The following is a 57442-nucleotide window of genomic DNA, read 5'->3' as shown; positions in this document are numbered from 1 at the left end:
CCATCGTGCTTCGGGTTGTCCAGCAGGTACAGCCGATCGGTGAGGTAGCGGCCGCTCACCTGCACCCGCGGAAAACCGTCGGCCGGCGGCGTTTCGGCAACCTTGGCGAAGTCCTGCAGCGGCGCGCCTGCCGATGCGGCATACCGCCGCAGAAGTGCCTCCTTGAAGTCGGCACGGTGCAGTTGCCAGACGCCCAAACGCACGAACAGCAAGGCTCCGGCCACGGTCAGCAGTAGTGCCCACCACGAAGGACGGCGAAACCCGTTCACGCCGGGCGCCTGCCAGCGGCCGTTATACTGACCATGTCGAACTGGATCGGATCAATCACGTGGAAACCGTCTACAAATACGTGCTGGTGGGGTTGCTGCTGTTGGTGATCTTCAGCCTCGGCCAGGCGCTGTACTTCATGATGACCGACAAGGACGACGACAAGCGCACGGTGTGGGCGCTGACCCGCCGCATCGGCCTGTCGCTGCTGTTCATCGCCATGGTCGCGTTCGGCATCTGGATGGGTTGGCTGCATCCGCACGACGTCGGCCAGTGATTGTAGCGGCTGTGCCGTCGCGGCGCCCCGTCCGCGACAAATCGCGCGGCGCGGGTAGTCTCCGCCACTGACGTTCGAGATGGATGCGCCTGCAACAAGAAAGCCCGCCAATGGCGGGCTTTCTTGTTGCAGATCACGCCGTGATTTCCGTGAGTCGCGCGGCTCTTGTGAAGAGTCCGGCCCAGACGGCCGGTCCTGCTCCTCGCGAGACGGACCTCGCGTCAAAGAATATAGACGAACATGAACAGGCCGAGCCAGACCACGTCGACGAAATGCCAGTACCAGGCCACCGCCTCGAAACCGAAGTGATGATCCTTGTTGAAGTGCCCCTTCAGCACGCGCAGCCAGATCACCGCCAGCATGATCGTGCCCAGGGTCACATGCAGGCCGTGGAAGCCGGTCAGCAGGAAGAAGGTCGAACCGTAGACGCCGCTGTGCAAGGTCAGGTTCAGTTCCTTGTACGCCTCCATGTACTCGTGCGCCTGGAAGTACAGGAAGGTCGCGCCCAGCAGCACGGTCAGGCCCAGGAACAGCAGGATCTTGCCGCGGTGGCCGGCACGCAGCGCATGGTGCGCGATCGTCACGGTGACGCTGGAGCTGAGCAGGATCAGCGTGTTCAGCAGCGGCAGGCCCCACGCCGGCACGGTACGGAACGCGCCGCCGGCCTGCTCCGGACCGTTGCCGCCATTGGCGCCCCAGGCGGCGGTGTAGTCGCTCCACAGGAACTCGTGGGTCAGCACGCCATGGCCATGGCCGCCCAGCCACGGCACCGAGAACATGCGGATGTAGAACAGCGCGCCGAAGAATGCGCCGAAGAACATCACCTCGGAGAAGATGAACCACATCATGCCCATGCGGAACGAGGTGTCCACCTGGTGGTTGTAGCTGCCGGCGAGCGATTCGTTGATTACCGAGCGGAACCAGCCGAAGAACATGCCCAGCACGCCGAGCACGCCGATGGTCAGCACGGTCTTGCCGAAGCCGGCCTCACCGGGCTCCGCGTTCAGCCAGTGCGCGGCACCGAACACGGTGATGAACATGACCACTGCGGCCACAATCGGCCAGGAGCTCTTGGCCGGTACGAAGTAAGCGTCGTGCTGCTGACCCATGGTGTAACCCCGTGGATTTCTCTTGATGACTTTTGCCCCGTCATGCCGCCCGGGGAACTGCATGCCGGTCGTCGAACCCGACCGGTTGGAAAAACATGTATTGCTACTTCATCAACACTATCTGCACGAACGAGATCAGGAAGAAGAACAGCACGATCGCGACCAGCACCGTCACGGTGCGCCGCACGCCCTTGCGGCGATCGTCGTCGCCGTCGGTTGCGGGGTGATTCGTCTGTTGCGTCATGATCCGGGTCGTCCTGTTGCGACCACCCCGGCCATGCGCGGCCGGGATGTCGCGGCAATGATCAATCGTTCACGTGGCCGTGCGCCAGTTCGTCGTCGTGGATCACCGGCGGCACTTCGAAGGTGTGGTGCGGCGCCGGCGACGGCACCGTCCACTCCAGGCCCTTGGCGCCTTCCCACACGCGGTCGGTGGCCTTCCTCTTCGAGAAGAACGCGCAGTGGATCAGCACGCCGATGAAGATCAGCTGGGTGGCGCCGAACAGGAAGCCGCCGATCGAGCTGATCATGTTGAAGTTGGCGAATGCCACGTTGTAGTCGGGGATGCGGCGCGGCATGCCGGCCAGGCCCAGGAAGTGCTGCGGGAAGAACAGCACGTTGACCCAGATCACGCTGTTCCAGAAATGCACCTTGCCCCAGAACTCGCTGTACATGTTGCCGGTCCACTTCGGCAGCCAGTAGTAGGCGGCCGAGATGATCGCGAACAGCGCACCGGTCACCAGCACGTAGTGGAAATGCGCCACCACGAAGTAGGTGTCGTGGTACTGGAAGTCGGCCGGCACCAGCGCCAGCATCAGGCCGGAGAAGCCGCCGATGGTGAACAGGATGATGAACGCCAGCGAGAACAGCATCGGCGTCTCGAACGTCATCGAACCGCCCCACATGGTGGCGACCCAGTTGAACACCTTCACGCCGGTCGGCACCGAGATCAGCATGGTGGCGTACATGAAGAAGATCTCGGCGCCCAGCGGCAGGCCCACCGCGAACATGTGGTGCGCCCACACGATGAACGACAGGAACGCGATGCAGGCGATGGCGAACACCATCGCCTTGTAGCCGAAGATCGGCTTGCGTGCGAAGGTCGGCACCACTTCCGAGATGATGCCGAACGCCGGCAAGATCATGATGTAGACCTCGGGATGACCGAAGAACCAGAAGATGTGCTGGTACAGGACGGGGTCGCCGCCACCGCCCGGGTTGAAGAAGTTGGTGCCGAAGTACTTGTCGGTGAGCAGCATGGTCACCGCGCCGGCCAGCACCGGCATCACGGCGATCAGCAGGAACGCGGTGATCAGCCAGCTCCACACGAACACCGGCATCTTCAGCAGATCCATGCCGGGCGCGCGCATGTTGAGAATGGTGGCGATGATGTTGATCGCGCCCATGATCGAGCTGATGCCCATCAGGTGGATCGCGAACACCACGTAGGCCAGCGAATCGCTCTGCAGCGCCAGCGGCGGATACATCGTCCAGCCGCCGGCCGGGCCGCCGCCGGGCAGAAACAGCGTGGACAGCATCAGCAGGAACGCGAAGGGCAGGATCCAGAACGACAGGTTGTTCATGCGCGGCAACGCCATGTCCGGCGCGCCGACCATCAGCGGGATCATCCAGTTACCCAGGCCGACGAAGGCCGGCATGATCGCGCCGAAGATCATCACCAGCGCATGCATGGTGGTGAGCTCGTTGAAGAAGTACGGCTCCATCAGCTGCATGCCGGGCTTGAACAGCTCGGCACGGATCATCATCGCAAAGCTGCCGCCGATGAAGAACATCGTCAGCGCGAAGACCAGATACAGCGTGCCGATGTCCTTGTGGTTGGTGGACATGCACCAGCGCTGGAAGAAACCTTTCGGCGCGCCGTGGTGATCGTCGTGCTGATCATGGGTGGCTGCGTAGGACATGGCCTTGCACCTCTAACCTGAAATATTGAATGCGACTGCGAAAAAACGTGTGCCTGGAATGGCCGCGGACGAGGAGGGATCAGCCCTGCTTGCCGGCTACCGGAGCGGCGACCTGCGCGGTTTGCGGTGGTGCCGCAGCGGGCGCGGCGGACTGCGCCTCCTGCTCGGCCAGCCACTTGGCGAAATCCGCCTTGGACTTGACCACCACCACGATCGGCATGAAGCCGTGATCCTGGCCGCACAGCTCGGCGCACTGGCCGCGGTAGGTGCCGGGCGCAGTGAAGTTGGCCCACGCCGCGTTGATGATTCCGGGGATCGCGTCGATCTTCCAGCCGGTGGCCGGCACCCACCAGGAATGGATCACGTCGCCGCTGGTGATCACGAAGCGGATCTTGGTGTCGACCGGCACCACCAGCGGCTTGTCGACGTTCAGCAGGTAGGTGCTTTCGTCGCCGACCTTGACCGCGAACGGATCCATGCCCGAGCCGAGCTGGCGGGTCTGGTCGCTCTGCGAATCGAGCTTGGACATGAAGCCGACCTTGTCGATCGACTTGCCCATGTAGTCGACATAGTCGTAGCGCCACTTCCACTGGTAACCGGTGACCTTGACGGTCATCTGCGAACCGGTGGTGTCGGCCCAGGTGGTGAGGCCACCGGTGGCCAGGTAGGCCAGGGTGATCAGGATCAGCACCGGGATGGTGGTCCAGATCACTTCCACCGTGGTGTTGTGCGACCACTTCTCGGCCACCGCGCCACGCGATTTGCGGAAGCGGAACATCGCGACGAACATCGCGCCGAACACCAGCACGCCGATCACGGTGCACACGGCCAGCGAAATGTTGTTGAGGTGGTACGGCACCTGCGACCAGGTGCTCGCGCCGCGCTCCATGTTCAGCTGCCACGGACCGGGGGCGGCCAGGGCCACGCTGCCGAACGACGCAAGGGCGAGAGCCGCCGCTGCCGTGAATGATCGCCTGATGCCGCCAGATGTCATGTCTTGCACCTTTGTTGAACCTACTTGCGTGGCTGGTTGAAGTCGGCCAGCAACACCATGAGTTTCTTCGACAGCTCGACGCGCTCCTGATCCGCCAGGAAAACGCCGATCTCCAGTTCGCGTCCGTGCGATGACAGCAGCAGGCGCTGGCGCCCGTTGCCCGGCTCCAGCAGCACGCGCACCCAGTACGACTGGAAACGCATGCGGCGCCGGCCCGGCAGGGATTGCACCTCCAGCGACGAAGCGTCGAGGGTGATGCGCTCACTACGGTCGCCGGCCCGCCAGGCCACGCTCAAGGCGATGGCCACGGCGGCGGATTCCACCAGGGCAAACAGCGGAGCGAACACATTCCCCTGCCACGCACCCAGTCCAGCCGTCATCAGCACCAGCGCTACCAGAACCACGATCAGTCGACGCAGACCGCGCCGGCTGAGCGCGCGATTGGGCTTGAGCCACATCGTCACGCGAGGCAAGCCGGCGGTAGCTGGTCGAAGCACGATCATGGGGATCCGGCGTGCCTGGAACGCCGGAATGATAGGCCGCGGCGGCGCAACGGGCAAGAATGTCGCACCGGCTTGACCTGGATCAAGCGATCAGGCTACGCCGCCGAACCGCCTTTCGACGGCGCCCCGGCTCCCGCGAATCGCACGGCACGCGTACAATTCCACGTTTACCTCCGCATCCGCGGATCTTTGCGATAGACCCGTGACCCAGCCCATTCTCAGCCCCGAACTCCCCGTCGACAGCACGCCCGCGCGCGCGCGCATCACCGCCGCCTGGCTGCGCGACGAGACCGAAGCGGTCAACGACCTGCTCGCCCAGGCCACTCTGCCCGCGACCGAGCGCGAGCAGGTGATCGACCTCGCCGCCGGCCTGGTTTCACGCGTACGCGTACGCGCCAAGGACCAGAGCGCGGTCGAATCCTTCATGCGCCAGTACGACCTGTCTTCCGAGGAGGGCGTGCTGCTGATGTGCGTGGCCGAGGCGCTGTTGCGCATCCCCGACAAGGCCACCGCCGACAAGCTGATCCGCGACAAGCTCGGCGATGCGGACTGGAAGAAGCACCTGGGCCAGAGCGAATCGCTGTTCGTCAACGCCTCGACCTGGGGCCTGATGCTGACCGGCCACCTGGTGAATCTCGCCGAGGACACCCGCCACGACGTCACCGGCGCGCTGAAGCGGCTGGTCGGCCGCGCGGGCGAGCCGGCGATCCGCCTGGCGGTGCGCCAGGCGATGCGCATCATGGGCCACCAGTTCGTGATGGGCCGCAGCATCGACGAGGCGCTGGACCGTTGCGCGAAGAAGGAATACGCGGTGTACCGCTACTCCTACGACATGCTCGGCGAGTCGGCGCTGACCAGCGAAACCGCCGAGCGCTACCAGCAGGACTACCGCGACGCGATCGCCGCGATCGGCGCACGCGGCCCGTTCGCCAACCACACCGACGCGCCGTCGATCTCGGTGAAGCTGTCCGCGCTGCACCCGCGCTACGAGGTGGCCAAGCGCGAACTGGCGCGGCGCCAGCTCACCGAGAAGCTGCTGGAACTGTCGCAGCTCGCCATGAAGAACGGCATCGCGCTGTCGGTCGACGCCGAGGAAGCCGATCGCCTCGAACTGTCGCTGGACATCCTCGGCGACGTCTTCGCGCATCCCTCGCTCGAAGGCTGGAACGGCCTGGGCATCGTGGTGCAGGCGTACTCCAAGCGCACCCCGTTCGTGATCGACTGGCTGATCGAGACCGCACGTGCGGCAAATCGTCGCTGGTACGTGCGCCTGGTGAAGGGCGCCTACTGGGACGCCGAAATCAAGCGCGCGCAGGAAAACGGCCTGGCCGGCTACCCGGTGTACACGCGCAAGCCGAACACCGACGTGTCCTACCTGGCCTGCGCGCGCAAGCTGTTCGATGCCGGCAACGAACTGATCTACCCGCAGTTCGCCACCCACAATGCGCACACCATCGCCGCCGTGCATCACATCGCGCGCGGCCGGCCTTTCGAGTACCAGCGCCTGCACGGCATGGGCACCGACCTGTACAGCGAAGTGATCGGCAAACAGAACCTCGACGTGCCGTGCCGCGTCTACGCGCCGGTCGGCACCCACGAAGACCTGCTGCCGTACCTGGTGCGCCGCCTGCTCGAGAACGGCGCCAACACCAGCTTCGTCAACCGTGTGGTTGACGAAACCCTGCCGGTGCGCGAACTGGTCGCCGACCCGTGCGAAACGGTGCGTGCCTTCGCTTTGATCCCTCACCCGCGCATCCCGCTGCCGGTCAATCTGTACGGCGAACTCCGGAAGAACTCCATGGGCATCAACTTCTCCAACGACAACGAACTGAAGGCGATGGCCGACGCGGTCAGCGCCAACGCCGGCCCGTGGACCGCCGGCCCGCTGGTACCCGGCGCGACAGCCAACGGCCCGACCGTGCAGGTGACCAACCCGGCCGACCGCCGCCAGACCGTCGGCAGCTATGTCAGCGCCGACAGCGCCACCGTCGACAAGGCGCTGGGCAACGCGGTCGCCGCCCAGCCCGGCTGGGATCGCCTGCCCGCCGCCAGCCGCGCCGCGATCCTCGAACACGCCGCCGAGCAGCTCGAAGCGCGCCGCGGCGAGTTCATCGCATTGTGCGTGCGCGAAGCCGGCAAGAGCCTGCCCGACGCAATCGCCGAGATCCGCGAGGCGGCCGACTTCCTGCGCTACTACGCGACCATGTCGCGCCGCCTGTTCGGCCAGCCGGAGCAGTTGCCCGGCCCCACCGGCGAGAGCAACCAGCTGTTCCTCAACGGCCGCGGCGTGTTCGTCTGCATCAGCCCGTGGAACTTCCCGCTGGCGATCTTCCTGGGCCAGGTCAGCGCCGCGCTGGCCGCCGGCAACAGCGTGATCGCCAAGCCAGCCGAGCAGACCTCGCTGATCGGCCATGCCGCGGTGAAGCTGCTGCATGACGCCGGCATCCCGCTCGACGTGCTGCAGTACCTGCCCGGCGACGGCGCCACCGTCGGCGCCGCGCTGACCCGGGACCCGCGCGTGGCCGGCGTCGCCTTCACCGGCTCCACCGACACCGCCTGGGCGATCAACCGCGCGCTCGCCGCGCGCAACGCGCCGATCGCTGCGCTGATCGCCGAAACCGGCGGGCAGAACGCCATGATCGCCGACTCCTCCGCCCTGCCCGAGCAGATCGTCAAGGACGTGATCGCCTCGGCGTTCCAGTCCGCCGGCCAGCGCTGCTCCGCCGCGCGCGTGCTGTTCGTGCAGGAAGACATCGCCGACAAGGTCTGCACGATGCTCACCGGCGCGATGGCCGAGCTGAAGGTTGGCGACCCCGGCCAGCTGTCCACCGATGTGGGCCCGGTGATCGACGCGGATGCGCTGAAGATCCTCACCGACCACGCCGCACGCATGGATGCCGAAGCGAAGAAGATCGGCGAAGTCACGCTGGACCCGGCGACCACGGCGCACGGCACGTTCTTCGCTCCGCGCGCCTACGAAATCCCCTCGCTGACCACGCTGACCCGCGAAGTGTTCGGCCCGGTGCTGCACATCGTCCGCTGGAAGGGCAGCGAGCTGGCCCGCGTGGTCGAGCAGATCAACGCCACCGGCTACGGCCTCACCCTGGGCGTGCACAGTCGCATCGACGACACCGTCGAGTACATCGCCAGCCACGCGCGCGTCGGCAACTGCTACGTCAACCGCAACCAGATCGGCGCGGTGGTCGGCGTGCAGCCGTTCGGCGGCGAGAACCTGTCCGGCACCGGCCCCAAGGCCGGCGGCCCGCACTACCTGCTGCGCTTCGCCGGCGAACGCACGCTCACCATCAACACTACCGCGGCCGGCGGCAACGCCTCGCTGCTGACGATCGGCGAGTAAGTTGGCCAGCCCGTGCCGTGACGCGACCGGCGCCACGGCACGCGGCTTCGATCAGTAAGGCGTGGTGCTGATAAGCGCCTTCTCCGCCATGCACTGCCCGGCATCCATGGTTGCCGCCGACTGGCGATACGCGGCCAGCTCGCGCCGCGCCGATTCCGCGTCTTGCCGGAACGTCGACGACGCATGCAGCGCCGCCACCACGATCGCGGCGTTCATCGCGCCGGCCTCGATCGCGCTGTAGTTGTGCGCGCCGCAGACCACCCGGCTGTCGGCGTAGGCGCGGGCGCGCAGGTCGATGTCGGTGGCGCGGTCCGGCGCCAGCTCGGCCAGGATCAGGCCGATCGTCCAGCCCAGCGCGGCCTGGCCGGACGGATAGTCGAAGCTTTTCGCCAGCTGCGGCTTCGACTGGCAGACCGCGCCGTCGTCGATCTGGAACGGACGCTGGCGCCGGTTCGCCTGCTTCACCGGCGTGTTGACGTGGTCCGCATCCGCGCCGGCGCGGTCGAGCAGGTTCACCAGTCGCGGCAGTTGCGCCGCATCCAGCGGCACACCGACGGCACAGCTGAAGCCGCGCAGCATCGCCGGCGTGGCGCCGTCCGCATCGCTGGTCGCCAGCGTCCAGCGCGGTGTGCCTTGCAGTTGGCGGGTGGCCTTGAAGATCTGCCGATCCGCTTCGTAGCGGGCGGAGCCGGCTTGCGGTGCGGGCGGCAGCACGCCGGTGGTCCGCGGCCGCTGCGCCGGCGCCAGATAACCGACCGGTTCCTTCGCGCTGCCGGCAGCCGATGATGCCGGCTCCTCGCCGTCCGCACAGCCAACGAGAACCACGGCGGCGGCCAGGATCAGGCCGAAGCGGCACGGCCTCCGGCGTCGAATGTGCTGCTGCATGCGTGTGTCCTCCAGCGCGGGCGACGCGGATGTTGTGCGGCGCGCAAACGGCACGGCGTGCACGCATGCTATAGAAACCCCTTGTCGCTGGCCTGTGCCAGCCGAGCTACGTCGGAGCATTCGCAACATGGCACGTCCCGCCGGCATGATCGGCCCACCACCTGCCGCCGGCGCGTCGCTGGCGAGCGACGACCCGCGTTACACCGCGGCCGAGTTCCCGCCGAACAAGCTGCTGTACCTGGTGCAATTGGCGGATGCGCGCGGCATCGACAGCCGCCCCTGGTTCGCCGGACTGGCGCTGAACCGCGCGCAGATCGCCGACCCCGCGCTGCGCGTGTCGTATCGTCAGGCCGGCAGCTTCGTGCGCCGCGCGCTGCAGGCGCTGGACGTACCCGATGCGGGCTTGCGCATCGGCCGCGAGGGCACCATCGGCGGTTTCGGCCTGCTCGGCCTGGCGATGATGACCTCGCGCACGCTGGGCGACGCGATGTTCGCCGGCATCGCCCATCACAAGATCTGCGGCTGCCTGCTCGACGTGGGCGTCGAGCCGGTCGGCGAGCGCGAGGTGGCGCTGGTGGCATGGCCGCGCTTCGGCGACACCGAACTGATGCCGTTCTTCTGCGAGGAACTGTTCGCCAGCTGCCTGATGATCGCGCGCGAACTGGTCGGGCCGGAACTGCGCCCGCTGCGCGTCGAACTCGCCTATCCGCAACCGGCCTATGCCGCCGAGTACGCCACGCTGTTCGAGTGCGCGGTGCGCTTCGGCGCGACACGCAACCGGCTGGTCCTCGATGCCCAGTGGCTGGCCCGTCCGCTGCCCGGCTACAACCCGCTCACCGCGAAGCAGGCGCTGGCGTTGTGCGCGCAGCAACGGACCCCGGACGGCGGCGAGCCGCACCAGGAAATCGTCGCCGCCGTGGAACGGCTGCTGCGCAGCCAGCTGCCGCAGCAGCCGAAGCTCAACGATGTGGCGCGCACGCTCAACCTCAGCGAGCGATCGCTGCGGCGCAAGTTGGCCGAGAGCGGGCGCATCTTCCGCGAAATCCACGACCGCGTGCGCGCCGAACGCGCGCTGCAACTGCTGCAGGCCGGCACGCTGAGCGTGGCCCAGGTCGGCAACGAGGTCGGCTTCAGCGACCCGCGCGAGTTCCGCCGCGCGTTCAAGCGCTGGACCGGCATGCCGCCACAGGACGCCCGCCGCGCCACCGCCTGACGGGCCGATTTCGCCCTTCTGGCCGTTTTGCCCCCCAACCCTTGGCCGTTTTGCCCTCCCCCTTGGTGGTGGATTGAGGGACAGTGGACCCATTCGCGGCATCCGATCCGAATGGGGAGTCCAAAGATCATGCGCAAGCTGTTCATCAGCGTGGCCATCGCCGCCGCGCTCGCCGGTTGCGGCAAATCCGAACCGGCACCGCAGAACGCGACCGACGCCGGTTTCGAGGCAAAACTGCAGGAGCAGCTTCTGGACGCCAGGCCCGGCAGCGTGATCGAGATCCCGGCTGGGCACTACGCGCTCAAGCGCGGCCTCAGCCTGCGCACCGACGGCGTCACCCTCCGCGGCGCCGGCATGGACAAGACCGTGCTGTCGTTCAAGGGCCAGGTGGTGGGGCCGGAAGGCCTGCTGGTGAACGCCAGCGACTTCACCATCGAGAACCTCGCGCTGGAAGACACCAAGGGCGACGCGCTGAAGATCAACCAGGGCAGGAACATCACCATCCGCGGCGTGCGCGTGGAATGGACCGGCGGCCCCAAGACCACCAACGGTGCCTACGGCCTGTACCCGGTGAAGACGCACAACGTGCTGATCGAGAATTCGGTGGTGATCGGCGCCTCCGACGCCGGCATCTACGTGGGCCAGTCTGACAACATCATCGTGCGCAACAACCGCGCCGAGTACAACGTGGCCGGCGTGGAGATCGAGAACTCGGTGCACGCCGACGTCTACGGCAACACCGCCACCAACAACACCGGCGGCATCCTGGTGTTCAACATGCCGAACCTGTCGCAGGAAGGCCACAGCACCCGCGTGTTCAAGAACAAGGTGTACGCGAACAACACCGGCAACTTCGCCGCCAAGGGCGCCGCGGTGGCCAGTGTGCCGGCAGGCTCCGGCGTGGTGGTGAATTCCAACGACAAGGTTGAGATCTTCGACAACGACATCGCCGACAACAAGACCGCCAACCTGATCGTGGCCAGCTACTTCTCCACCAACTACTACAACACCCGCGGCGTGGCGCCGAGCTACAACCCCTACCCGAAGGGCATCTTCATCTACGGCAACCGGCTCAAGGGCGGCGGCGATTCGCCGGACGGGCTCAAGCTGAAGACGCTGAAAACCGCGATGTACGGCCTCACCGGCCACTTCCCGGACGTGCTGTGGGACGGCTACGTCGATCCGAAGAGCCTAGTCGACGGCCTGCCACCGGCGAACGACCGCATATGCATCCAGGACGTCAACGGCGTGATCAACGCCGACGGCCCGCACGACTACAAGAACCCCGGCACCGACATGAAGCCGTACCAGTGCACGCTGCCCAAGCTGCCGCCGGTGGTGCTGGACCCGGAACCGAAGGCATGAGGGTAATGCAGTCCGCACGACACGCATGGCCCTTGCTCGCCCTGTTGCTGCTGGCCGGCTGCCAACGCGGCATGCCGCCGGTGGCGTTCCACGCCGACGGCCGCCCGCCGAAGCTAAGCGACTGGCACGTGGTCGAGGTGCACGACGGCAAGCTGCAACTCAACGACGGCGTGGTGCCGTACGACCTCAACACACCGCTGTTCACCGACTACGCGCACAAGCTGCGCACGGTGTGGATGCCGAAGGGCACGACGGCGAAGTACCACCCCACCGACACGCTGGACTTCCCGGTCGGCACGGTGATCAGCAAGACGTTCTATTACCCGCGCGCGGCCGATGGAAAGTTCGGCGACGTGGCACGCAACGACGACTACTCGCGCGACTTCGCCGGCCAGGGACTCGACTTGGCGAACGTACGCCTGATCGAGACGCGCATCCTGGTGCACCGCAAGGATGGCTGGGCCGCGATCCCGTACGTGTGGAACGACGCACAGACCGAAGCCACCCTGGCGCGCACCGGCGCGGTGCTGCCGCTGACCCTGGTCGGCGCGGACAACGCGCGCGAGGACTTCAACTACGTGGTGCCCGACGAGAGCCAGTGCCAGAGCTGCCACGCACAGGACTGGATCGACCGCAAGGTGCACCCGATCGGCCCGAAGGCGCGCCACATCAACAAGGACTACCACTACGCCGATGGCAGCGCGAACCAGCTCGAACATCTGGCCAGGCTCGGCTACCTCAGCGGCCTTCCGGCCCTGACCGAGGTGCCGCGCGACGCGAACTGGGAAGACACCCACGCTACGCTGGACGCGCGTGCGCGCGCCTACCTCGACATCAACTGCGGCCACTGCCACAACGCGAACGGCGCGGCGAACACCACCGGACTCACGCTCGACGTCGGCACGCCGGAAGACCGCCATCTCGGCATCTGCAAGCCGCCGACCGCGGCCGGCCAGGGCACCGGCGACCACTTCTTCGACATCGTGCCGGGCCAGCCGGACGAGTCGATCCTGCCGTACCGGCTGTCGTCGAAGGAGCCGGGCGTGATGATGCCGGAGCTCGGCCGCAGCACCGTGCACCGCGAAGGCGTGGCATTGATCAAGGCGTGGATCGCGGCGCAGCCGGGGAGCTGCGTGGCGATCCGCTGATTCCGCACATGACACCTGCGCGCGACTGCCCGCAGCCGCACGATCCGATGCAAGGGGAGAGCACCGAATGAGCATGCGTCAACGTCCACTTTCGATCAGCCTGCGCCGGCTGTTGTTCGGCGGCACCGCCCTGCTGTTGCTGGGCGGCCCACTGCTCGCGTTCGGCGCCGACGCGCCGCCGCAGGATGCCGGCGAACAGCAGCCGGCGAACGATCCGGCCAAGGGCGTCACCCAGCTCGGCAAGATCACGGTGACTGCGCAGAGCCGCTCGCAGGAGATGCAGGAGGTACCGATCCCGCTGCAGATCGTCACCGCCAGGCAGGTCGACATGCTGGCCGCCACCGACCTGAGCAAGATGAGCCTGTTCGTGCCCGGCCTGGTCGTCGGCGGCGATCAGCCGACCCAGCCCAGTTATCAATTGCGCGGCATCAGCACCGACGACTTCGGCATCGGCACCGAATCGGCCGTGGGCGTGTACATCGACGGCGTCTATTCGGCGCGCTCCGGCGCGGCCCTGCTCGCGTTCAACGACATCCAGCGGATCGAGGTGCTGAAGGGCCCGCAGGGCACCCTGTTCGGCCGCAATGCGGCGGCCGGCGCGATCTCGATCATCACCAACGAGCCGAGCGACCATTTCGAGGGCCGCGTGCGCGCCCGCGTGGGCAACTATGGCCGGCAGTACCTGGACGGCCTGGTCAACGTGCCGCTCAACGACGACATGGCGCTGCGCTTCAGCAGCTACAGCAACCGCAGCGACGGCTGGATCAAGGACGCCGCCAGCGGCCAGCGCTACGGCGGCGACCACGATTTCGGCACCCGCACGGTATGGCGCTGGAATCTCTCCGACAACACCCGCGTGCTGCTGTCGTGGGATCTCGAGAACCTCAAGCAGCTGCCGAAGCCGGCGATCGGCCTGATCCCGTTGTCGAACGATCCGCAGCAGCGCCCGCCGTACCCGCCCGATCCGGCGAGCTACCTGAACCCGTTGCACGCGCCGCTCTACAACGACGCGGTCGGCGCGGTGGAGAAACGCAAGTTCGACGGCGCCACGCTGAGCGTGGACCACTCGTTCGCCTGGGGCAGCCTGATCTCGACCACCGCCTGGCGCCGCTTCGACACCGAGAACCGCGGCGACTACGACGGCACCAACCACATCGTCAGCTACCTGGACACCGCCAACCTCGAGCACAACGCGAGCTGGTACCAGGAATTCAAGTTCAGCGGCAGCAACGACCTGACCGACTGGGTGGCCGGAGCCAGCTATTACGACGAGCGCGCGCGCCAGACCAGCCAGACCAACGTGTTCACCGACAGCATCGACACCCTCGCCGGCAACGTGATGGGCGTGGGCCATCCGCTGACCGACATCAGCAACGGCCTGGCCGCGATGGGCCTGCCGTACACCCTGCTCGGCGACCCGTGGCACGAGGCGATCAGCAACACCGGCCGCTTCAAGGCCTACGCCGCGTTCGGCGACGTGATCTGGCACCTCAACGACCGGCTCAACCTCACCACCGGCATCCGCTACACGCGCGACCAGAAGGCCTTCTCCTGGTACAACATGCCGCGCCGCGCCGACGAGTTCGATGCCACCATCGCGGGTCTGGCGCAGGCCGGCGTCATCGACATGCTGCCGCCCGAGGCGCAGTACGCGCTGGCCGCGTTCGGCGGCAACATCATCTTCACCGACGCGATCGGCATCCCGGTGCAGTTCGACGACAGCTGGAGCGACTTCAGCCCGCGCGCCGTACTCGACTACAAGTTCACCCCGGACGTGATGGGCTACGTCTCGGTCACCAAGGGCTACAAGGCCGGCGGCTACAACAGCGTGCAGGTGGGCTCGCGCTTCGAGCCGGAGAAGGTGTGGAACTACGAGGCCGGCCTGAAGACGGTGTTCCCCGAACAGCACCTGCTGCTCAACGGTTCGGTCTACCACTACAAGTACAGCAACCGCCAGTCGCTGACCCTGGATCCGAACACCGCCGGCTCCGGCGTGCCGCGCTACCTGGTCAACAGCACCGACCAGGAAGCGCGCGGGGCGGAACTGGAACTGCAGTGGCAGCCGCTGACCGACCTGCAGCTGGGCTTCACCGGCGCCTATATCGACGCCACCTACAGCAAGGCCGTGGCGGCCTCCGGCGTCGACCTGTCGGGCCAGCCCACCGGCGAACCGAAGTTCTCCTTCGCCGCCAGCCTCGGCTACACGTGGCATGCGGTGGCTGGCGGCGACCTTGCGTTCAACCTCAATCATGCGTTCCGCGGCGAATCGCGCTGCAACCGCGACTCGCAGTTGCAGGGCACCTGCCAGATCAGCCCGAACTTCAGCACCGGCAGCAGCCAGCAACGCACCGATGCGCGGCTGGACTGGAGTTCGGCGAACGATCACTGGGGCGTCGCGGTCTATGCCAACAACGTGTTCGACAAGCGCTACGTTACGGGGGTGAGCAACATCTCCGCCAGCGTGTTCGGCACCCCGTACGCCAGCATCACGCCGCCGCGCATGGTGGGCGTGGAGCTGCGTGCGAAATTCTGAGAGCCCCATGACCGACAGCAATCCGCTGACCGCCGACCTGCAATGCCTGCGCGACGCGCAGGCGCGCGACCCGATGCCGACCTGGGCACAGCGCGCGACGCGCCTGCGCGCGCTGGAAACGATGCTGCGCGAGCAGCGCGAAGCCTTCGCCGCGGCAATCCATGCCGACTTCGGCCAGCGCCCGGCCGAGGAGACGGACTTGCTGGAGATTTTCCCCAGCCTGTCGGCGATCCGTCACGCGCTCGGCCACGGCCGGCGCTGGATGAAGCCGCGGCGGCGCCTCGCCGACTGGCTGTTCCTGCCCGCGCGCACCGAACTGCGGCCGCAGCCGCGCGGCGTGGTCGGCATCATCGTGCCGTGGAACTACCCGCTGTACCTGGCCGTCGGTCCGCTGGTCGACGCGCTGGTCGCCGGCAATCGCGCCATGCTGAAGATGAGCGAGTTCACGCCGCGCTTCTCCGCGCTGTTCGCCGAGCAGGCGGCACGCTACTTCCAGCCCGACGAGGTGCGGGTGGTGACCGGCGACGCCGCGGTGGCGCAGGCGTTCGCCGCGCTGCCGTTCGACCACCTGCTGTTCACCGGCTCCACCGCGGTCGGCCACCACGTGATGCGTGCAGCCGCGGCCAACCTCACCCCGGTGACGCTGGAGCTGGGCGGCAAGTCGCCGGCGATCATCGGCCCCGGCGCGCGCTTCGAACACGCGGTGGAACGCATCGTGTTCGGCAAGCTGGTCAATGCCGGGCAGACCTGCATCGCACCGGACTACGTGCTGCTGCCGCGCGCGCGGATGGCGGAATTCATCGACCTCGCCGGCAAGGCGATGGCGCGGATGTATCCGCGGCTGGGCCAGAACACGCAGTACGCCAGCATCGTCTCCGACCGCCAGTACCGGCGCCTTGCGGCGCTGCGCGACGACGCGCTGGCCGCCGGCGCGCGCGTGCATCCGCTCGGCGAGGCGACGGAAGATCCGGCGCGCCGGCTGCTGCCGCCGCAGTTGCTGACCGACGTCGACGGCGGCATGGCGGTGATGCGCGAGGAGATCTTCGGCCCGCTGCTGCCGCTGCTGCCGTACGATTCGCTGGACGACGCCATCGCCTATGTCGCCGCCCGTCCGCACCCGCTGGCGCTGTACTTGTTCGAACACGATCAGGCCCGCATCGACCGGGTGCTGGCGCGTACCCACGCCGGCGGTGTCAGCGTCAACGACACGCTCTACCACATCGCCCAGCACGACCTGCCGTTCGGCGGCGTCGGTGCGTCCGGCATGGGCGGCTATCACGGCGAGGCCGGCTTCCGCACGTTCTCGCACCTGAAGCCGGTGTTCCGCCAGGCCCGCTTCAACGGCGCCGGCCTGCTCAATCCGCCCTACGGCGCACGCTTCCGGCGCATGCTCGCCCTGCTGCTGCGCCGCGGTTGAGATTCCCCGCGCACAAAAAAACCTCCCCGCCGGAGCGGGGAGGTTTCAATGCACGGTTACCGCAGGTCGGCCGTCAGAACTTGTACTGCGCCGACAAGCTCAGCAGGTTGCCGTAGTCGTCGAAGTTGCCCTTCAGCGTGTCGCCCGTGCTGTTGGTATTGTCGACGTGCGCGTTGTTGACGAAGATGTGCGCGTACGAGGCATTGATCTCGAAATGCTCGCTGGCCTTGTAGCCGATGCCGACGCTGGCCATCTTGCGGGTCGAATCGGGCACGCGCGGGCTGCGGGTGGCCAGGTAGGTCGGGCTGCTGTCGACCGCGATGCCGCCGCGCAGGGTCAGCTTGTCGTTGAGGTAGTAGTCGCCGCCGATCGAGGCGTAGACGGTGTTGCGCCAGTTGTACGGTTCCGAGGTCTGCGGCTGCGAGTTGCCGTAGTTCACCGTCAGGTTCTTGAACACGTCCCACTTGGTGTACGCGACATCGAGGCCGAGGCCGAACTTCTCCGCCTGGTGCCAGTAGCTCACGCTGGCCACGGCGGGCGTGGTGAAGTCGGCCGTGCCGGTGGTGTGGGAGAACGGCGGAATCGAGCTGGCCAGCGCCGGGTTGGTGAGCAGCAGGTCATAGCCCGGCGTGGTGGTGAAGTTGCCGGTACCCTGCAGGCGATGGCTGATCTTGGAGCGGTAGTTCAGCGCCAGCTTGTCGTTCGGCGTCAGTTTCCAGTAACCACCCAACTGCCAGCCGTAGCCCCAGTCGTCGCCCTTGATGCGCGCATAGCCATCCACGCCCGGAGGCGTCACCGCCGCCACGCCGGCCGCGGCAGCCTGGCCCTGCTGCACGGCCGCCTGGATCATCGCGGCGCCCTGCACCTGCGAGATCTGGCCGGCCGCGATGGCCGCCTGGATCTGCGCGACGCCGGCAGCGGTCTGCGCCCCGATGCCCTGCTGGATGCCCAGGCCCACGGCATTGAAATTGACCGCGCTGGTCAGCTCGGCGCTGGTCTTCTGCGCGATGAAGCTGGCACCGAGACTGAAGGTGTCGGTGACGTCGAACGACGCCGACAGCGTGGCGTCCAGCGACTGGAACTTGGACTTGATGCCGTGGTAGCGGCCGACCCAGTTCTTGTCGTATTCGGTCTGGAAGCCGAACGGCACCGAGAAGCCGGCGCCCACATGCACGCGGTCACTGACCTGGGTGGCGAAGAACAGCGCCGGCACCGGCAAGGTGGTGCCGCCGTCGCCGCCGTTGCCGCCGCTGATCGGGCGACCCAGCACGTCCGTGGCGCTGCCATCGAACTTGGTGCTGAAATTGATGGCGGTGACATCCGCCTGCAGGTAGGTGCCCTTCAAGTCGGTCATCGCGGCCGGGTTGTTGACCACCACCGAAGCGTCGCCGCCGGCCGTGGCGGAGCCCGCAAAGGCGCGGCCCAACCCCTTGGCGCTGTTCTCCTTGAGCTGGAATGCACTGGCATCTGCGCTCGCGGGTGCGACCAGGGCGCCCACAACCGCGATGCTCAGCGCGGCGAGCGCCAGTGGACGGGCGGCGCCCGTGAGGGAACGGAAAGACGTGTGCATCGCTAGCTCCTGCATATTGTTGGTGCAGCTCGGGGTAGTCATCGGTAGATCAGGCGGAAGAAAAATTCATACGCGCGTTTGAACTTCCTGCGCAGGACTTTGCCCTCTTGGACAAGGAGTTGCAAGTGCGGCCGCAACAAATAACTAACGCCAGCATTTCAATCGGATAGGCAGACTCGGATGGCCGGTCCAGCGGCAGGCGCTGTTACTCTCGCCTCCCCAGCGCCCGCCCTGCTGCCCACACCCTTCCAACACGGTGCCGCCATGCAATGTTTCGTCTATGCCAGCCTGCGCAAGGCCGACAGCTACCTGTGGATGGCGCAGCGCGACGCGTTCGACATGCTGCCCGAGCCGCTGGTGCTGTTGCTCGGTGAGCTGCGCTTCGTGATGGAGGTGCAGCTGGACGAGCAGCGCAAGTTGCCGGTGGAGGACACCGAACAGGTACTCGAGCATCTGCGCCTGCAAGGCTGGCACCTGCAGTTGCCGCCGCAGGAAACCCTGGCCACCGCCAACCATCCTGTCTACACGCACTCGCCAAGGGATGATCGGGGCGGGGATGATCGGGACGAGTGAATCGCGCATCATGTCGCCGGCGTTAACACTTGGTTACCGCCTGCACATCCAACGATTTCTATACTGTCCCCATGACCCAGCCCAAATCGCGACGCCGCCCTCCTTTCCTGCACGCCTTGGCCTGGTTCATTCCGGGGCTGCTCGCAGTCGCCGTCGCCGGACTGGTTACCCACCCGCTGACCCTGGTTCCGCTGCTGCTGGCGAATGCGTTGACCATGGCCGCGATCTGCCATGCGATCGGCTTCGACCCCGAGCCGCGCTTCGGCCGCACCGTACTGCGCCGTGGCGCCGCGCACCTGGTGATGTTCACCGGTTACACCGCGCTGGTGTTCGTGCTGGTCGCCTGGCCGATGCTGCAGCTGACCCAGGCGCCCAGCCTCAGCGCGGCGCTGGTGCTGGCCGCGGCGATGGTGCTGGCGCTGGTGGCGCTGTGGCGGCTGTGGCCGGCATTCGGCTTGGTGTTCGTGTGGGACGATGCCTACCCGAGCCAGCGCGACGGCTCGTGGATCTTCACCGCCACCTTGCGCAGCATGGCATTCGGCCGTCACCTGTCACGCGAGGAACGCTTCTTCAGCCACTTCCTGCCCGCCGCGTTCTCGCTGCTGGTGCTGGCGTTCGGCGCGATCGCGCTGACCGGCCTGTACGGCGTGCTGCCACCGGAGCCGCGCATCGCCGCGCTGGCGATCTATGGCGTGCTGCTGCTGCCGCTGGGCTGCCTGGTGATCGCCAACCGCACGTTGCGCGCGCTGCTGTGCGAACGCCACCAGCCGCGCCGGCAGGCCGACCGTGCACCGGTCGCCGCACCGCGCCCGGTGCTGAGCGAGCAGGAGCGCACCGCCGGCACGCCGGAACAGGCCGCCGCGCTGCTGGCCGCGACCCGCGACGGCGACATCGAGCGCGCGCTGGCTCTGGTCGAGGCCGGTGCCGACCCCGACACTGCACCGGGCACCGATGACCGCGACCAGCGTCCGGTGCTGATGCTGGCCGCGTTGCTGCCGGATACCCGCCTGCTGCGCACGCTGATCGCCAAGGGTGCCGACGTGAACCGCGCCAGCGGCGGCATCACCCCGCTGCTCGCCGCCACCCGCGACAGCTGGCACGGCCGCGCCGAGGCGGTGCTGACCCTGCTCGCCAACGGTGCCAGCCCGCTGGTCACTGACGCCGAGGGCAACACGCCGCTGCACGGCGCCGTGCTCAGTGCCGACGCCGGCGTGGCTGCGATGCTGCTGGATGCGGCCGCGCCGATCAATGCGTTGAACAAGGCCGGCATCAGCCCGCTCGCCACCGCCTGTCGCGCCGCCAACTGGCCGCTGGTCAAATTCCTGCTGGAGCACGGCGCCAAGCCGGCTCCCGCCGACGGCGAGCCGGCGCTGGTCGCCGCCGCCGGCATCGCCGACGACGATGTCGAAGGCGTGAAGCTGCTGCTCAAGCATCGCGCCGCGGTCAACGCGGTCGATGCGCGGCAACGGCATGCGCTACTCAGCGCCGCCGCCGAAGGCCACGAGCAGATCGCCCGCGCACTGTGCGCCGCCGGCGCCGACGTCAACCTGGTCGACCGCCACGGCAGCAGCGCGCTGATGGAAGCGGCGCGCGCCGGTGCCGGCGGCATCGTGCAACTGCTGGCCGAGGCGAAAGCCGACGCCGGCCTGCGCGACAGCCACGGCCGCGACGCGCTGACCCTCGCCTGCCAGTCGCCGCGTGCGCACGGCGAAACCGTGCGCGCACTGCTGGCGCTGGGCGCCGAGCCGAAAACCGCCGGCAGCGACGGCCGCAGCGCGCTCGATCACGCCGCCGCCGCCGGGCGCTGGGACCTGGTCGCCCTGCTCGATCCGGACACGCCGTTGCCGGCCAGCCTCAGCCAGGACGTGCTGGGCGAAGGCAGCGACACTCCGGCGCATCTGCTCGACGCGTTGCGCTTTGGCCACTGGGCCATCGTCTCCGGCTTCACCGAGCGCGTGCGCGAATGGCCGCAGCCGGAACTGGCCCGGCTGTACCTGGACCTGGCCACGCCGGGCCTCGCCGCGGCCCGCCGCTGGCTGCTCGATCACGGCCTGGACGCCGAAGCCCGACTGGAAGCGCCGCGCATCGACGACGCCGAAACCGTCGACGCACCGCACCTGCCGCCGCTGGGCCAGCGCCTGTTCGACGCCTTGCTGCAGCAGCTGCCGGACGCCACCGAAGCACTGGACGACCTGCTGCAGGCCGGTGCCAGCCCGGCCGGCACCGGCCTGCTGGCGCAGGCGCTGGTGCACTTGAATGGGGCCGCGCAGGGCGCCGCGCTGCCGCTGAACCTGCTCGAACGCGGCGCCGATCCGTTCGGCGCGGACGCCCGCGAACGCACGCCGCTGCAGCTGGCCGTGGTCAACGCGCAACTGCCGCTGCTGCAGGCCCTGCTGGCCCGCGGCTGCGATCCGAACACGCGCGACCGCGACGGCCGCACGCCGCTGTTCGCCGCGCTGGAACATGGCGCGCAGGCACTGCCGCTGGTGCGCGCACTGATCGCCCACGGCGCGAATCCCGAAGCGGCCGACGCGAACGGCGAAACCCCGCTGGGCCTGGCGCTGGAGCATCCGGCGGTGGAACGCTGGCTGGACTGGCGCGACTGGCCGCGGCCGAATCGTGCGCTGCGCGCCGAAGACCTGCCCGCCGCCGCGAAGGCCGGCGCACTGGCCAGCGTGCAACGCCTGCTGGAACTGGGCTTCGCCGTGGACACCCGCGACAGCCAGGATGCCACCGCACTGCTGCATGCGTGCGGCGCCGGCCATCGCGACATCGCTGCCTGCCTGCTCGACGCCGGCGCCGACCCGTCGCTGGCCGCACGCAGCGGCGTGACACCGCTGGCCGCTGCGGTGGCCGCTCGCCGCGAGGCCCTGGTTGCGCTGCTGCTGCAACATGCAGTCGCGGTCGACCAGCGCCTGCCGAACGAGGCCACCGCCTTGATGGTGGCCGCGGCCATGGGTTATCCGGACGTCGCCGAACAACTGCTGGACGCCGGCGCCGACGTCAACGCGGTCGACGACGCCGGCCGCAGCGCGCTGCACGCGGCCGCCCAGTTCGGCTTCGAACACAACGACAGCCTGCGCGCGCGGCGCCTGTTCGATGGCCTGCTCAAGCGCGGTGCCGACATCAACCACGCGGACAACGAAGGCAAGACGCCCTTGCTGCTGTTGCTCGGCGCACAACTGCGCCCGGGCAGCGAATGCGACGCCACCCATATCGGTGCGCTGGTGCCGCTGCTGCTGGAGGCCGGCGCCAAGGCGGAACACGCCGACCAGCGCGGCGTCACCGCGCTGCACGCCTGCGCCATGCATGCCCTGCTGCCGCCGGCGCGCGTGCTGCTGTCGCGCGGCGCCGACCGCAACGCGGCCGATGCGTTCGGGCGCACCGCCGCCGACGTGGCGCGGCAGCTGGGCTACGTCGACATCGCCCACGAGCTGGCCGCACGCAGCAGCGCGATCCCCAGCGTGCGGCAGACCCTGCGCCAGCCGGCGCAACCGTCGGATTAGAGATGCCCTGAGGCGCCGACCTATTCCTCTTCCTCGCTGGTCAGCGGCGTGGCCGCATCGCGCTGGCGTTCGCGTTCCGCGCTGCGCTCGGCATCCGCCTCGAACAACCGCTGCAGGTCGACCAGCGCGTCGCGCGTGCTCTGGATCAGCTTGGTCTCGTCGTCGTAGACCAGCGCCTGCTTCTTCAGCAATTCCTCGTCGTAGCGGCGGAAACGCTCGACCCGGTCGGCCGCCAGCTCGTGCGTCAGGCCGAGCGCCTCCAGCGTCTTGCGGGTCATCTTGAGGCTGGAGTGGAAGGTCTCGCGGACCGGCTCTTCGACACCCATGTCCATCAGCCGGAACACGTGCTGGCGGTTGCGTGCGCGGGCGATGATCTTCAGGTGCGGGTACTGCCGCCGCACCAGCCGCGCGGTGCGCAGGTTCGCCTCCGGGTCGTCGGTGGCGAGCACGAACACCTCGGCCTTGTCGGCCTGCGCCGCGCGCAGCAGTTCCGGCCGCGCCGGGTCGCCGAAGAACAGGTTGACGCTGCCGAAGCGGCGCGACTGATCCACCTGGTCGGCCGAATGCTCCAGCGCCACGAACGGGATGTTCTGCGCGCGCAGCACGCGGGCGATGATCTGGCCGACCCGGCCGAAGCCGGCGATGATCACCCGCGGCGTGTCGGCCTCGATCGTGTCGAACTCGCGCGCCGGTTTCCTCGGCATCACGTTCAGCGCCTTCGCCGCCAGCACCACCAGCAGCGGGGTCAGCGCCATCGACAAGGTGATCGCCAGCACCAGCGCGTCGCGCTGAACCATGCCGATCAGCCGTTGTTCGGCCGCCTGGCGCAGCACCACGAACGCAAACTCGCCGCCGCAGGCCAGCAGTACCACCAGGCGCAGCGTGTCGGAACGGTTGAGCCCGCCGAGCAGCCGCCCGAGCGGCCACAGCAGCACGCTCTTCAGCAGCAGCAGCGCCAGCACCAGGCCGAGCATCCAGCCCGGCCGGTGCAGCAGCAGCGACAGGTCCATCGACATGCCGACGCTGATGAAGAACAGCCCCAGCAGCAGGCCCTTGAACGGTTCGATGTTCGATTCCAGCTCGTGCCGGTACTCCGAATCGGCCAGCAGCATGCCGGCCAGGAACGCGCCCAGCGTGGCCGAGACGCCGGCCATCTCCATCAGCAGGGCCACGCCCATCACCACCAGCAACGCGGTGGCGGTGAACACCTCCACCGAATCGGCCTTCGCCACGAAACGGAATACCGGGCGCAACAGGTAGCGGCCGCCGACGATCACCGCCACGATCACCCCGACCGTGCGCAGCACCGCGAACAGGTTGAAATCCTGCGCGGTGGAGGAAGCCAGCAGCGGCACCGCGGCGATCAGCGGGATCGCCGCCAGGTCCTGGAACAGCAGGATCGAAAACACCTGGCGGCCGTAGGCGGAACCGGCCTCCTTGCGCTCGGCCAGGATCTGCAGGCCGAATGCGGTGGACGAAAGCGCCAGGCTGCCGCCCACGATCGCCGCGCCCTTGCCGGTGAGGCCGAACAGGAAATAGCCTGCCGCCGCGATCGCCACGCTGGTCGCCAGCACCTGCAGCAGGCCGGTGCCGAACACCGAGCGGCGCATTACCCACAGGCGTTGCGGCGACAGCTCCAGGCCGATCACGAACAGCATCAGCTCGACGCCGAACTCGGAGATCGTCGCCACCCCTTCGGTATCGTTGACCAGGCCCAGCAGCTGTGGCCCGATCACCACGCCGGCGATCAGGTAGCCGAGCACCGCGCCCAGCCGGAAGCGCTTGGTCAGCGGCACCGCGATCACCGTGGCGAGCAGGAACACCACCGCGGTCTGCAGGAAATGATGGCTGTCCACGCGCTGGGCGACTCCGGTCGGCGATGCCCGATTATTCCACGCGAAGGATGACCGCACGGCATATCCGCACCGTTTCCATGACGGGCTGCCGAAAAAAGATCAGGCCCGCACGAGGCGGGCCTGATCTGCATGCAGAAGCGGCGTGCCGCTTACGGTTTCGGCGCGTCCTTCAGGCCGCGGTTTTCCAGCATCGGCTCGATCTCGGGATCGTGGCCGCGCCAGTCCTTGTACATCTTCGCCAGCTCCTCGGTGTTGCCGCGCGAGAGCACCATCGCACGGAAGCGGTCGCCGTTCTCGCGAGTCAGGCCGCCGTGCTCCTTGAAGCCCACGAACGCGTCGTCGGCCAGCATCTGCGTCCACAGGTAGGCGTAGTAGCCGGCCGCGTAGCCGTTGCCCCAGATGTGCTGGAAGTAGCTGGAACGGTAGCGCGGCGGCACGTAGCCGAGATCGATCTTGTCCTTCTTCAGCGCGGCGGCCTCGAACTGATCGGCGTCCTGCAGCGGCGCATCGGCGCCGAGCATGTGCCAGTTCATGTCGAGCAGGGCGGCGGAGACCAGTTCGGTCATCTCGTAGCCCTTGTTGAACTTGCCGGCCTTCTTCATCTTGTCGACCAGCGCCTGCGGCATCGGCGCGCCGCTCTTGTAGTGCTTCGCGTAGTGGGCGAACACCTTCGGATCGGTGGCCCAGTGCTCGTTGAACTGCGACGGGAACTCGACGAAATCGCGCGCGGTATTGGTACCGGACAGGGTCGGGTACTGCTCGTCGGCGAAGATGCCGTGCAGCGCATGGCCGAACTCGTGGAACATGGTGATCACGTCGTCGAACGAGAGCAGCGCCGGCTGGCCCGCCGCCGGCTTGCTGAAGTTGGCCACGTTGAAGATCACCGGCTTGGTGCCCAGCAGCTTCGACTGCGTGACCAGGTTGTCCATCCAGGCGCCGCCGTTCTTGTTGTCGCGCTTGAAGTAGTCGGTATAGAACAGCGCCATCGAGCGGCCGTCCTTGTCGAACACTTCGAACACTCGCATGTCCGACTGGTACACCGGGATGTCGTGGCGTTCCTTGAAGGTCAGCCCGTACAGCTGGTTGGCGGCGTAGAACACGCCGTTCTGCAGCACGTCGTCCAGTTCGAAGTACGGCTTGATCTGGTTCTCGTCGAGGTCGAACTTCGCCTTGCGCACCTGCTCGGCGTAGAAGTTCCAGTCCCACGGCTCAAGCTTGAAATCGCCGTGCTGCTTGTCGATCAGCGCCTGGATGTCGCCCGCCTCGGTCTTCGCGCGGGCGGTGACCGCGGGCACCAGGTCCTGCATGAACTTCAACGCCGTCTGCGGCGTCTTCGCCATCTGGTCGTCCAGCTTCCACGCCGCGTAGTTCGGGAAGCCGAGCAGCTTCGCCTGTTCGGCGCGGATCTGCGCCAGCCGCTCGATGGTCTTGCGCGTGTCGTTCGCGTCGCCCTTCTCGGCGCGATTCCACGAGGCCTCGAACAGCGCCTGGCGGGTGGCGCGATCGCTCAGGTCCTGCAGCTCGGGCTGCTGGGTGGTGTTCTGCAGGGTCAGCACGTACTTGCCGTCCTGCTTGCGGTCCTTGCCGGCCTGGGCCGCCGCGGCAAGTTCGGCGTCGGACAGGCCGGCCAGCTTCGCCTTGTCGGCGATGACCGGCGCGGCGTCCTTGGTGGCGGCGAGCAGCTTGTTGGTGAACGCGGTGCTCAGCGTCGACTCTTCCTTGTTGAGGTCCTTCAGCTTCGCCTTGTCGGCGTCGGAGAGTTTCGCGCCCGCATGCACGAAGTCCTTGTAGACCACCTCGACCAGGCGCGCGGATTCGGGATCGAGCTTGAGCGTGTCGCGCTGGTTGTAGATCGTCTCGACGCGCTGGAACAGCTTGCTGTTGAGATGGATCGCATCCTCGTGCGCGGCCAGCTTCGGCGCTTCCTCTTCCTGCACCTTCTGCAGCGTGTCGTTGGTGTTCGCGCCGGTGACGGCGTTGAACGCGGCCATCACCCGATGCAGCATGGCGCCGGATTTCTCCATCGCCACGTAGGTGTTCTCGAACGTGGGCGGCTCCGGGTTGTTCGCGATCTTCTCGATCTCGGCCAGGTGCTGCTTCATGCCCTCTTCGATCGCGGGCTGGTAGTCGGCGTCGTGGATCTTGTCGAACGGCGGCGCCTGGAACGGCAGCGTGCTGGCGTTGTAGAACGGGTTGCTGGTCATGTCGGCGGTGGCCGTTGCAGTACTGCTGGCGGAAGCAGCCGAGGCCGCCGACGCAGGCGGGTTGGCGGCGCCCTCCGGCTGCGGCGAGCAGGCGGCCAGGGCCACCGTGGTGGCGATCACAATCATGCGCAGACGAAACATCGGGTATCCCCAGGTGGCGTGCCCGTCGCCGGGTACGGAAAGTCGTAGCCGCCGACTGTACCGACATGCACGGGTACTTTCCAAACGGCGCAGAATCCTGCGCTCAGGCTGCGCGCAGATCGCGCAGCTGCCACGCCGCGCCGATCAGCAGGTACAGCCGGTGGCGCACCACGCTCATCGGCAGGTCGGTGACCAGGTCCACGTCGGTGCGCAAGTCGGCGACCCGGGCGTTCACCTGCGCCGTCGGGTCGGTGGCGCCGAGGCTGGTATCGACCGCATCCGGATCCGGTTGCGCCGCACGCCAGCGCTGGAACAGGCCGTCGTCGTGCAAGGCCTGCTGCAGCGCCGCCGCGAAATCGTTCGGACCGGCGCCGTCGTACGCAAAACGCGGATCGTCGCCGCGCGCGTGGGCCAGGTCGGCGATCGAAAGGTAGTAGTGGTTGCGGGCCATGTTGCCTCCGGCGGTGGGAACCGGTGCCTATCCAAGCACGACCGACGTGAAGGCCGACACCGCCGCCGCCAACTCACCAGCCGCCGCGGCCGGCGCCACCCCGTGCGGCAGCACGCCCAGGCACGGCGCCGGCAGCAGTTCGCGCAGCGTGGCCAGGTTTTCCTCCGGCGCGTCCATCGCCGGATCGACCCGGTTGCCGACCCAGCCCAGCAGGTGACAGCCATCGGCCAGGATCGCGCGTGCGCTGAGCTGGGCATGGTTGAGGCAGCCCAGCCGCAGCCCGACCACCAGGATCACCGGCAATCGCCACTGCATCGCGATATCCGCCGCGAACAATCCCGGCGCCAGCGGCACCAGCCAGCCGCCCACGCCTTCGACCACCACGCGTTGATGGCCGGCGCTCAACCGATCGAACGCCGCACGCATCGGCGCAAGAGAAATTTCCACGCCCTCGTGCGCCGCCGCCAGGTGCGGCGACAGCGGATCGCGCAGCGCCACCGGGTTGATCAGCGCATACGGCAGGTTCGCGGCGCTGCCCGCCGCCTGCAGCGCCAGTGCGTCGTCGTTGCGCAGGCCATCGACGGTTTCCACGCAGCCGCTGGCGACCGGCTTCATGCCGCAGGCGCTGTATCCCGCCGCGCGCAGCGCATGCAGCAGCGTGCACGCCGCATGGGTCTTGCCGATGCCGGTGTCGGTGCCGGCGATGAACACCGCGGCCGTCATGCCCGCGTGCTGCGCCGGCCGAAACGGTCCGCGACCGCTGCGCCTCGATGGTCTTCGCGCTGTCCAGCCAGGCTCACACTGCATTCTCGTCATGATCGCTCGGCGCATAATACGGGCTTTGCTGCAGGACACGCCGCATGTTCGAACTGAAAGCCCATACGTACGCCAGCAAGCGCGAGCACTACGCGGACCTGGTGCAGCAGGCGCGCGGCATCCTCGCCGGCGAGCGCGACCTGATCGCGAACGCGGCGAACTTCGGCGCGCTGATCTACCACAACCTGCCCCAGCTCAACTGGGCCGGCTTCTACCTGTACGACGGCACCGAGCTGGTGGTCGGCCCGTTCCAGGGCAAGCCGGCGTGCATCCGCATCGCGCTCGGCCGCGGCGTCTGCGGCACCGCCGCGCAGACGCGCGAAACCCAACTGGTGCGCGACGTCAATGCGTTCGCCGGGCACATCGCCTGCGACGCCGCCTCGCAATCGGAGATCGTGGTGCCGTTGATCAAACCCGACGGCAGCCTGCTCGGCGTGTGGGACGTGGACAGCCCGGTCATCGACCGCTTCGACGAAGATGACCGCGCCGGGATGCAGGCGCTGTGTGCCGTATTCATGGAATCCGTGCACGGCTGACTGCCCTGCCTCTGACCAGGCCGTTCATGTCGCGCCCGCAGGAACTTCAGCGCTCGCGCGCCTGGTGCGCGCCTTCGCGCGGCTGCTGCAGCAAGGCCACCACTGCCTGACGCGCCTCGTCCACGCCGGTGCCGGCGGAAGACGAGAAGATCTGCGCGGTGGCGTGCAGGCCTTCGGCGGCGAACTGCTTGCGCAGCGCGGCCAGCGCCTGGGTGGCCTGGCCGCGGGAGAGCTTGTCGGCCTTGGTCAGCAGCAGGTGGCAAGGCAGCTGGGTGGCGAAGCAGAACTCCAGCATCATCCGGTCGAATTCCTTCAGCGGATGGCGGATGTCCACGATCAGCACCAGTCCGCGCAGGCTGCGGCGCTGGTGCAGGTAGGCGTCGATCTCCAGCTTCCAGTGCTCGCGCATCTCCAGCGGCACCTTCGCGTAGCCGTAGCCTGGCAGGTCGATCAGGCGCAGATCCGGCGCTGACTCGCCGGCGGTTGCGGCAGGCGGTCGCTCCTGCGCACCCTGCGCCCGCGACACGGGTACATCCCTGTACGGCGGCAGGCTGAACGCGACCATCTGCTGGGTGCGGCCGGGGGTCTTGGAAGTGCGCGCCAACCCTTTGTGCCCGGTCAGCGCATTCAGCGCGCTGGACTTGCCGGCATTCGAGCGTCCGGCAAACGCCACCTCGGCGCCCTGATCGGCGGGAAGCTGGCTGATGCGGTGGGCGGCGAGCATGAATTGCGCGCCCTGAAGGGGATTTGCCATGGGGATGGTTTGACCAAGCTATGGTGGCGCAGGGATAATTCTGCGGTTTCTGCCTGTTGCAGGCCGCATGGCCGCAATCGCTGGCAGTGTTTGCAAGTCTCTCGGGAGTCAAGTGTATGAGTTTTCGGTCCGCTGGTTTTCGTCCCACGGTTCTCGGGTCTGCCCTGGCCCTTGTGCTGGCGCTGTCCGCCAGCGCCGTGATGGCACAAGACGCCAAGCCGGAGACTGCCACGCCAGCCGCCGCCAGCACCGCGGCAACACCCGCCAGCGCGGCCACTGCCCCGGCCGTTGCCACCGCCGCAGCGAAGCCCGGTGATGCCACCGCCGGCCAGGCCAAGGCCGCGGTCTGCGGCGCCTGCCACGGCATGGACGGCAATTCCGCCGATGCGCAGTACCCGAAGCTGGCCGGCCAGAGCGAGCAGTACATCGTGCGCCAGTTGACCGACTTCAAATCCGGCAAACGGCAAAACCCGATCATGATGGGCATGGCCGCGCCGCTGTCCACCCAGGACATGCACGACGTCGGCGCCTACTTCGCCAGCAAGACCGCGCTGCCCGGCGTAGCCGACCAGGCGCTGGTGGAGCACGGCCAGACGCTGTTCCGCCAGGGCGACGCCACGCGCGGCATCCCGGCCTGCATGGCCTGCCACAGCATCGACGGCCGCGGCAACCCGGGCGCGATGTACCCGCAGCTGACCAGTCAGCACGCGCAGTACATCGAGGCCACATTGAAGGCCTGGCACGATGGCACCACCTGGGGCGACGACGCCCACGCGCAGATCATGCCGGCGATCGCCAAGCAGCTGAGCGCCGACGACATCGCCGCCCTGGCCAGCTACATCGAGGGCCTGCACAGCGCCGACAGCCAGCCGGCCGCCACGCCCTGATCGAATCCGCGCCGACCGAAGTGTCGGCGCTGTCGTTTTGCGTTCCGCTTTTCGAGGTCTGCCATGTTGAAGCGTCTGCCGTTCCTGTGTGCCGCCCTGCTCGCGCTTGCCGCCTGCAGCCATGACAGCGACAGCGGCCGTGCCGCCCAGCAGGCTGCGCCTGCCGCCACCAGCAGCGCCGAAGCCGCGCCGGCCAGCCCGGCAAGCAGCACCGCACCGGCAACGGCCGCCAGCGCAGCACCCGCCGCCACCGGCACGGTCGCCGCCGCGCCGGCCGCGACCACCCCCGCCGCTCCAGCCGCAGCCGCGGCGCCGTTCGTCGACAACGGCAAGTGGGTCGAGGGCAAGAACTACTTCCTGATCGATCCGGCGCAGCCGACCAGCCATCCCGGCAAGATCGAGGTGACCGAGGTGTTCTCCTACGGTTGCCCGGCCTGCAACGGTTTCCATTCCACCGCCGACCAGATCGCCAAGAGCCTGCCGCCGAATGCGGTGATGAATTACCTGGCCGCCTCGTTCCGCCCGGACGAGAACTGGCCGATGTACCAGCGCGCGTTCTATGCGGCGCAGGCGCTGAACCTGGTCGACAAGACCCATGACGCGATGTTCGACGCGGTGTGGAAGAGCGGCGAGCTGTCCACCTACAACCTGAAAGCCAGCGGACTGAAGCCGCATTCGGCGTGGCCGACCATCGAGGACGCGGCGAAGTTCTACGCCAAGTACGGCGTCGACCCGAAGGAATTCGTTGGCGTCGCCAACTCGTTCACCGTCAACACCAAGATGAAGCGCGCCGACGACCTGATGAAGGCCTACGGGGTGGACAGCACGCCGACCATGATCGTCAACGGCAAGTACCGTTTCACGGCAAGCTCTGCCGGCGGCTACGCGCAGTCGATCGAGCTGACCCAGTGGCTGGTGGCCAAGGAAGCCGCCGGCAAGTAAGCCGCTTCGGTTAATCTGACCTGCACGGCGACCCACCGCCACCCGCGAAGAGAGACCCCATGTTCAAGCGATTCGCCCACCTGCGTGTGCTCACCCTGCTCGCCGGCCTGCTGCTGGCCAGCGCCTGCACCGCGCAATCCAGCACGGCGCCGTACACCGAAGGCAACGAGTACGTCACCCTGCCCGCCCCGCAGCAGCGCCTCAGCAGCGAGGGCAAGGTGGAGGTGGTCGAGGTGTTTTCCTACGGCTGCATCCACTGCGCGCAGTTCGCGCCGGCCGCCGAGAAGTTGCGCAAGCAGCTGCCCGCCGGCGTGGCGTTCAAGCTGCTGCCGGCGCCGTTCAGCGCCGAGTGGCTGCCGTTCGCGCGGGCCTACTACGCGGCGAAGCAGCTCGGCGTGGTCGAGCGCACCCACATGGCGTTGTTCGACGCCAAGTTCGCCCAGCACTTTCCAATCAACTCGATGGACGAACTCGCCGACTTCTACGCCCGCGAGGGCGTCGATCGCGCCGAGTTCATGCGTATCGCCACGTCGCCCGAGGCCACCGCGAAGCTGAAGGAAGATCTCGCGCTGATCCAGAAGTGGCAGGTGGACGGCACCCCGACCATCGTGGTCAACGGCAAGTATCGCGTGGCCACGGTGCACTCGTACGACGAGATGGTCGCGGTGACGCAATGGCTGGTCAAGCGCGAACTGGCTGGCAAGTAAGCGTCGCACGCGGCGTTCGGCAACGCGGCTGGCACACCATTCACGTCCGGTGGATCATGCTGGCCGCCGCATCCGGCGCGTGAGCATGATCCATGCACATGGGCGCCGGCATCCCCTTCCCGTGTAGTGTGTTGCAATGACCCGCGCCGCCACCTCCCAAGCCGCCCCTGCCGAGCGCCGCCTGCGCCTGCTGAGCTGCAACATCCTGGCCGGCGCCAGCGTGCAGCGCTACCGCGAATACGTCACCCGCAGCATCAACGCGGTGTTGCCGGGGCGCAGCAAGATGGACAACCTCGACCGGCTCGCCGAGGTGCTGTCGCAGTTCGACGTGATCGGCCTGCAGGAGGCTGATGCCGGCAGCCTGCGCTCGGGCTTCCTCAACCAGACCCGCTACCTCGCCGAGACCGCCGGCCTGCCGTTCTGGAGCCACCAGCCGAATCGGGCGATGGCCAAGCTGGCGCACTCGGCGAACGGCCTGATCAGCCGGCTGGAGCCGCACTCGGTGCTGGACTACCCGCTGCCCAGCCGGATCCCCGGCCGCGGCGCGCTGCTGGCCCAGTTCGGCGAAGGCGACAACGCGCTGGCGGTGATGATCGCGCACCTGTCGCTGAGTGCACCGGCGCGCACGCGCCAGCTCGGCTTCATCGCGGAGCTGCTGCAGGATTTCCCGCACGCCGTGCTGATGGGCGACCTCAACACCGAACCGGGCAGCGCCGAGATGCAGCAATTGTTCGCCAAGTCCACCCTGCAGCCGCCGGCACAGGCGACGCCGACTTTCCCCAGCTGGAAACCGCGGCGCGCGCTGGACCACATCCTCACCTCGCCGGCGATCCAGCTGGAGAAGACCTGGGCGCTGCCGCAGGCGTTCTCCGACCACCTGCCGCTGGCGGCGGAGATCCGGCTGCCGGCGCACGTCGGCGGCAAGGCCGCGCCGAGGCACCGGCGATGACCTCGACGACCTGGCAACGGGCGTGGCCGTGGCTGCTGTTGCTGCTGGTGGCGCTGCTCGCGGCGTACCTGCGCTACGGCGTGATCGAACCCGCCACCATGGCGCAGCAGTGCGGCGGCGGCCATGCGCCGTGGTGGTGCCGTTGGCGGCAGTGGCTGGTGCTGGGTTTCCTGTACGACGTCTACGGCATCGCGGCGCTGCTGGCGACCGCGCTGGCGCTGCTGTGGAAACGCGCCTGGCTGGCCTGGCTGGCCGCCGCGCTCGGCATCATCGCGCTGCAGCTGTACTGTTTCGAGAGCGGCGCGCTGGCCGTGCTGGTCGGCTGCCTACGCCTGCTGCGATTGCAGGCGACGCGCGCGCTGCCAGTCGACCAGCACCGGCACGGCCAGCAGCAGGTTCATTCCCAGCCATAGCCATGCCACCGCGCTGAGCCCGGCCTCCTGCACCAGCACGGCCGCCGCCAGCAGCGGCAGCCAGCTCGCGAGAAAGCGCTCCTCCAGCCATGGCATCGCCGCTGCGCGCCGGTCGCCCAGCCAGCCGAACAGCGCATAGCCGACGCACGGCAGCAGGAACAGGCCCAGCGGGAAATCCCGGTAGCGGCCATCGACCACCAGCAGCAATCCGTAGTAGGCCAGCGCGAACAACCAACCCAACCGCAGCCAGCGTGGCGGCGCGGCCGGCGCGACCACGCCGGCCAGTCGTGCGGCGATCCAGCGCGCCAGCGGCAATGCGGTGAACAAGGCCAGCGCGCAGGCGGCGAACGACACCGCCCACTCCCAGCCGTCGCGGCAGGCGTACAGCATCTGCCGGTACTGCCAGGCCAACGCGCAGCCACTGGCCGCGCCGGCCAGCGCGAGCGCGCCCCAGCCGCGCCCGCCATGCCAGCGCCGCCGCCATGCGCCGATCAACACGAACAGCACGGTACCGGCGGCGCCCGCGAGCCAGCCGGCCCACCAGCGCGGTTCCTCGGTCACCGGGCCCTGCATCGCGAACTTCGGCCGCGCCTGCACGTCGAAGATGCCCCAGTAGCCGCCCACGGTGCCTTCCTGCGCGCGCTTCCACGGCTGGTCGAATGCCTCGATCACGTTGTACGGCATGTGCACGGTGGCCGCGTAGCGCAGGAATTCGCGTAGGTAGCGCGCCTCGTTGACCACGCTGGCGCTGGCCGTCTGGCGCGGCCGCCCGGCGCTGGGCCAGCCGGTCTCGCCGATCATGACGCGCCGGCCGGGAAACGCCTGCTGCACCTGCGCGTATACCGCCGCCACGTGCTGCACGGCGCGTTCGGGCGGCACCGGCTGGTCCTCCCAGTACGGCAGGATATGGATGGTGAGGTAATCCACCGAGTCGGCCAGCTCGGGATGGCGCAGCCAGAACTCCCACACGTCGGCATACGTCACCGGCACGTGGACCGCCGCGCGCACCTGGCGCAGATAGCCGGCCAGTTGCGCCGACGACAGATCGCCGCGCAGCAGCACCTCGTTGCCCACGATCACCCCGCGCAAAACCTGCGGATACTTGTTCGCAGTGGCGATGCCCAGCTCGACCTGCTGCGCATTCGCCTTCGCGTCGCCGCCCAGCCAGATGCCCAGCAGCACCTTCATGCCGTAGCGCTCGGCGATCCTGGGCACCGCGCTGAGTCCTTGTCCCTGCGAGTACGTGCGTACGCAGTCGAAGCGCTGCGACAACGCGCGCAGATCCGCGTCGATGCGCTCGGGGCTGATGTAGGCATTCACGTCCAGCGGCGTCTCGCCGGCCAGGCGGAACGGCGCGTAGGAGACGCAGGCGATCCGTGCCGACGGCGCATCCGGCAACGCCATCGGCCGGCCGATCGCCCACCACCAGGTCGCCCCGGCCAACGCCGCCAGCAGCAACGCCAGCCACGCCGGCCAGACGCGACGAAAAACAGGCGAAGCTGCTGGCGACATGCCGATCCCGTGAATGTGTGGAGACGAAGCGCGTCAGCTTAGCAGGCGCGTCGCCGCGCACTCACCGAATCGCGACAAGCCGGCCGGGTGCATCGACTACACTGCCAGTGATCCATTGCAGGAGTTCCCATGTCTGTTTCCGCTTCATCGCGGCGTGTCGCGCTGGCCTGGCTGTTGCTGGCCGCCGGCTGGCTGCTGGCCAGTGCGATGGCGTACGCCGCCGAACCCGACGCCGCCCAGCGCACCGCCTTCAAGCAGGCGTATGCCGCCGCCCAGCAAGGCGGCGACGGCTGGCGACCGCTGGCCAGCGGCCTGCGCGACTACCCGCTGTATCCGTACCTGCAGGCGGCGGCGCTGCAACACGACATCCAGCAGATCGACCGCGCCAGCGTGGAGTCGTACCTCGCGCAATACCCGGACTGGATCCCCGCCGCCGACCTGCGCCGCGCCTTCCTGCGGGAGCTGGCGCGCCGGCAGGACTGGGGCACCTTCCTCGCGCTGTACCAGCCCGGCCTCGGCGACACGCTGGCCTGCGACGCCTTGCAGGCGCGACTGGCCGGCGGCGGCACACTGGATTTCGAACGGGACCTGGCCGGCCTGTGGGCCAAGCCGAACCTGCCCGACGCCTGCGACCCGGTGCTCGCCGCCGCGCACGACCAGGGCCTGCTGACCGATGCGCGCCTGTGGACGCGGATCGACCGCGCCGCCGATGCCGGTCAGGCCGGCATCATCGCCAGCCTCGTCGCCTGGTTGCCGACGGCCGAACGTGCCACCGCGCAGCAACTCGTACTGGCGCTGCGCGACCCGACCGCGGCGCTGGCGGCCGCCTCCGACTGGCCCGACGGCACGCGCCAGCGGCAGGCCGCCACGCTGGCGCTGATTCGGCTGGCCCGGCGCCAGGCCAGCAGCGCCGATACGGCCTGGCAGAAACTGCAGTCGCGCTTCCGTTTCAGCGAAGCGCAGCGCAACCGGATCCTGCAGACCCTGGCGCTGTACCACGCCACCGATTTCGACGCCGGCGCCCTGGCCCGGCTGATCGCCCTGCCCGCCGCCGCGCAGACCGACGGCACCCGCGAATGGCGGGTGCGCGTGGCGCTGGCGCAGCAGGACTGGAGCGCGGTGCTGGCCGGCCTCGACGCGATGCCCGCCAGCCAGCGGCAGGACGGCGAATGGCAGTATTTCCGCGCCCGCGCGCTGGCCGCGCTGGGCCATGACGACGAGGCCCGCCAGCTGTTCGAGGCCCAGGCCGACAAACCCACTTTCTTCGGCTTCCTGTCCGCCGACCGGCTCGACCAGCCGTACGCCATCTGCCCGCTGACCCTGGCCGACGACCCGCAGCGTGAACAGGTCCTGCTGGCCAACCCCGGCCTGTTGCGCGCGTTCGAGCTCTACGCGGTGGACCTGCCGAAGCTGGCCCGGCGTGAATGGACGCGCGCCATGCAGGATGCCGACCCGGCCACTCAACGAATCGCCGCCGACATGGCCAACCGCCGCGGCTGGTACGACCGCGCCGTGTTCACGATGAGCAGCGGCGACGCCCTGCGGCTGTACGACCTGCGCTTCCCGCTGGCCAGCCAGGACGGCCTGGTGCCGCAGGCCGAACAGGCCGGGATCGAGCCGGCCTGGGCCTACGGCATCCTGCGCGCGGAAAGCGCCTGGATGAGCGATGCGCAATCCAGCGCCGATGCGCGCGGCCTGATGCAGCTGGTGCCGGCCACCGCCGCGCTGGTGGCGAAGCGCAACGGGTTCGACTGGGGTGGTGGCGACACGCTGTACGACCCGGTCACCAACATCGCGCTGGGCACGCGCTACCTGGCGCAGATGGCCGCGCGCTTCAACGGTTCGCCGTGGCTGGCCAGCGCTGCCTACAACGCCGGGCCGAACAAGGTCGACCAATGGCTGGCCGCGCGCGGCACGCTGGCGCCGGACCTGTTCGTCGCCACCATCCCGTACAAGGAAACCCGCGAGTACGTGGCGCGGGTGATGGCGTTCAGCGTGATCTACGATTGGCGCTTGAGCGGCGACACGGTGGTACCCCTGGCCAACCGCATGGGTCCGATCGGCCAGCCGTACGCACTGCCGACCGCCGCGACGGCGCGCCGTGCGGTCGCCTGTCCCACCGCCGAGGCGACGCCGGCCGTCGCCGGCAGCGTCTCGCCCTGAGACCGATTCACCGAGGTATTGATCCCATGGCCGCACAGCAACTTGTCATCCTCGGCGGCACCGGTTTCGTCGGCAGCCATCTGGTGCCGCGCCTGGCCGCCGACGGCCACCAGATCGTGCTGCTCAGCCGCAACCGCGAGCAGCACCGCGAGCTCGGCGTGCTGCCCACGGTGAGCGTGCGCAGCGCCGACATCTACGACGACGAGGTGCTGCGCCGGCACCTGGCCGGCGCCGACGCGGTGATCAACCTGGTCGGCATCCTCAACCCGCGCGGCCGGCACAGCTTCCAGCGCGCGCACGTGGAATTGGCGCGCCGGCTGATCGCCGCCTGCCACGCCAGCGGCGTGGGTCGCCTGCACCAGATGAGCTCGCTCAAGGCGGGCCAGGGCCTGTCGCAATACCTGAAAACCCGCGGCGAGGCCGAGGCGCTGGTGAAGGCGTCCGCGCTGGACTGGACGATCTACCAGCCCAGCGTGATCTTCGGCCCCGGCGATGGCCTGGTCAGCCGCTTCGCCAAGCTGCTGCGACAGATGCCGGCGCTACCGCTGGCGCGCGCGCAGGCGCGCATGGCGCCCACCTGGGTCGGCGACGTGGCCGAGGCGATCGCCCGTTGCGTCGATCACGCGACGCTGGGCCAGCGGCGCAGCTTCGAGCTGTACGGCCCCGAGGTGCTCACGCTGGGCGAGATCGTGCGCAAGATCCGCGCCGCGGCCGGCCTGCGCACGCCGATCATCGCGCTGCCCGACAGCCTCGGCCGGCTGCAGGCGCAGTTCGCCGAGCTGCTGCCCGGCAAGCCTTTTTCGCTGGACAACTTCCGCTCGCTGCGCACCGACTCGGTCGGCAAGCTCGACGGCTACGCCGCGCTCGGCATCGTGCCGCAACCGTTCACGCCGTGGCTGCCGGTGCTGCTCGGCCAGCCGCCGCGGCACCGCCGGCTGGCCGCGGCACGTTCGCCGCGACGCTGAGCACCGCGCGGATCAGCGCACGCCCAACAGCAGCCGCAAGCGATCCAGCTCGGCGCCGTAGCGCGCGGCCAGCGCCGGCTCGCGCAGCCAGGGCTGGCGCGTGCGCAGTGCCGTGCGCGCCTGCGTCGGTTCGTGCTGGAATCCCAGGCAGGCCGGGTCGACTTCAAGCCCGCAGAACGCCAGCAGTCGGCGCACCTGGGTTTCGGGATCGGCCAGCAAGGCCTCGTAGTCGTGTTCGAGGAAACGCTGCGGGAACAGCCGCTGCCAATGCCGGCCGAGCCGCTCGTGGTCGCGCCAGTAGCTGGCGATGTCGTCCAGGTCGTAGCTGAAGTCGTGGCCGCTGGCGAACAGCTGGCGGTAACAGGCGAAACAGGTTTCCAGGGCGTCGCGCCGGCAATGCACCACCCGTGCGCCGGGCAGCATCGCCAGCGCCACGCCCACCACGCGCCAGTTCAACCGGTTCGCGTCGATGAAGCGCGGCAGGCCGCGGCGCCAATGCCCGGTCCGCGCCAGGTAGTCCTGGCCCAGGCGCGCCCAGTCCGCCGGCGTGGCCGAGCCAACCCACTGCAACAGCGGCTGTCCGCGCCGGGCCGATTCGTCGCCGATCACCCGCTGCAGGTCGGGCGACTCGTCGACGCCGCCCACGTACGGGTGCGCGGCAAGAATCTGCCGGGTCAAGCCGACACCGGCGTGCGGCAGCGCCATGAGGAAGATCACCTGCTCGCCCAACGCGGCATCCGCGGCACCGGCCAACGGCTCGGCGAATGCCGCGAGCATGGCATCGGCGCGTGCCCGCATGCCCGCCGCGTTCCAGTTCAGCTGCCGGCGCCGCCATGCGTTGGCCTTGCGCAGGGCGCGGAAGGCCGCGTGATAGTCGGCCTGGTCTTCCAGCGCACGCGCCAGCGCGAAGCCGAGCCGGATGCGCGCCAGCGGCGCCGGCTGCGGCATCTGCAAGGCACGCTGCAGCTGGGCCACGTCGTCCTTGCCGAAGCGTTCGGTGTCCAGCCCGGCCAGGCCGCTCCAGGCTTCCGGATGACCGGACTGTCGCCGCAGCACCTCGCGATAGTTCGCGGCCGCCGGGGCCTCGGCGCCGAGGCCGGTCTGCGCCGAGGCCAGCACCAGCCGCGCCGCGAGATGGTCCGGATCGATATCGAGCGCGCGGTGCAGTGCGGTGATTGCTCCGGCCGGCCGGCCCTGCAACTGGAACATCCGGCCCAGGTTGAACCACGCCGGCGCGAAGTCGGGCGCCAGTTCGCAAGCCCGCTGCAGCGCCGACAAGGCCGCCTCGTTCTCGCCCTGGGACTGCAGCGCAACGCCCAGGCTGATGTGCGCCAGGGCGTCGCGCGGATCCTTCGCCAACGCCCGGCGCAGGATCGCCACCGCCTGCGCATAATTCCCGCGCAACTGCTGCAGCTGGCCGGAGAGGCGCAGCGCTTCCACGGCATCGGGCGCCAGCGCCAGCACCGCGGCCAGTGCCGCCTCGGCACGAACCAGTTCGCCGTCGGCCATCGCACCGCTGGCCTCGTCGAGCAAGCGCACCGCCTCCGGCGACAGACCCGCGGCACGGTCCCGCAGCAGCGGATGAATCTGGCTTGCCCCCATCTCGGATCCCGGTTTGCCCCTGTTACAGCTTGCCAGCTTACGCGAGGGGATCGGCGCCAGGAAGCGCCGCCCTTGTTTCTCGGACAGCCTGTGCGTCATGTTCGCGCCCTGGGAAACGAACGCATCAGCGCATCGGTCGAGAAAGCGAATGTGACTCCGCTAATCCCGGCGATGAAATGGCGGCCACTTTTGTCACTATTCTTCGTTCGTCCAGGAACCGTTGATCATGACAACAGGCCCAGCCCTTCCACCCATGCAAAGACACGCCGTCGACCTGCCACCGGCAACCGCCCAACTGCTCGCGGAAGCGAGCAGGGCACTGGGCCGCGGCCAGGTTGAGTTCGCCGAACCGTTGCTGGCCAAGGCGCTGGCGCTGGCGCCGGACTGCACGGAAGCCCACCGACTGATGGGGATCGCCGCCCTGATGGGCAACAACCAGCCAAAAGCCATCGACCATCTGCAACGCGCGCTCGCCACCTGCCCGGACGATTCCACGCTCAACATGAATCTTGGCAGCGCCCTGATCGAAACCGGCGAGACCGATGCGGGCCTGGCATACCTGCAACGCGCCTGCGAGCTGGCTCCCGCGTCGGCCTCGACCTGGTTCAACTACGGCAAGGGGCTCCAGTTTTCCGCCCGCCTGGAAGCGGCGCGCGCTGCCCTGCAGCGGGCGGTGACCATGGAGCCGGGCTATATCCCGGCACGCAATGCCCTGGCGACCGTACTGTCCAGCCTGGGTGACACGTCCGCTGCCGTGGCGATGAACCGCGAGACCTTGCGGCAACGACCCGACTGCGCGACAGCATGGTTTGCCCTGGCCAACTTGAAGGTCGAACCCTTCAGCAAGAACGACATCATGCAGCTGCAAAGCGAGCTTGGCCGGCCCGACATATCGGACGACTCGCGCCTGCTGCTCGGATTCACCCTCGCCCAGGCGATGGAGGACCAGGGCGACTATGCGGCGGCGTTCGATGTCCTGAGCGAAGCCAATGCCCTGAAGCGACGCAACCTCTACTGGGATCGCCACGAGGAACACGCCCGCGTGGACGCCATCGCGAAGGCCTTCGCGCATCCCTTGCCCGCACCGCTGGACGCCACCCTGGGCAAGGAGGTCATCTTCGTCGTGTGCCTGCCGCGTTCCGGTTCCACGCTGACCGAGCAGATTCTCGCCTCGCATCCGCAGGTCGAGGGTGCCGATGAAATCCTGACTCTGCCGCAACTCCTCAACGAGGAATCCGCCCGTCGCGGACAGCCATTTCCGCAATGGGTCCCGGCGGCAACCGCCCAGGACTGGCAACGGCTGGGTAACGAATACCTGACCCGCACCCGACGCTGGCAGCAGCATCACCTGCGTTTCACCGACAAGAACGTGGACAACTGGGCGTTCGTGGGCGCCGCACTGGCGATGTTGCCGGGCGCCCACGTGGTGAATTCACGCCGGGATCCGTTGGAAACCTGTTTCGCCTGGTATCGCCAGCTGTTCGGCAACCAGTCCGTCCACTACAGCTACGACCTGGACGACATTGCGGATTACTACGCCGGCTATGCGCGCTTGAGCAGGCTCTGGCGGCAGCGATTCCCGCAGCAGTACTTCGATCACGAGTACGAAGCACTGCAAACCGACCCCGAGGCGCAGATCCGTCGTCTGCTGAGCTTCTGCGGGCTTCCATTCGATCCCGCCTGCCTTGCCTTCCATCAGTCGTCCCGCCCCGTGCTCACCATCAGCGCGGCCCAGGTTCGACAACCTTTGCGGCGGGATACCGCGCGCAGCGCGCGCTACGGCGAAAAGCTCGATCCGCTGCGCGCGAGGCTCCGCGCAATCGGTGAAGGGGAAAGGTAAAAGGGAGGAAGGAAGTCGAGTCGAACCGGCCGGAGTCGAGCTCATGGGACACGAAATCCGCGCATGCGTACTGGGCCGCGGGGCGCTCGCCGTGCTGGCCTGGGCCTGCATGGGCGCGAGCCCTGTCACCGGAGTGAGCGGGACGGTGCGCATGTCGCCCGCCGGCCCCGGGCCGCAGCGGGCCGGCGAGCCGGGCGCGGCCCCCTATCGAGGAGCGGCGGTGCAGCTGCGCGACGCCCGCGGAAGCGTCGTGGCGCGCGCGACTACCGACGAACAGGGACAGTTCACGCTGGTCGTGCCGGCCGGCACGTACGAGGTCCGGGTGGATGTCCGGAACGCCGCGTGGCCGCGTTGCGAAGCGGTCGAAGCCACGGTCCATGCCAACCAGATCGCCCGCGTGGCCATCGTCTGCGATTCCGGGATGCGGTAGACCTCGGTGACGAAATGGTGGCAACCGCGTGGCAGAATCCCCGCATGCACATCTATCTGGTCGGCGGCGCGGTCCGCGACAAACTGTTGAACCGCCCGGTGGTCGACCACGACCACGTGGTGGTCGGCGCGTTGCCGGAGGAGCTGCTGGCGCAGGGCTACAAGCCGGTGGGCAAGGATTTCCCGGTGTTCCTGCACCCCGCGACCGGCGAGGAGTACGCGCTGGCGCGCACCGAGCGCAAGAGCGGGCGCGGCTACCACGGCTTCGTGTTCCAGGCCGATCCGACGATCACGCTGGAGCAGGACCTGGCCCGCCGCGACCTCACCATCAACGCCATCGCCGAGGACGAGCACGGCGCGCTGACCGACCCGTTCGGCGGCGTGCGCGATATCGAGGCGCGCGTGTTGCGCCACGTATCGCCGGCGTTCGTCGAGGACCCGGTGCGGGTGCTGCGGGTGGCGCGCTTCGCCGCGCGCTTCGCGCCGCTGGGTTTCACGGTGGCCGACGAGACGATGGCGCTGATGCGGCGGATGGTGGCCGACGGCGAGGTCGACCACCTGGTGCCGGAACGCGTGTGGGCGGAAACGCGCAAGGCGCTGGCCGAGCCGCAGCCGTCGGCCTTCCTGCGCGTGCTGCGCGAGTGCGGCGCGCTGGCCGTGCTGTTTCCCGAAATCGACGCGCTGTACGGCGTGCCGCAGCGCGCGGAGTTCCACCCGGAGATCGACACCGGCGTGCACGTGGAAATGGTGCTGGACGCAGCGGCGCAGCTGGCGCCGGGCAACGACGTGGTGGGCTTCTGCGCACTGACCCACGACCTCGGCAAGGCGCTGACTCCCGCCGATGAATTGCCGCGTCACGTGGGTCACGAGCATCGCGGGGTAGCGCCATTGCGCGCGCTGGCGGCGCGGCTGAAGGTGCCGACCGAACACGCGGCGCTGGCCGAACTGGTCTGCCGCGAGCACCTGAACGCACACCGCGCGTTCGAGCTGAAGCCGGCCACCGTGCTGAAGCTGCTGGGCGCACTGGATGCCTTGCGCCGGCCGGCGCGGCTGGAGCTTTTCCTCGCGGCCTGCGAGGCGGACAAGCGCGGCCGGCGCGGCCACGAGCACGACGCTTATCCGCAGGCGGATTACCTGCGCGCGGCACGCGCCGCCGCCGCCGCGGTCGAGTCCGCCGACTTCGTCGCCCGTGGCCTGGCCGGCCCGGCGATCGGCCAGGCGATGGAAACGGCGCGGGTGCACGCCATCGCCGCTTTGAAAACTAATCCTTCGCCAAGCTGATCCGCGGTATAAAGCCCGGATGACCGCCGCCCGTCGCGGGCATCCGATCACTTCTTGCTGGAGTTGCCCGTGTCGAGCGCATTCACCCCGACCTCTCCCCTGCGCCAGCGGTTCCGTCCGCTGCTGTGGCTGGCGATCACCTACCTGGCGATCTCGTTCGCCACCCGCGTGGTGCTGCTGGTGATGTCCGGCGGCGAGGTGCCGCACACGCCGCTGAACCTGCTGTACGCGTTCGGCGTGGGGCTGGGCTACGACCTGGTCACCTACATCTACGTGGCGTGGCCGCTGGTGCTGTTCCTGTGGCTGGTGCCGACGCGGCGCGCCGCGGTGTCCGGGCTGGGCCAGTGGCTGCTCTACGTGATCGCGCTGGCGCTGCTGTACGCGCTGTGCCTGGGCGTGCTGTACCTGCACTACCGCGCCCACCTGGGCATGACCTGGCCGCTGGTGCTGCTGTTCCTGCTGGCGCTGCCGCTGCCGGGCTTCGCCTATGTCTCGCGCACCGGCCAGTGGGTGCTGTACGGGCTGGCGCTGGTGCTGCTGTACGGACTGCTGTTCGTGGCGGCGTCCGAGCTGGTGTTCTGGAACGAGTTCAGCGTGCGCTTCAACTTCATCGCGGTGGACTACCTCGTCTACACCAACGAGGTGATCGGCAATATCCGCGAGTCCTATCCGATCGGCCGCTGGCTGGCCCTGCTGGCGGTGGTCGCGCTGGTGCTGTTCGCGCTCGGCCGGCGCGCCCTGCGCGTGCGCGACGACGGCAGCCGCTTCTGGCAGCGCGGCAAGGTGGCGCTGCTGTGGCTGGTGCTGACGGTCATTTCGGTCGCCGCGGTGAATGGCGGCATGAAGGACCGCACCGGCAACAACTACGTCAACGAGCTGGCCGGCAATGGCATCTACCAGTTCTTCAACGCGTTCCGCAGCAGCCACCTCGACTACGCGAAGTTCTACCGCACGCTGCCGGACGACGAGGCGTTCCGCCGTGTGCGCGCGATGCTGAAGACGCCGGACGCGACCTACCTCAGCGACGACCCGCACGACCTCACCCGCGCGATCCGCCGGGTCGGTCCGGAGAAGCGGCTCAACGTGGTGCTGATCAGCGTGGAGAGCCTGTCCGGCGACTACCTGGGCACGTTCGGCAACCCGGACCACATCACGCCGTACCTCGATTCGCTGGTCGGCCAGAGCCTGTTCTTCGACAACCTGTACGCGAACGGCACGCGCACCGTGCGCGGGCTGGAAGCGCTGTCGCTGTCGGTGCCGCCCACGCCCGGCGACTCGCTGCTGAAGGAGCACAACAACGAGAACCTGTTCTCGCTGGCCGGCATCTTCAACGACCGCGGCTACCAGTCGGACTTCGTCTACGGCGGCTACGGCGAGTTCGACAACATGAACTATTTCTTCAGCCACAACGGCTATCGTGCGGTCGACCGGCGCGACATCCCGAAGACCGCCACGATCCACAGCGAAAACGTGTGGGGCGTGGCCGACGAGGACCTGTACACGCTGGCGCTGGGCCAGATGGACCAGATCCACGCCGAAGGAAAACCCTTTTTCCTGCACATCATGACCACCTCCAACCACCGGCCGTTCACTTTCCCGGAAGGCCGCGTGAAGCAGGCCAACGGCACCCGCCAGGGCGCGGTGGCATATACCGACTGGTCGATCGGCGATTTCATCAGGCGCGCGCGGGAGAAGTCGTATTTCGACGACACCGTGTTCGTGATCACCGCCGACCACTGCGCCTCCAGCGCGGGCAAGACCAGCGTGCCGGTGAACCGCTACCACGTGCCGCTGTGGATCTACGCGCCGAAGCACATCCAGCCGCAGCGCGTGGACCGCCTGATGGGCCAGGTCGACATCGCGCCGACCCTGCTCGGCCTGCTCAATTTCAGCTACCGCTCGCGCTTCTTCGGCTACGACCTGTTCCAGTTGGAACCCGGCCGCGAGCGCGCCTTCCCGGCCACCTACGAGAAGCTCGGTTACCTACACGACGACGTGCTCACCGTGCTGGAGCCGCAGCGCAAGCTGGAGCAGATGAAGCCGGACTACGCCAGCGGCGACGCGGTTCCGCTGGTGCCGCAGAACGAAGAGCAGATCGACCAGGCGGTGGCCTACTACCAGGTCGCCAGCGAGCTGTTCAAGCGCGGCCAGCTGGCACGTCGTCCGGCCGATGCGACGCCGGTGGAGCCGTTGCCGGCGGAACCCGCCGCGGCACCCGCGCCGGCCAGCTCGGCACCTGCACCAGCCAGCTCGACGGCGCTGCCGGCCACGGCCGGCTCAGCCCCCGCGCCGACGCACTGAACGCGCTTCCACGCTCGCCAGCACGCTGGCGAGCGAGGTGCGCAGCAGCAGCAGCGCGATGACGATACCGGCGCCGTCGGCGAGCACGTCCAGCGCATCGGCGTCGCGCGGCGGGTCCAGCCACTGCGCGAACTCGATGAAGACGCCGAACGCCAGGCAACACAGCGCGGCCCATCCACGCGCGCGGCGCGCGCGATAGACATTGCCCCACCAGCCCATCAGGCAGGTGAAGGTGGTGGCATGCAGCAGCTTGTCGCCGTAGGGGAAATCCAGCGCGATGCCGGGGTCCGGACTCAGCGCCATCCACAAGACCCAGAGCATGATCGCGCCGCCCAGCGCGACCCAGGCGCGATGCCAGCGCAGCCGTTCGGACGTCCGAACCGTTTCGCGCCCGGTCAAAGCCGCCCGCCCTGGTCGGCGGCGAGCAGCTCGGCCGGCAGCGGCAGCGCATCGAGGCCGCGCGCCAGCAGCATCGCCTGGAAACGCTCGCCCATCTGCTCGGGCAGCATCAGCCGCTTCGCCTGCTGCGCCAGCCGGTAGCGGCCGTGCTCGTCGGCGATCGCCGCGTGCTCGCGCTCGAACACGTCCTGCAACCCTGCGCCGATCAGGAACTGCGCCTGCGGCAGGTAGCCGGCCACGCCGAAGCCGGCGCTGTTGCCGGCCTCGGCCAGCGCGGTGAAGTCGACCGAGGCGGTGAGGTCGTTCATGCCCGGCAGGTACAGCGGATCGTTGTGCGCGTGGTGGCGGTAGTGCGCCATCAAGGTGCCGTCGTCGCGCTCGGGCAGGTAGTACTCGCGGCGCACGTAGCCGTAGTCGATGAACAGCATCAGCCCGGCGAGCAGCGAACCGGCGACCGCCTGGATCCAATACGGCAGCTGCGGCAGGATTTCCGAGCGGTAGCCATCGACAAGGTCGACGCCGAGGTCGCGCTCGACATGACGCACGGCGGCGGACACCAGCGCATCGGCCGGGCGGTCGACGCGCATCAGGCGACCTTCGCCATCGAGCGCGACGTGCTCCTCGCAGACCTCGCCCTGGCGCATCGCGAAGCGCGTGGCCGGCAGCGCGTCGATCACCTCGTTGGCGAACAGCACGCCGCGCCAGTCCTGTTCGGGCGGGCGATCCAGCCATTGCACGCGGGCGTTGAGCTCGGCCGGCAGGTGCGCCAGCAGGCGTTCGCGCTGGCGCTCGCGCAGGTCGGCGCTGGGTTCCAGGATCAGGTACCGCCGCGGCAGCGTGCCGCTGGCGGCCAGCGCCTTCAGTGCGGCCTCGGCGAACGCGCCGCTGCCGCCGCCCAGTTCGAGGAAGTCCGCCTCGCCGCCGAGCATCGCCAGCACCGGCTGCACCGCGTTGACCACGCAGCCGGCGAACAGGCCGCCCAGCTCCGGCGCGGTGACGAAGTCGCCGGCCGCGCCGAACTTGGTGCGGCCGGCGCTGTAGTAGCCCAGCCCCGGCGCGTACAGGCAGCGCTCCATGTACTGCGAGAACGGCATCGGCCCATGCGAGGCGATCTGTTCGCGCAGCAGCTGCAGCAGGCGGTCGGAATGGACGCGCTCGTCGGCGCTGGGTTCGGGGAGGCGGGAGGGCATGGCGGTTGCCGATCATCAGAACGCGGCAAGCATAGCGGATGCCTTCGCCACCAGGCCCGGACGGGATCGGCGCGATGGCCGCCGGCAGCGCGCGGCCGCCGCGGCCGGCGCCGACAGCTCAGCCGGGCATCCACGCCACGAGCAGCGCGGCGGCGTAAAGGCCCACGCCGAAGACGGCATGGTTCAGCACGCTGCGCAAGCGCGCCCGGTTCGGCGCCGGCATGTTCGAAGCAGCAAACCCGGCACCCATGCAGGGCTGCATCAGCAGGAACGGAAAGGCCACCGTGGCCAGCCCGAACAGCAGCGCCGGCACCAGTGTCGGTTGTCGTGTCCATGCGACTCCCGCGATGGCGATCAGCACGGCCGCGTAAACGATGCCGATCGCGTAGTGGGCGATCCAGCCCATGGCCAGTTCGCCGCGCACCGGCGCGGCCCGGGCCATGCTCCGGTGCACGAAGCGGCCACCCGGCATGTGCCCGAACCAGCGGCCCACCATGCGCCAGTCCGGCGGTGGGACGCCGAACGCGTACTTCAGCAGGCGTGCCCAGAGGTCGGTCGCGAGCGTGGCGCCGCTACCGATCAGTACCGCGCGTGCGGCCAGCTCCCATCCCTCGGACATGCACAGCTACCTCATCTTCATGATGATGATGAAGCCCGGTGGACCGGGCCGGGATCAGAAGTCCTTCTGCAGGCTCAGGTACACGCCGCGGCGCGGGCCGAACTGCGGCGCGCCGACGCCGATGCCGCTGCCGTCGCGCAGCTCGTAGGTGCGGTCCAGCACGTTGAGCACGGCCAGCTGGGTGTGGAGCTTGCCGAAGCGTTCGAACGCGAAGTCGTGCGACAGGTTGAGGTTCAACTGGAAGTACGCCGGCAGCGAGGCGCCGTTCGGCACGTCGCCATCCTTGCGCAGGCCGCTGCCGAACAGGTAGTCGGCGCCGACCTTGGTGCTGTCGTTCAAGGCGTAGTTGATGCCGCCGGACGACGTCAGTTTCTGGTCGTGGTCGAGGAAGATCCAGTGGTTGTTGACGTAGGCCAGGTCGTCGGGCGCGAAGTTGTACTGGCTGGTGATGATGCGCTTGCCGATCGCCTTGCCGAGCGACGCGTTGAAGTAGGCGGACAGCGGCCCCTGGTCGTAGTTGACGGTGAACTCCAGGCCCTTCACCCGGCCCGCGGCGTAGTTGAAGGTGGAGTAGACCAGGGCGGAGCCGAACTGGCCTTCGTCCTGCAGGCGTTGCACCTTGCGGTAGTAGGCGTCCACGCCGACGGTCCAGGCCGAGCCGAGGTTCTGCGAGATGCCGGCATCGAAGTAGTCCGAGCGCTCGGCCAGCGGCGTGTTGTTGCCCATGTCCGCCACGGCGTTGGTGGTGCCGTCGAACTTGGCGATGTTCGAGCTGGCGATCATCTCGGTGGCCGGCGGGGTGAAGTAGCGCGAGTAGCCGGCGTGCACGGTGGTGCTGCCGGTGGCCTGCCAGACCAGGCCAAGGCGCGGGCTCAGCTGGCTTTCGGTGCGCGCCAGCTGGTAGCGGTCGCCGCGCAGGCCGTAGTTCAGCGTCCACTTGTCGCCGATGCTCCACTCGTCCTGCACGTAGGCCGACCAGGTTTTCGCGGTGAGGCGGCTGTTGTCGAGGATGTTGATCGGCGTGGTGCTGGCCTGGTTGCCGTCGGCGTCGGCCGGGAACACCCACGCGTCGTTGCCGCTGACCGCGCGCTCGAAGCTGCCGTAGATGCCGTAGCGCAGCGTGTGCCGGTCACCCATCGGCATGGCGAAGTCGGCCTGCAGGGTGCTGGCGCGATTGCTGCGGGTGACGTCGGAGGCGACGCCGTTGAACATCAGCTCGCCGATCCGGTCCGGCGCATAGGCGAGGCGGCTGTAGCGCTGGCCCACCGACACCTGGTAGTCGGTCGCGCCCAGCTTGCCCTGCAGCGCCAGCACGCCGAAGCGGGTGTTCTCGCGCTGGCGTTCGTCGAGGTCAGCGGAGTTGAAATCGACCGTACTCAGATAGCCGAACTGCGGCTGTTGGTTCGGGTTGTTCGGGATCTGGAAGCGGTTGTTGGCGACGCCGAACAGGAAGCTCAGGCGGGTGTCGTTGTCGATCAGGTAGCTGATGTCGCCGAAGCCCTTCACCTGGTTGGTGTGGTCGTGGATCGGCTTTTTGCTCGGCGTGGGATTCTCGATGCCGGCATCGTTCTCCATGTAGCTGCCGGTGAAGAACCAGCTCCAGCGATCGTTGCTGCCCCACACCGACGCGTTCGGATTGAGCGTGGCGTTGCTGCCGCCGGTGATGCCGACGCTGCCGCCGTTGCCCAGGTCGTGGCCGCTCTTCGTGGTGATGTCGACCACCGCCGCCGTGCGCAGGCCGTACTGCGCCGGCAGGGCGCCGTCGAGCAGCTTCACGTTGTCGATCGTGCGCGCATCGAGGCTCTGGCCGAAGCCGCCGATCGACTCGGGGATGATCACGCCGTTGATGCGGTACTGCAGGTTCGCATGGTCGCCGCGCACGTGCAGGCCGCCGTAGGAATCCTGCACCACGCCCGGCGCCTGCAGCAGCACCTGGTTCATCGGCGTGGACGCGCCCAGCGGCAATTGCGCGATCGCCTTGTGGTCGATCACGTACTGGCTGCTGCCGGTATCCGGCGACAGCGCGTTGCGCGCCTGGTCCAGCGCGGCCGAGACCGAAACCGCGCCCAGGTCCTGCACCTTAGGCTGCTTGTTGCGGCTGCCGCCGTCGGTGGGATCGTCCCCGTTCGCGGCGACGGCGGGAGCCGCGGCATTCGTCGTCGGCGTCGTGTCGGTGGCGTGGACGGCGGTCGTGCCCAGTGCAACGGCCAGGCTCAAGGCGAGCAGGGAAGGTTTCATCGACGGTTCCGGCAGGAGTGGAGGAGAGTGCTTGTTGTGTAATGTTATAACATTACCGACAAATTTTCTGCCACGCCTGCGCCAGAAGTCATGCTTGCCGGCGAAACCGTTGATCCCCGCTTCATGCGGCGGTTCTAGACTGCAGGGACGCATGCCGCGCCCAGCGCCTGACACGTCCCACGGAGCCACGCATGAGCCAGTCCAGCCAGCAGGTACCCGCCGTCATCGCACCGGTCGAGCACGGCCGGATCGCCGAGGCGATCCTGAATTTCGTCAGCCAGGTGCCCGACAGCAAGGTCGGCAACAGCCAGGACCCCGCCGGCGAGGCGCGCCGGCTGGCCAACCGCGCCGCCCAGCGCGCCGCGCTCACCGCCGGCTCGCTGGCCTTGCCGCCGGGACCGCTGGGCTGGCTGACCTTGCTGCCGGAACTGATCGCGATCTGGAGAATCCAGGCACAGATGGTCAGCGACATCGCCGCTGCCTACGGCCGCCACGCCACGCTGGGCCGCGAGCAGATGATGTGGTGCCTGTTCCGCCACACCGCGGCGCAGGCGTTCCGCGACCTGGTGGTGCGCATGGGTGACCGGCTGGTGTTCCGGCGCATGTCCTGGGGCGTTGCCCAGCGCGTGGCGAGACAGGTCGGCGTCAAGCTGACCCAGCGCACGCTCAGCAAGGGAGTCTCGCGCTGGCTGCCGGTGATCGGCGCGCTCGGTGTCGGCGCCTACGCGTACTACGACACCGGGCAGGTCGCCGCCACCGCGATCGACATGTTCGAAGGCGAAGTCACGATCAACGAGGATGCCGACGGAGCCGCCGCCGAGACCATCGAGTCCAAGCCGCGGGCCAGGGCGGCGCGACGCGTCGTCGACACGCTGGCCGACAAGGCGGTGACCAGCGCCGCGCGCAAGGTGGCCAGCACCGTCCGCAAGGCCGCCAGCAAGAAGCCGCCCAAGCCGAGAGCCGAGTAGCCACGGCGCGTGCGGATGACGCCACCGCCGCTTTGCGGCAAGCTGTCCGCTGGATGTTTGCCGGAGTCGCCCCATGCCGCCACGCCATGATCGCCCTGTCGCGCTGATCACCGGCGCCGGCCGTCGCGTCGGCGCGGTAACCGCGCGCACCCTGCACGCGGCCGGCTACGATCTGGCGCTGCACTACCGCCATTCGGCCGACGACGCCCGCGCGCTGGCCGACGAGCTGGAACGGCAACGCGGCGGCAGCACCTTGCTGTTGCAGGCCGAACTGGCCGACCTGCCCGCCTTGCCGGCGATGATCGAACAGCTGCTGGCGCACTTCGGCCGGCTCGACGCGCTGGTCAACAACGCCTCGGCGTTCTTCCCCACGCCGCTGGGCACGGCGACGCCGCAGCAGTGGGACGCATTGTTCGCCTCCAACGCGCAGGCGCCGTTCTTCCTCAGCCAGGCGGCGATCCCGGCGCTGCGCGAAGCGCGCGGCGGCATCGTCAACATGGTCGACATCTACGCCGAACGGCCGCTGGCGGAGCACCCGCTGTACTGCATGGCGAAGGCCGCACTGGCCGCGATGACCCGCTCGCTGGCGCTGGAGCTGGGCCCGGAGATCCGCGTCAACGGCGTGGCGCCCGGCGCCGTGCTGTGGCCCAGTGACGGCAAGCCGTACGCCGACCAGCAGGCGATGCTGGCACGCACGCCGCTGCAACACGCCGGCACGCCCGAGGATGTCGCCGGCGCGGTGCTGTGGCTGCTGCGCGATGCGCCGTACGTCACCGGGCAGATCATCCGCGTGGACGGCGGGCGCACGTTGTCGGTGTGAGTTTCGCGGAGAGCTTCACCCCACCCCTGCCCTCCCCTGCATGCAGGGGAGGGTATTACGGCACGCTCGGACTTCGCGGTTGCGTGATTCGCGCTGCCGGCTATTTCTTCTTCGGCGCGAAAGCCTGCTGCAGCAGCGCCTGGTCGAAACCGACGCTGGCGTCGCCCGCTTCCGCGTAGCGGTACAGCGCGGCCGAGTAGATGCCTTGCAGGGCGGACTGAATGAGTCCCAGCAGGGTAAGCACGACCACCAATATGGCGCCGGCGACTACCACCGCCACGATCGAATGCGTGGCAACGGCACCGACTATCAAAACCATCATCAGTAACACTGCGAGAAAGAACACGAGGCCGAACACCATGCCGATGCCGCCGTTGCCGATCAGGTTCTCGCCCCAGCTGCGCTTGAGCAGCTCCACGCTGCGCTTGACCGCGTCGACCGGGCCCACGTCCTGGCTGGCCAGGATCGGCACCACCAGGAAGGTGGCCACGGTCCAGGCCAGGCCGATGAAGCCGACCACCAACCGTCCGATCAGGCCGAGGCGCTCCTGGATCATCCGCAGCAGCAGGCCGACGGTGGCGGCGATCAGCGCGTAGCCGAGGATCTGCGGCAGCTTCGCGCGGGCCAGCGCGAAGCCCGCGCCCACGCTGGTCGGCTCGCCGCGCAGGTGCATCAGCGCCACGCCGGTCAGCGCGGTCTGGAAAAAGATGATCACGAAATACTGCACCAGGTAGAAGCCGAACATCAGCAGGTAGGCACCCGCGGACATGCCCTGCTCGAACTGCTGCCCGGCGTGCTGGTTGCCGATCACCATCACCCCGACCGGGATCAGGAAACTCGCCGCCACCAGCAGCGTGCACAGCCCCGACAGCAACGGAAACACCAGCAACGACTTGTCCGAACGCAACACCGCCGCGCTCGCCTTCAACAACGCCCAACTGCGTGCAAACTTACCGGCCATGCGTGTCCCCTTCATCCGTGGATCGTGAGTGCGCCCTTTCTAGCACCCGTCGCACGCCTGCGACAGTGCGCTTCGCTCAGTCCGGCAGCGATTCGACCTGCAGCGGCTCGTGCCCCGCCGGAAACGCCGCCCACAACTCGGCCATGCTCAGCCCGCTGACGGGATGCCGGAACGCCGGCGCGATGTCGGCGATCGGCCGCAGCACGAACGCGTGCTGCAACTCCTTGCGCGGAATCTGCAGATGGCCCGGGCCGTCGAGTACCAGCGCGTCGTAGAACACGATGTCGATGTCCAGCGTGCGGTCCGAATAGCGCGGCACGTCGCGGCGGCGGCCGTGGCGGTCCTCCAGCGCGTGCAGCCAGTCGTTCAGCGCTTCGGGCGACAGCTCGGTGTCCAGGCCCACCGCCAGGTTGACGAAGTCCGCGCCATCGAAACCCACCGAGCGGCTGCGATACGCCGGCGACACGGCGATCGCGCCGAAGCGCTCGCGCAACTCGTTGATCGCCGCGGACAGGTGGCGCCGCGGTTCGAGGTTGGAGCCCAGGCTCAGGTAGACCCGCGCCATCATTAGAGCCTCTAAGGCCGCGTGCCGCGTTCGATACACACGCCCACCGCCTTCGCGCCGCGCACCGCGCCCGGCTTGGACAGTTTCAGGCGTACCCAGCCGACCCCGAACTCCTCGCGGATGATCGCCGCGCAGCGCTCGGCCAGCGTCTCGACCAGGCCGAAGCTGGACGCTTCCACGTAGCCGATCAAGCGTTTCGACACGTCCTTGTAGTTCAGCGTCAGCGCGATGTCGTCGCTGCCCGCCGGCACGGTGTTGTCGAACGCCATCTCGATGTCGAACGACAGCGTCTGCCGCACCCGGCGCTCCCAGTCGTAGATGCCGATGACGGCGTCGATGCGCAGATCTTCGATGAAAACGGTATCCATGGCGGCGATCACGAGAGGCGGTAGCCGTACAGGGTCCGCGAGCCGGCGCGCGGATGCAAGTCATCCAGTCATCGATGGAACGGCAGTTGACGGCCGAGATTTTCAGATGTATATATTTAACTATTACTTTAAATAGTTAAATGAGTTATGGCCACCGACCGTATCTTCGAAGCCCTCGCCTCCCGTCCGCGCCGGGAAATTCTGGCCTATCTGTCGGCGCAGGAGTTGAGCGCCGGCGAGATCGCCAGCCGCTTCGCAATGAGCGCGCCGGCGATTTCGCGGCACCTGTCGGTCCTGGATGCCGCCGGGCTCGTCACCAGCGAGCGCCGCGGGCAGTTCATCGTCTACAAACTCAACAAGGACAGCCTAGTGAACACGCTCACTGGCTTCGCCTTCGAGATCTGCCCGACAGCCGGTCCACTTAAACGCGAGTCCCGCAAGCTGGCGTCGAAAAAGCAGGGGGCTTGAGCCCAACGGAATAGGGACACCGGAGAATTCGATGGCGACACACACGAAGCGGGTCAGCAGCTTTCCGTCCACACGCATTCCTTCCGCATCAGGCGGCCTGCCGGTGGAGGTCGCGTTGATCGCGCAACTCGGACATGGCGCGGGCGACCACCTGTTTGCCGGCGCGTTGGCGCGCCAGAAGACGCACGCCGAATTCGTCGACGACCTGGACGAGCCGTCCGCGCGACTCGGCGGTACGGATCTATCGAAGGGCGACGCCACCTCGCTGTATTCGTTTGCGGTGGGCGCGAAAGGCCATCCGTTCCATCGGCACGCCGGCCATCGTGTGTTCACCGCAATCTCAGGCAGCGGCGGCACGCAGTTGCGTTTCTCCACCGCCACGCAGGCGCAGATCGAACAAGACCCAGAAAGCTTCATCCGGGCATTGCGCCATATCAACATTCCGCCGGACTGCCTGTTCACCGTGCGCTTCGGCGGCGATGTCTGGCATCAATTCGCGCCGCTGGCAAAAAAATCGCTGCATCCGGCGTTCTTCGCGCTGTCGTGCCACACCAACGAACTGGGCGGCGATCTGCCCGACGCATTGCGCGCGCAGGTGCTGGCGAACGCGGCAGGTATCCCCGCACTGACCGTGCTGCTGCCCACGGCGGTCGCCGACTTGCTGCGCGACATGCCGGCCGATCATCTGCATGTGCCGACCACCCATCTTTCGCTGGATGCCCTGCCCGGCACGCTGCAGGCTCTGCTGTGCAAATCGGTACGCTGCGCCGCCGGACTGCTCCGTGGCGCCTGGGCCGCGTGGCGACGCACGACCGGCTTTCTCAGCGAGCACGGTGGCCGACTCGCCGTCATCGAGCTCGATGAGCTGCCCACCGGTTCACTGCTGACGCAGCAACTGAACGGCAAGCCGTACCAGCACCAGGACATGTTCCGACTCACGCTCAACGCCAGCGACGCTGTCGGCAGCGCCACGATATTGCTGAGCCGGTTGCTGGACGGCTTTCTGAGCAACCCGCCCGCCGGCGTCTCGCGCCTGATGGCACTGCGCAACCTGCTGGTAAAGCCGGCCGGCCTGCGCACCTCGCCGCTTGGCTGCCCGGTGTCCTCGCTGTTGTCGCCGCCCGGCAGCAAGCTGTTTGATCGGCGCTACCCGGTGCTGGACCAGTGTGTCGACCATGAGGACCGCCGCGCGCAGGTCATCCTCGGCGTCAACGACAAGCATCTGATCTTCCGCTCTTGCGTCGGCGTACATGTGCGGGACGGCAACCGCGTGGAAATCACGCTGGGCACTCGTGTCCATTGCAAGAACCTGTTCGGTCGTTTCTACATGGCGGCGATCCACAACGTCCACCGCGCCTATATCGCGCCAACGATGCTGCGGATGGCTGCGGAGCATGCGTTTCCGCTGACCGAAGCGGCCCGCAGTCCGAGTCGCGCCCTGCTTCCCCAATATAGCCACAGCGGGTGAGGTGAGCCCGATGACGCTCGATCCCGCCCGGCGCCAGCAGCATGGGCGCGGCATAGATGCGATCATGCGCGGATGACCACGTTCAGCACGCTCCCGCTCAAACCCGCCCTGCTCGCCAGCGTCGAGACGCTCGGCTACACCGAGATGACCCCGGTGCAGGCGCAAAGCCTGCCGCCGATGCTGGAAGGGCGCGACGTGATCGCACAGGCGCAGACCGGCAGCGGCAAGACCGCGACGTTCGGGCTGAGCCTGCTGCAATCGATCGACGTGGACACGATCCGGCTGCAGGCGTTGGTGCTGTGCCCCACCCGCGAACTGGCCGACCAGGTCAGCAAGGCGATCCGCAAGCTGGCCGCGAACATCCCGAACGTGAAGCTGCTGACCCTGTGCGGCGGCATGCCGCTGGGCCCGCAGTTGGCTTCGCTGACGCACGATCCGCATATCGTGGTGGGCACGCCCGGCCGCGTGCAGGAGCACCTGAAGCGCGCCAGCCTGCACGGCGGCGGCATCAAGGTGCTGGTGCTGGACGAGGCCGACCGCATGCTCGACATGGGCTTTGCCGAGGCTATCGACGACATCATCGGGCGCATCGCGAAACACCATCAGACCCTGCTGTTCTCGGCCACCTATCCGGACGAGATCCGCGCGGTGAGCCAGCGCGTGCAGAAGGATCCGGTGGTGGTCACGGTGGACACGCCGTCCGAGCAGAAGCCGGCGATCGAGCAGCAGTTCATCGAGGTGGATCCGGCGCAGAAACTGGATGCACTGGCGCAGTTGCTGGCCGGCGAGCGCGGGGAGCACGCACTGGTGTTCTGCAACATGCGCCGCGACGTGGACGCGGTGGCGCAGGAACTGGACCGCCGCGGCTTCTCCGCACTGGCCCTGCACGGCGACATGGAGCAGCGCGACCGCGACGAGGTGCTGGTGCGCTTCGCCAACCGCAGCTGCGCCGTGCTGGTCGCCACCGACGTGGCCGCGCGCGGGCTGGATATCGTGGCGCTGCCGCTGGTGCTGAGCTACGACGTCGCGCACGATCCGGACACCCACACCCATCGCATCGGCCGCACCGGCCGCGCCGGCGAATCGGGCCTGGCGATCACCTTGTGCACGCCGCGCGAGCGGCCGAAGGCGGCGAACATCGAGGAACTCAACGGCGCGCCGCTGCCTTGGCGCGCACTGAAGATCGCGCCGCCGCGCGGCAAGACCCTGCACCTGGCGCCGATGAAGACGCTGGTGATCGACGCCGGCCGGCAGGACAAGCTGCGTCCCGGCGACATTCTCGGCGCACTCACCGGCGACGCCGGGCTGGACGCGAAGGACATCGGCAAGATCGACGTGTTCGCCACCCGCGCCTACGTGGCGATCAGCCGCGCATTGGCGAACAAGGCGTTGGAGCGCCTGCGCGCGGGCCGGATCAAGGGCCGCAATTTCCGCGTGCGTCCGCTAGGCTAGGCGCCCCGACTCCCGGAAGCCGATCCGATGCCGCGCTGGTCCATCCGCCTCCTCGCCTTCGCCCTGCTCGCCGGCAGCGCTGTCGCGCACGCCACCGACATCCCGGTCTACGGCTACCAGGTCCTGCGCGCCTACCCGCACGACACCGGCGCCTATACCGAGGGGCTGTTCTACAAGGATGGCTACCTCTACGAGAGCACCGGCCAGGTCGGCCAGTCCAGCGTGCGCAAGGTGGCGCTGGAGACGGGCGACGTGGTGCAGCGGCATCGCCTGCCGAAGCAGTACTTCGGCGAGGGCATCGTCGCCTGGAAGGATCGGCTGGTGCAGCTCACCTGGCAGAGCGGCACCGGCTTCGTCTACGACCTGGCCAGCTTCACGCCGCAACGCAGCTTCAGCTACGAGGGCGAAGGCTGGGCGCTGACCCGCGACGACACGCACCTGTACATGAGCGACGGCACACCGGTGCTGCGCGTGCTGGATCCGGAAACGCTACAGGTGGTCCGCCGCATCACGGTGACCGCCGACGGCGCGCCGGTG

At 68.3% G+C, this 57442-nt stretch carries 49 protein-coding genes (2 of these 49 cut by a window edge); 27 read left to right on the top strand and 22 right to left on the bottom strand.

The window, feature by feature from the left end:
• Positions 1-269, bottom strand: the 5' portion of a protein-coding gene (locus tag ABIE04_RS09960; RefSeq protein WP_354549418.1) for an SURF1 family protein. The gene continues 478 nt to the left of window position 1, outside the view; the window shows 269 of its 747 coding nt (coding positions 1-269); the start codon lies at positions 267-269; its stop codon lies beyond the left edge, outside the window.
• A gap of 59 nt (positions 270-328) precedes the next feature.
• On the opposite strand from ABIE04_RS09960, the gene ABIE04_RS09955 reads away from it, so the two are divergent.
• Positions 329-544 (top strand): twin transmembrane helix small protein, encoded by a 216-nt coding sequence (locus ABIE04_RS09955; protein WP_354549414.1) that lies wholly within the window; start codon positions 329-331, stop codon positions 542-544.
• A gap of 221 nt (positions 545-765) precedes the next feature.
• Here ABIE04_RS09955 and ABIE04_RS09950 read toward each other — a convergent pair whose 3' ends face one another.
• The 5 genes from ABIE04_RS09950 to ABIE04_RS09930 all read right to left on the bottom strand — a co-directional run bounded on the left by ABIE04_RS09950 (position 766) and on the right by ABIE04_RS09930 (position 5027).
• A complete protein-coding gene (locus ABIE04_RS09950) occupies positions 766-1653 on the bottom strand; it encodes a cytochrome c oxidase subunit 3 (RefSeq protein ID WP_354549410.1) in 888 nt (295 codons plus the stop codon).
• A gap of 103 nt (positions 1654-1756) precedes the next feature.
• The gene (locus ABIE04_RS09945; RefSeq protein ID WP_354549407.1) at positions 1757-1897 is read right to left on the bottom strand and encodes a hypothetical protein; all 141 of its coding nucleotides are present in this window, start codon (positions 1895-1897) and stop codon (positions 1757-1759) included.
• Positions 1898-1958: 61 nt separating this feature from the next.
• Positions 1959-3575 (bottom strand): cytochrome c oxidase subunit I, encoded by a 1617-nt coding sequence (gene ctaD / locus ABIE04_RS09940; RefSeq protein ID WP_354549402.1) that lies wholly within the window; start codon positions 3573-3575, stop codon positions 1959-1961.
• A gap of 79 nt (positions 3576-3654) precedes the next feature.
• Positions 3655-4569, bottom strand: a complete 915-nt coding sequence (gene coxB, locus ABIE04_RS09935; protein WP_354549398.1) for a cytochrome c oxidase subunit II — start codon at positions 4567-4569, stop codon at positions 3655-3657.
• A 20-nt stretch (positions 4570-4589) separates the two neighbouring features.
• On the bottom strand, positions 4590-5027 hold the full coding sequence (locus tag ABIE04_RS09930) for a DUF2244 domain-containing protein (RefSeq protein WP_354549849.1): 438 nt from the start codon (positions 5025-5027) through the stop codon (positions 4590-4592).
• 247 nt (positions 5028-5274) lie between these two features.
• Between ABIE04_RS09930 and putA the strand changes: the two genes are divergently transcribed.
• Entirely contained in the window at positions 5275-8430 is a 3156-nt protein-coding gene (gene putA / locus ABIE04_RS09925; protein WP_354549394.1) for a bifunctional proline dehydrogenase/L-glutamate gamma-semialdehyde dehydrogenase PutA, read from the top strand.
• A gap of 51 nt (positions 8431-8481) precedes the next feature.
• On the opposite strand, the gene ABIE04_RS09920 is transcribed toward putA, so the two are convergent.
• Positions 8482-9315, bottom strand: a complete 834-nt coding sequence (locus ABIE04_RS09920) for an acid phosphatase (protein WP_354549390.1) — start codon at positions 9313-9315, stop codon at positions 8482-8484.
• A gap of 127 nt (positions 9316-9442) precedes the next feature.
• Between ABIE04_RS09920 and ABIE04_RS09915 the strand changes: the two genes are divergently transcribed.
• From ABIE04_RS09915 to ABIE04_RS09895, 5 genes are all read left to right on the top strand, one after another.
• Positions 9443-10528 carry an AraC family transcriptional regulator gene (locus tag ABIE04_RS09915; protein WP_354549386.1) on the top strand — a complete coding sequence of 362 codons (1086 nt, stop codon included), beginning with the start codon at positions 9443-9445 and terminating at the stop codon, positions 10526-10528.
• Positions 10529-10657: 129 nt separating this feature from the next.
• The gene (locus tag ABIE04_RS09910; RefSeq protein ID WP_354549381.1) at positions 10658-11893 is read left to right on the top strand and encodes a parallel beta-helix domain-containing protein; all 1236 of its coding nucleotides are present in this window, start codon (positions 10658-10660) and stop codon (positions 11891-11893) included.
• A 32-nt stretch (positions 11894-11925) separates the two neighbouring features.
• Entirely contained in the window at positions 11926-13041 is a 1116-nt protein-coding gene (locus ABIE04_RS09905; RefSeq protein WP_354549377.1) for an SO2930 family diheme c-type cytochrome, read from the top strand.
• Between the two features lie 67 nt (positions 13042-13108).
• Positions 13109-15574: a TonB-dependent receptor gene (locus tag ABIE04_RS09900; RefSeq protein ID WP_354549373.1), complete on the top strand. Its 2466-nt coding sequence runs from the start codon at positions 13109-13111 to the stop codon at positions 15572-15574.
• Positions 15575-15581: 7 nt separating this feature from the next.
• Positions 15582-16991, top strand: coding sequence for a coniferyl aldehyde dehydrogenase (locus ABIE04_RS09895; protein ID WP_354549369.1), 1410 nt, complete (start codon positions 15582-15584; stop codon positions 16989-16991).
• A gap of 73 nt (positions 16992-17064) precedes the next feature.
• On the opposite strand, the gene ABIE04_RS09890 is transcribed toward ABIE04_RS09895, so the two are convergent.
• Positions 17065-18561: an OmpP1/FadL family transporter gene (locus ABIE04_RS09890; RefSeq protein ID WP_354549365.1), complete on the bottom strand. Its 1497-nt coding sequence runs from the start codon at positions 18559-18561 to the stop codon at positions 17065-17067.
• Positions 18562-18825: 264 nt separating this feature from the next.
• Here ABIE04_RS09890 and ABIE04_RS09885 point away from each other — a divergent pair, with 264 nt between their 5' ends.
• Both ABIE04_RS09885 and ABIE04_RS09880 read left to right on the top strand, forming a co-directional pair.
• The gene (locus tag ABIE04_RS09885; RefSeq protein WP_354549361.1) at positions 18826-19134 is read left to right on the top strand and encodes a YcgL domain-containing protein; all 309 of its coding nucleotides are present in this window, start codon (positions 18826-18828) and stop codon (positions 19132-19134) included.
• A gap of 71 nt (positions 19135-19205) precedes the next feature.
• Positions 19206-22640, top strand: coding sequence for an ankyrin repeat domain-containing protein (locus ABIE04_RS09880; protein WP_354549357.1), 3435 nt, complete (start codon positions 19206-19208; stop codon positions 22638-22640).
• Between the two features lie 20 nt (positions 22641-22660).
• Here the strand turns inward: ABIE04_RS09880 and ABIE04_RS09875 are convergent, their stop codons facing one another.
• The 4 genes from ABIE04_RS09875 to bioD form a co-directional block, all read right to left on the bottom strand.
• The gene (locus ABIE04_RS09875) at positions 22661-24496 is read right to left on the bottom strand and encodes a monovalent cation:proton antiporter-2 (CPA2) family protein (protein ID WP_354549353.1); all 1836 of its coding nucleotides are present in this window, start codon (positions 24494-24496) and stop codon (positions 22661-22663) included.
• A gap of 149 nt (positions 24497-24645) precedes the next feature.
• A complete protein-coding gene (gene dcp / locus ABIE04_RS09870) occupies positions 24646-26841 on the bottom strand; it encodes a peptidyl-dipeptidase Dcp (RefSeq protein ID WP_354549350.1) in 2196 nt (731 codons plus the stop codon).
• A gap of 103 nt (positions 26842-26944) precedes the next feature.
• Positions 26945-27292: a hypothetical protein gene (locus ABIE04_RS09865; RefSeq protein WP_354549346.1), complete on the bottom strand. Its 348-nt coding sequence runs from the start codon at positions 27290-27292 to the stop codon at positions 26945-26947.
• 27 nt (positions 27293-27319) lie between these two features.
• Entirely contained in the window at positions 27320-28015 is a 696-nt protein-coding gene (gene bioD / locus ABIE04_RS09860; RefSeq protein ID WP_354549342.1) for a dethiobiotin synthase, read from the bottom strand.
• A gap of 137 nt (positions 28016-28152) precedes the next feature.
• On the opposite strand from bioD, the gene ABIE04_RS09855 reads away from it, so the two are divergent.
• Complete coding sequence (locus ABIE04_RS09855; RefSeq protein ID WP_354549338.1) at positions 28153-28644, top strand: GAF domain-containing protein; 492 nt, start codon at positions 28153-28155, stop codon at positions 28642-28644.
• A 46-nt stretch (positions 28645-28690) separates the two neighbouring features.
• Here ABIE04_RS09855 and ABIE04_RS09850 read toward each other — a convergent pair whose 3' ends face one another.
• Positions 28691-29398, bottom strand: coding sequence for a GTP-binding protein (locus tag ABIE04_RS09850; protein ID WP_354549334.1), 708 nt, complete (start codon positions 29396-29398; stop codon positions 28691-28693).
• 116 nt (positions 29399-29514) lie between these two features.
• Between ABIE04_RS09850 and ABIE04_RS09845 the strand changes: the two genes are divergently transcribed.
• From ABIE04_RS09845 to ABIE04_RS09825, 5 genes are all read left to right on the top strand, one after another.
• Entirely contained in the window at positions 29515-30285 is a 771-nt protein-coding gene (locus ABIE04_RS09845) for a c-type cytochrome (RefSeq protein WP_354549331.1), read from the top strand.
• 63 nt (positions 30286-30348) lie between these two features.
• Positions 30349-31227: a thiol:disulfide interchange protein DsbA/DsbL gene (locus ABIE04_RS09840; protein ID WP_354549327.1), complete on the top strand. Its 879-nt coding sequence runs from the start codon at positions 30349-30351 to the stop codon at positions 31225-31227.
• Positions 31228-31286: 59 nt separating this feature from the next.
• Positions 31287-31934 carry a thiol:disulfide interchange protein DsbA/DsbL gene (locus tag ABIE04_RS09835; RefSeq protein ID WP_354549323.1) on the top strand — a complete coding sequence of 216 codons (648 nt, stop codon included), beginning with the start codon at positions 31287-31289 and terminating at the stop codon, positions 31932-31934.
• Between the two features lie 136 nt (positions 31935-32070).
• Positions 32071-32883 carry an endonuclease/exonuclease/phosphatase family protein gene (locus ABIE04_RS09830; protein ID WP_354549318.1) on the top strand — a complete coding sequence of 271 codons (813 nt, stop codon included), beginning with the start codon at positions 32071-32073 and terminating at the stop codon, positions 32881-32883.
• Positions 32880-33296, top strand: coding sequence for a hypothetical protein (locus tag ABIE04_RS09825; RefSeq protein ID WP_354549313.1), 417 nt, complete (start codon positions 32880-32882; stop codon positions 33294-33296). The genes ABIE04_RS09830 and ABIE04_RS09825 overlap by 4 nt, the downstream gene beginning before the upstream one ends.
• On the opposite strand, the gene ABIE04_RS09820 is transcribed toward ABIE04_RS09825, so the two are convergent.
• The gene (locus ABIE04_RS09820; RefSeq protein ID WP_354549308.1) at positions 33210-34808 is read right to left on the bottom strand and encodes a glycoside hydrolase family 17; all 1599 of its coding nucleotides are present in this window, start codon (positions 34806-34808) and stop codon (positions 33210-33212) included. The two genes, ABIE04_RS09825 and ABIE04_RS09820, sit on opposite strands and share 87 nt — an antisense overlap.
• Positions 34809-34937: 129 nt before the next feature.
• Between ABIE04_RS09820 and ABIE04_RS09815 the strand changes: the two genes are divergently transcribed.
• Both ABIE04_RS09815 and ABIE04_RS09810 read left to right on the top strand, forming a co-directional pair.
• On the top strand, positions 34938-36971 hold the full coding sequence (locus ABIE04_RS09815) for a transglycosylase SLT domain-containing protein (protein WP_354549304.1): 2034 nt from the start codon (positions 34938-34940) through the stop codon (positions 36969-36971).
• Positions 36972-36997: 26 nt separating this feature from the next.
• On the top strand, positions 36998-37936 hold the full coding sequence (locus ABIE04_RS09810; protein WP_354549300.1) for a complex I NDUFA9 subunit family protein: 939 nt from the start codon (positions 36998-37000) through the stop codon (positions 37934-37936).
• A gap of 12 nt (positions 37937-37948) precedes the next feature.
• Here the strand turns inward: ABIE04_RS09810 and ABIE04_RS09805 are convergent, their stop codons facing one another.
• The gene (locus ABIE04_RS09805) at positions 37949-39538 is read right to left on the bottom strand and encodes a tetratricopeptide repeat-containing sulfotransferase family protein (protein ID WP_354549296.1); all 1590 of its coding nucleotides are present in this window, start codon (positions 39536-39538) and stop codon (positions 37949-37951) included.
• A gap of 226 nt (positions 39539-39764) precedes the next feature.
• Between ABIE04_RS09805 and ABIE04_RS09800 the strand changes: the two genes are divergently transcribed.
• The 4 genes from ABIE04_RS09800 to ABIE04_RS09785 all read left to right on the top strand — a co-directional run bounded on the left by ABIE04_RS09800 (position 39765) and on the right by ABIE04_RS09785 (position 45389).
• Positions 39765-41378 (top strand): tetratricopeptide repeat-containing sulfotransferase family protein, encoded by a 1614-nt coding sequence (locus tag ABIE04_RS09800; protein ID WP_354549293.1) that lies wholly within the window; start codon positions 39765-39767, stop codon positions 41376-41378.
• Between the two features lie 43 nt (positions 41379-41421).
• The gene (locus tag ABIE04_RS09795) at positions 41422-41808 is read left to right on the top strand and encodes a carboxypeptidase regulatory-like domain-containing protein (protein WP_354549291.1); all 387 of its coding nucleotides are present in this window, start codon (positions 41422-41424) and stop codon (positions 41806-41808) included.
• Positions 41809-41852: 44 nt separating this feature from the next.
• On the top strand, positions 41853-43088 hold the full coding sequence (locus ABIE04_RS09790; RefSeq protein WP_354549288.1) for a multifunctional CCA addition/repair protein: 1236 nt from the start codon (positions 41853-41855) through the stop codon (positions 43086-43088).
• Positions 43089-43157: 69 nt separating this feature from the next.
• Positions 43158-45389: an LTA synthase family protein gene (locus tag ABIE04_RS09785; RefSeq protein ID WP_354549286.1), complete on the top strand. Its 2232-nt coding sequence runs from the start codon at positions 43158-43160 to the stop codon at positions 45387-45389.
• On the opposite strand, the gene ABIE04_RS09780 is transcribed toward ABIE04_RS09785, so the two are convergent.
• The 4 genes from ABIE04_RS09780 to ABIE04_RS09765 form a co-directional block, all read right to left on the bottom strand.
• Complete coding sequence (locus tag ABIE04_RS09780; RefSeq protein ID WP_354549283.1) at positions 45366-45710, bottom strand: VanZ family protein; 345 nt, start codon at positions 45708-45710, stop codon at positions 45366-45368. The genes ABIE04_RS09785 and ABIE04_RS09780 overlap by 24 nt on opposite strands.
• A 74-nt stretch (positions 45711-45784) precedes the next feature.
• The gene (locus tag ABIE04_RS09775; protein WP_354549281.1) at positions 45785-46978 is read right to left on the bottom strand and encodes a class I SAM-dependent methyltransferase; all 1194 of its coding nucleotides are present in this window, start codon (positions 46976-46978) and stop codon (positions 45785-45787) included.
• A gap of 118 nt (positions 46979-47096) precedes the next feature.
• Entirely contained in the window at positions 47097-47597 is a 501-nt protein-coding gene (locus ABIE04_RS09770; protein ID WP_354549279.1) for a DUF2938 domain-containing protein, read from the bottom strand.
• 54 nt (positions 47598-47651) lie between these two features.
• On the bottom strand, positions 47652-49835 hold the full coding sequence (locus tag ABIE04_RS09765; protein WP_354549277.1) for a TonB-dependent receptor: 2184 nt from the start codon (positions 49833-49835) through the stop codon (positions 47652-47654).
• Between the two features lie 191 nt (positions 49836-50026).
• On the opposite strand from ABIE04_RS09765, the gene ABIE04_RS09760 reads away from it, so the two are divergent.
• Positions 50027-50803 (top strand): hypothetical protein, encoded by a 777-nt coding sequence (locus ABIE04_RS09760; protein WP_354549274.1) that lies wholly within the window; start codon positions 50027-50029, stop codon positions 50801-50803.
• A 73-nt stretch (positions 50804-50876) separates the two neighbouring features.
• Entirely contained in the window at positions 50877-51623 is a 747-nt protein-coding gene (locus ABIE04_RS09755) for a pteridine reductase (RefSeq protein WP_354549272.1), read from the top strand.
• A gap of 100 nt (positions 51624-51723) precedes the next feature.
• Here ABIE04_RS09755 and ABIE04_RS09750 read toward each other — a convergent pair whose 3' ends face one another.
• The 3 genes from ABIE04_RS09750 to folB all read right to left on the bottom strand — a co-directional run bounded on the left by ABIE04_RS09750 (position 51724) and on the right by folB (position 53517).
• The gene (locus ABIE04_RS09750) at positions 51724-52584 is read right to left on the bottom strand and encodes a DUF6159 family protein (RefSeq protein ID WP_354549270.1); all 861 of its coding nucleotides are present in this window, start codon (positions 52582-52584) and stop codon (positions 51724-51726) included.
• Positions 52585-52660: 76 nt separating this feature from the next.
• Entirely contained in the window at positions 52661-53149 is a 489-nt protein-coding gene (folK, locus tag ABIE04_RS09745; RefSeq protein ID WP_354549268.1) for a 2-amino-4-hydroxy-6-hydroxymethyldihydropteridine diphosphokinase, read from the bottom strand.
• An 11-nt stretch (positions 53150-53160) separates the two neighbouring features.
• Entirely contained in the window at positions 53161-53517 is a 357-nt protein-coding gene (gene folB, locus ABIE04_RS09740) for a dihydroneopterin aldolase (protein ID WP_354549266.1), read from the bottom strand.
• Positions 53518-53664: 147 nt separating this feature from the next.
• On the opposite strand from folB, the gene ABIE04_RS09735 reads away from it, so the two are divergent.
• The 4 genes from ABIE04_RS09735 to ABIE04_RS09720 all read left to right on the top strand — a co-directional run.
• On the top strand, positions 53665-53985 hold the full coding sequence (locus ABIE04_RS09735) for a metalloregulator ArsR/SmtB family transcription factor (protein WP_354549263.1): 321 nt from the start codon (positions 53665-53667) through the stop codon (positions 53983-53985).
• Between the two features lie 31 nt (positions 53986-54016).
• Positions 54017-55453: a DUF2867 domain-containing protein gene (locus ABIE04_RS09730; RefSeq protein WP_354549260.1), complete on the top strand. Its 1437-nt coding sequence runs from the start codon at positions 54017-54019 to the stop codon at positions 55451-55453.
• A gap of 72 nt (positions 55454-55525) precedes the next feature.
• Positions 55526-56905 (top strand): ATP-dependent RNA helicase DbpA, encoded by a 1380-nt coding sequence (gene dbpA / locus ABIE04_RS09725; protein ID WP_354549257.1) that lies wholly within the window; start codon positions 55526-55528, stop codon positions 56903-56905.
• Positions 56906-56932: 27 nt separating this feature from the next.
• Positions 56933-57442: the 5' portion of a glutaminyl-peptide cyclotransferase gene (locus tag ABIE04_RS09720; protein WP_354549255.1), read on the top strand. 270 nt of this gene lie beyond the right edge of the window; 510 of the gene's 780 nt are visible here — the first part of the coding sequence; it begins with the start codon at positions 56933-56935; its stop codon lies beyond the right edge, outside the window.

Origin of the sequence: Rhodanobacter soli (genome assembly GCF_040548735.1) — a bacterium.
In the GTDB taxonomy this organism is placed as follows: domain Bacteria; phylum Pseudomonadota; class Gammaproteobacteria; order Xanthomonadales; family Rhodanobacteraceae; genus Rhodanobacter; species Rhodanobacter soli_A.
The sequence above is the reverse complement of the archived record's forward strand: the minus strand, read 5'-3'. Positions and strand labels throughout refer to the sequence as shown.

Bases quoted from the DNA above. Each gene is read 5' to 3' on its own strand.
- ABIE04_RS09950 (WP_354549410.1), bottom strand. From the start codon at position 1,653: ATGGGTCAGCAGCACGACGCTTACTTCGTACCGGCCAAGAGCTCCTGG.
- ABIE04_RS09945 (WP_354549407.1), bottom strand. From the start codon at position 1,897: ATGACGCAACAGACGAATCACCCCGCAACCGACGGCGACGACGATCGC.
- ctaD (WP_354549402.1), bottom strand. From the start codon at position 3,575: ATGTCCTACGCAGCCACCCATGATCAGCACGACGATCACCACGGCGCG.
- coxB (WP_354549398.1), bottom strand. From the start codon at position 4,569: ATGACATCTGGCGGCATCAGGCGATCATTCACGGCAGCGGCGGCTCTC.
- ABIE04_RS09930 (WP_354549849.1), bottom strand. From the start codon at position 5,027: ATGTGGCTCAAGCCCAATCGCGCGCTCAGCCGGCGCGGTCTGCGTCGA.
- ABIE04_RS09920 (WP_354549390.1), bottom strand. From the start codon at position 9,315: ATGCAGCAGCACATTCGACGCCGGAGGCCGTGCCGCTTCGGCCTGATC.
- ABIE04_RS09915 (WP_354549386.1), top strand. From the start codon at position 9,443: ATGGCACGTCCCGCCGGCATGATCGGCCCACCACCTGCCGCCGGCGCG.
- ABIE04_RS09910 (WP_354549381.1), top strand. From the start codon at position 10,658: ATGCGCAAGCTGTTCATCAGCGTGGCCATCGCCGCCGCGCTCGCCGGT.
- ABIE04_RS09900 (WP_354549373.1), top strand. From the start codon at position 13,109: ATGAGCATGCGTCAACGTCCACTTTCGATCAGCCTGCGCCGGCTGTTG.
- ABIE04_RS09895 (WP_354549369.1), top strand. From the start codon at position 15,582: ATGACCGACAGCAATCCGCTGACCGCCGACCTGCAATGCCTGCGCGAC.
- ABIE04_RS09890 (WP_354549365.1), bottom strand. From the start codon at position 18,561: ATGCACACGTCTTTCCGTTCCCTCACGGGCGCCGCCCGTCCACTGGCG.
- ABIE04_RS09885 (WP_354549361.1), top strand. From the start codon at position 18,826: ATGCAATGTTTCGTCTATGCCAGCCTGCGCAAGGCCGACAGCTACCTG.
- ABIE04_RS09880 (WP_354549357.1), top strand. From the start codon at position 19,206: ATGACCCAGCCCAAATCGCGACGCCGCCCTCCTTTCCTGCACGCCTTG.
- dcp (WP_354549350.1), bottom strand. From the start codon at position 26,841: ATGTTTCGTCTGCGCATGATTGTGATCGCCACCACGGTGGCCCTGGCC.
- ABIE04_RS09865 (WP_354549346.1), bottom strand. From the start codon at position 27,292: ATGGCCCGCAACCACTACTACCTTTCGATCGCCGACCTGGCCCACGCG.
- bioD (WP_354549342.1), bottom strand. From the start codon at position 28,015: ATGACGGCCGCGGTGTTCATCGCCGGCACCGACACCGGCATCGGCAAG.
- ABIE04_RS09855 (WP_354549338.1), top strand. From the start codon at position 28,153: ATGTTCGAACTGAAAGCCCATACGTACGCCAGCAAGCGCGAGCACTAC.
- ABIE04_RS09850 (WP_354549334.1), bottom strand. From the start codon at position 29,398: ATGGCAAATCCCCTTCAGGGCGCGCAATTCATGCTCGCCGCCCACCGC.
- ABIE04_RS09845 (WP_354549331.1), top strand. From the start codon at position 29,515: ATGAGTTTTCGGTCCGCTGGTTTTCGTCCCACGGTTCTCGGGTCTGCC.
- ABIE04_RS09840 (WP_354549327.1), top strand. From the start codon at position 30,349: ATGTTGAAGCGTCTGCCGTTCCTGTGTGCCGCCCTGCTCGCGCTTGCC.
- ABIE04_RS09835 (WP_354549323.1), top strand. From the start codon at position 31,287: ATGTTCAAGCGATTCGCCCACCTGCGTGTGCTCACCCTGCTCGCCGGC.
- ABIE04_RS09830 (WP_354549318.1), top strand. From the start codon at position 32,071: ATGACCCGCGCCGCCACCTCCCAAGCCGCCCCTGCCGAGCGCCGCCTG.
- ABIE04_RS09825 (WP_354549313.1), top strand. From the start codon at position 32,880: ATGACCTCGACGACCTGGCAACGGGCGTGGCCGTGGCTGCTGTTGCTG.
- ABIE04_RS09820 (WP_354549308.1), bottom strand. From the start codon at position 34,808: ATGTCGCCAGCAGCTTCGCCTGTTTTTCGTCGCGTCTGGCCGGCGTGG.
- ABIE04_RS09815 (WP_354549304.1), top strand. From the start codon at position 34,938: ATGTCTGTTTCCGCTTCATCGCGGCGTGTCGCGCTGGCCTGGCTGTTG.
- ABIE04_RS09810 (WP_354549300.1), top strand. From the start codon at position 36,998: ATGGCCGCACAGCAACTTGTCATCCTCGGCGGCACCGGTTTCGTCGGC.
- ABIE04_RS09805 (WP_354549296.1), bottom strand. From the start codon at position 39,538: ATGGGGGCAAGCCAGATTCATCCGCTGCTGCGGGACCGTGCCGCGGGT.
- ABIE04_RS09800 (WP_354549293.1), top strand. From the start codon at position 39,765: ATGACAACAGGCCCAGCCCTTCCACCCATGCAAAGACACGCCGTCGAC.
- ABIE04_RS09795 (WP_354549291.1), top strand. From the start codon at position 41,422: ATGGGACACGAAATCCGCGCATGCGTACTGGGCCGCGGGGCGCTCGCC.
- ABIE04_RS09790 (WP_354549288.1), top strand. From the start codon at position 41,853: ATGCACATCTATCTGGTCGGCGGCGCGGTCCGCGACAAACTGTTGAAC.
- ABIE04_RS09780 (WP_354549283.1), bottom strand. From the start codon at position 45,710: ATGCTCTGGGTCTTGTGGATGGCGCTGAGTCCGGACCCCGGCATCGCG.
- ABIE04_RS09775 (WP_354549281.1), bottom strand. From the start codon at position 46,978: ATGCCCTCCCGCCTCCCCGAACCCAGCGCCGACGAGCGCGTCCATTCC.
- ABIE04_RS09770 (WP_354549279.1), bottom strand. From the start codon at position 47,597: ATGTCCGAGGGATGGGAGCTGGCCGCACGCGCGGTACTGATCGGTAGC.
- ABIE04_RS09765 (WP_354549277.1), bottom strand. From the start codon at position 49,835: ATGAAACCTTCCCTGCTCGCCTTGAGCCTGGCCGTTGCACTGGGCACG.
- ABIE04_RS09760 (WP_354549274.1), top strand. From the start codon at position 50,027: ATGAGCCAGTCCAGCCAGCAGGTACCCGCCGTCATCGCACCGGTCGAG.
- ABIE04_RS09755 (WP_354549272.1), top strand. From the start codon at position 50,877: ATGCCGCCACGCCATGATCGCCCTGTCGCGCTGATCACCGGCGCCGGC.
- ABIE04_RS09750 (WP_354549270.1), bottom strand. From the start codon at position 52,584: ATGGCCGGTAAGTTTGCACGCAGTTGGGCGTTGTTGAAGGCGAGCGCG.
- folK (WP_354549268.1), bottom strand. From the start codon at position 53,149: ATGGCGCGGGTCTACCTGAGCCTGGGCTCCAACCTCGAACCGCGGCGC.
- folB (WP_354549266.1), bottom strand. From the start codon at position 53,517: ATGGATACCGTTTTCATCGAAGATCTGCGCATCGACGCCGTCATCGGC.
- ABIE04_RS09735 (WP_354549263.1), top strand. From the start codon at position 53,665: ATGGCCACCGACCGTATCTTCGAAGCCCTCGCCTCCCGTCCGCGCCGG.
- ABIE04_RS09730 (WP_354549260.1), top strand. From the start codon at position 54,017: ATGGCGACACACACGAAGCGGGTCAGCAGCTTTCCGTCCACACGCATT.
- dbpA (WP_354549257.1), top strand. From the start codon at position 55,526: ATGACCACGTTCAGCACGCTCCCGCTCAAACCCGCCCTGCTCGCCAGC.